This is a genomic window from Phenylobacterium sp. (assembly GCF_030681155.1).
Taxonomy (GTDB): Bacteria; Pseudomonadota; Alphaproteobacteria; order Caulobacterales; family Caulobacteraceae; genus Phenylobacterium.
This window is the reverse complement of the sequence record NZ_JAUXXE010000019.1, coordinates 1-55,583: the sequence shown is the minus strand read 5'-3', so window position 1 is coordinate 55,583 and position 55,583 is coordinate 1. Positions and strand designations below refer to the sequence as shown.

55 protein-coding genes (1 of these 55 running past the window's edge) are annotated in these 55,583 nt (G+C 66.2%); 34 read left to right on the top strand and 21 right to left on the bottom strand.

Going from position 1 to position 55,583, the window contains the following annotated elements; translation table 11 throughout:
* Positions 1–40, top strand: partial view of an amidase gene (locus Q8M13_RS03940; RefSeq protein ID WP_305298346.1) — the final stretch only. 1,229 nt of this gene lie to the left of the window's left edge; 40 of the gene's 1,269 nt are visible here — the last part of the coding sequence; its start codon lies off the left edge, out of view; the stop codon is at positions 38–40.
* Here Q8M13_RS03940 and Q8M13_RS03935 read toward each other — a convergent pair.
* Both Q8M13_RS03935 and Q8M13_RS03930 read right to left on the bottom strand, forming a co-directional pair.
* A complete protein-coding gene (locus tag Q8M13_RS03935) occupies positions 37–570 on the bottom strand; it encodes a GNAT family N-acetyltransferase (protein ID WP_305298345.1) in 534 nt (177 codons plus the stop codon). The genes Q8M13_RS03940 and Q8M13_RS03935 overlap by 4 nt on opposite strands.
* Positions 570–1,262 carry a glutathione S-transferase family protein gene (locus Q8M13_RS03930; RefSeq protein ID WP_305298343.1) on the bottom strand — a complete coding sequence of 231 codons (693 nt, stop codon included), beginning with the start codon at positions 1,260–1,262 and terminating at the stop codon, positions 570–572. The genes Q8M13_RS03935 and Q8M13_RS03930 overlap by 1 nt, the downstream gene beginning before the upstream one ends.
* Before the next feature lie 76 nt (positions 1,263–1,338).
* On the opposite strand from Q8M13_RS03930, the gene pyrE reads away from it, so the two are divergent.
* The 3 genes from pyrE to acpS all read left to right on the top strand — a co-directional run bounded on the left by pyrE (position 1,339) and on the right by acpS (position 3,141).
* Entirely contained in the window at positions 1,339–1,923 is a 585-nt protein-coding gene (gene pyrE / locus Q8M13_RS03925; protein WP_304812370.1) for an orotate phosphoribosyltransferase, read from the top strand.
* Positions 1,924–1,987: 64 nt separating this feature from the next.
* The gene (locus Q8M13_RS03920) at positions 1,988–2,746 is read left to right on the top strand and encodes a pyridoxine 5'-phosphate synthase (RefSeq protein WP_305298341.1); all 759 of its coding nucleotides are present in this window, start codon (positions 1,988–1,990) and stop codon (positions 2,744–2,746) included.
* The gene (gene acpS / locus Q8M13_RS03915; protein ID WP_305298339.1) at positions 2,743–3,141 is read left to right on the top strand and encodes a holo-ACP synthase; all 399 of its coding nucleotides are present in this window, start codon (positions 2,743–2,745) and stop codon (positions 3,139–3,141) included. Before Q8M13_RS03920 ends, acpS begins: the two co-directional genes overlap by 4 nt.
* Before the next feature lie 10 nt (positions 3,142–3,151).
* On the opposite strand, the gene Q8M13_RS03910 is transcribed toward acpS, so the two are convergent.
* Complete coding sequence (locus Q8M13_RS03910; RefSeq protein WP_305298338.1) at positions 3,152–4,045, bottom strand: EamA family transporter; 894 nt, start codon at positions 4,043–4,045, stop codon at positions 3,152–3,154.
* Between the two features lie 196 nt (positions 4,046–4,241).
* On the opposite strand from Q8M13_RS03910, the gene lepB reads away from it, so the two are divergent.
* The 5 genes from lepB to recO are packed head-to-tail and all read left to right on the top strand — an operon-like array spanning position 4,242 to position 8,222.
* Positions 4,242–5,021 (top strand): signal peptidase I, encoded by a 780-nt coding sequence (gene lepB / locus Q8M13_RS03905; RefSeq protein WP_305298337.1) that lies wholly within the window; start codon positions 4,242–4,244, stop codon positions 5,019–5,021.
* Positions 5,018–5,716 carry a ribonuclease III gene (rnc, locus tag Q8M13_RS03900; RefSeq protein ID WP_305298336.1) on the top strand — a complete coding sequence of 233 codons (699 nt, stop codon included), beginning with the start codon at positions 5,018–5,020 and terminating at the stop codon, positions 5,714–5,716. Before lepB ends, rnc begins: the two co-directional genes overlap by 4 nt.
* Positions 5,713–6,648, top strand: coding sequence for a GTPase Era (era, locus tag Q8M13_RS03895; RefSeq protein WP_305298335.1), 936 nt, complete (start codon positions 5,713–5,715; stop codon positions 6,646–6,648). The genes rnc and era overlap by 4 nt, the downstream gene beginning before the upstream one ends.
* Positions 6,649–6,665: 17 nt before the next feature.
* Positions 6,666–7,475 carry an arylamine N-acetyltransferase gene (locus tag Q8M13_RS03890; RefSeq protein WP_305298334.1) on the top strand — a complete coding sequence of 270 codons (810 nt, stop codon included), beginning with the start codon at positions 6,666–6,668 and terminating at the stop codon, positions 7,473–7,475.
* Positions 7,476–7,490: 15 nt separating this feature from the next.
* Positions 7,491–8,222 (top strand): DNA repair protein RecO, encoded by a 732-nt coding sequence (gene recO / locus Q8M13_RS03885; protein WP_305298333.1) that lies wholly within the window; start codon positions 7,491–7,493, stop codon positions 8,220–8,222.
* On the opposite strand, the gene Q8M13_RS03880 is transcribed toward recO, so the two are convergent.
* Positions 8,219–9,340 (bottom strand): AI-2E family transporter, encoded by a 1,122-nt coding sequence (locus Q8M13_RS03880; protein ID WP_305298332.1) that lies wholly within the window; start codon positions 9,338–9,340, stop codon positions 8,219–8,221. The genes recO and Q8M13_RS03880 overlap by 4 nt on opposite strands.
* A gap of 193 nt (positions 9,341–9,533) precedes the next feature.
* Between Q8M13_RS03880 and parC the strand changes: the two genes are divergently transcribed.
* From parC to aspS, 3 genes are all read left to right on the top strand, one after another.
* A complete protein-coding gene (parC, locus tag Q8M13_RS03875; protein WP_305298331.1) occupies positions 9,534–11,783 on the top strand; it encodes a DNA topoisomerase IV subunit A in 2,250 nt (749 codons plus the stop codon).
* 70 nt (positions 11,784–11,853) lie between these two features.
* Positions 11,854–13,188 (top strand): serine hydrolase, encoded by a 1,335-nt coding sequence (locus tag Q8M13_RS03870; RefSeq protein ID WP_305298330.1) that lies wholly within the window; start codon positions 11,854–11,856, stop codon positions 13,186–13,188.
* Between the two features lie 169 nt (positions 13,189–13,357).
* The gene (gene aspS / locus Q8M13_RS03865) at positions 13,358–15,136 is read left to right on the top strand and encodes an aspartate--tRNA ligase (protein WP_305298329.1); all 1,779 of its coding nucleotides are present in this window, start codon (positions 13,358–13,360) and stop codon (positions 15,134–15,136) included.
* A 50-nt stretch (positions 15,137–15,186) separates the two neighbouring features.
* Here the strand turns inward: aspS and Q8M13_RS03860 are convergent, their stop codons facing one another.
* Both Q8M13_RS03860 and Q8M13_RS03855 read right to left on the bottom strand, forming a co-directional pair.
* Positions 15,187–16,065 (bottom strand): pentapeptide repeat-containing protein, encoded by an 879-nt coding sequence (locus tag Q8M13_RS03860; protein ID WP_305298328.1) that lies wholly within the window; start codon positions 16,063–16,065, stop codon positions 15,187–15,189.
* 269 nt (positions 16,066–16,334) lie between these two features.
* Positions 16,335–18,833, bottom strand: coding sequence for a ribonucleotide reductase (locus Q8M13_RS03855; RefSeq protein ID WP_305298326.1), 2,499 nt, complete (start codon positions 18,831–18,833; stop codon positions 16,335–16,337).
* A 170-nt stretch (positions 18,834–19,003) separates the two neighbouring features.
* Between Q8M13_RS03855 and Q8M13_RS03850 the strand changes: the two genes are divergently transcribed.
* Both Q8M13_RS03850 and Q8M13_RS03845 read left to right on the top strand, forming a co-directional pair.
* The gene (locus tag Q8M13_RS03850; RefSeq protein ID WP_305298325.1) at positions 19,004–19,399 is read left to right on the top strand and encodes an NADH:ubiquinone oxidoreductase subunit NDUFA12; all 396 of its coding nucleotides are present in this window, start codon (positions 19,004–19,006) and stop codon (positions 19,397–19,399) included.
* A gap of 2 nt (positions 19,400–19,401) precedes the next feature.
* On the top strand, positions 19,402–20,067 hold the full coding sequence (locus tag Q8M13_RS03845) for a DUF2155 domain-containing protein (protein WP_305298324.1): 666 nt from the start codon (positions 19,402–19,404) through the stop codon (positions 20,065–20,067).
* On the opposite strand, the gene aat is transcribed toward Q8M13_RS03845, so the two are convergent.
* The 4 genes from aat to Q8M13_RS03825 are packed head-to-tail and all read right to left on the bottom strand — an operon-like array spanning position 20,007 to position 22,977.
* The gene (gene aat, locus Q8M13_RS03840) at positions 20,007–20,654 is read right to left on the bottom strand and encodes a leucyl/phenylalanyl-tRNA--protein transferase (protein ID WP_305298323.1); all 648 of its coding nucleotides are present in this window, start codon (positions 20,652–20,654) and stop codon (positions 20,007–20,009) included. The genes Q8M13_RS03845 and aat overlap by 61 nt on opposite strands.
* Before the next feature lie 20 nt (positions 20,655–20,674).
* Positions 20,675–22,024, bottom strand: a complete 1,350-nt coding sequence (gene accC, locus Q8M13_RS03835; RefSeq protein WP_305298322.1) for an acetyl-CoA carboxylase biotin carboxylase subunit — start codon at positions 22,022–22,024, stop codon at positions 20,675–20,677.
* Between the two features lie 5 nt (positions 22,025–22,029).
* Positions 22,030–22,512, bottom strand: coding sequence for an acetyl-CoA carboxylase biotin carboxyl carrier protein (gene accB, locus Q8M13_RS03830; RefSeq protein WP_305298321.1), 483 nt, complete (start codon positions 22,510–22,512; stop codon positions 22,030–22,032).
* 27 nt (positions 22,513–22,539) lie between these two features.
* Complete coding sequence (locus tag Q8M13_RS03825) at positions 22,540–22,977, bottom strand: type II 3-dehydroquinate dehydratase (RefSeq protein WP_305298320.1); 438 nt, start codon at positions 22,975–22,977, stop codon at positions 22,540–22,542.
* Positions 22,978–23,064: 87 nt separating this feature from the next.
* Between Q8M13_RS03825 and thiS the strand changes: the two genes are divergently transcribed.
* From thiS to Q8M13_RS03805, 4 genes are read left to right on the top strand one after another with little or no spacing between them, the layout of a single operon-like run.
* Positions 23,065–23,265, top strand: a complete 201-nt coding sequence (gene thiS, locus Q8M13_RS03820; RefSeq protein ID WP_305298318.1) for a sulfur carrier protein ThiS — start codon at positions 23,065–23,067, stop codon at positions 23,263–23,265.
* A 1-nt stretch (position 23,266) separates the two neighbouring features.
* Positions 23,267–24,055: a thiazole synthase gene (locus Q8M13_RS03815; protein WP_305298317.1), complete on the top strand. Its 789-nt coding sequence runs from the start codon at positions 23,267–23,269 to the stop codon at positions 24,053–24,055.
* Positions 24,055–24,708: a 2-hydroxychromene-2-carboxylate isomerase gene (locus Q8M13_RS03810; protein ID WP_305298315.1), complete on the top strand. Its 654-nt coding sequence runs from the start codon at positions 24,055–24,057 to the stop codon at positions 24,706–24,708. The genes Q8M13_RS03815 and Q8M13_RS03810 overlap by 1 nt, the downstream gene beginning before the upstream one ends.
* Before the next feature lie 17 nt (positions 24,709–24,725).
* Positions 24,726–25,523 (top strand): SDR family oxidoreductase, encoded by a 798-nt coding sequence (locus Q8M13_RS03805; protein WP_305298314.1) that lies wholly within the window; start codon positions 24,726–24,728, stop codon positions 25,521–25,523.
* Here the strand turns inward: Q8M13_RS03805 and Q8M13_RS03800 are convergent.
* The 4 genes from Q8M13_RS03800 to Q8M13_RS03785 form a co-directional block, all read right to left on the bottom strand.
* Positions 25,520–27,013 carry an NAD(P)/FAD-dependent oxidoreductase gene (locus tag Q8M13_RS03800; protein WP_305298313.1) on the bottom strand — a complete coding sequence of 498 codons (1,494 nt, stop codon included), beginning with the start codon at positions 27,011–27,013 and terminating at the stop codon, positions 25,520–25,522. The genes Q8M13_RS03805 and Q8M13_RS03800 overlap by 4 nt on opposite strands.
* Before the next feature lie 122 nt (positions 27,014–27,135).
* Positions 27,136–27,879 carry a DsbA family protein gene (locus Q8M13_RS03795; RefSeq protein WP_370869941.1) on the bottom strand — a complete coding sequence of 248 codons (744 nt, stop codon included), beginning with the start codon at positions 27,877–27,879 and terminating at the stop codon, positions 27,136–27,138.
* Positions 27,880–27,923: 44 nt separating this feature from the next.
* Positions 27,924–29,327, bottom strand: a complete 1,404-nt coding sequence (locus Q8M13_RS03790) for a M48 family metalloprotease (protein WP_305298311.1) — start codon at positions 29,325–29,327, stop codon at positions 27,924–27,926.
* A 115-nt stretch (positions 29,328–29,442) separates the two neighbouring features.
* A complete protein-coding gene (locus Q8M13_RS03785) occupies positions 29,443–32,118 on the bottom strand; it encodes a ribonuclease E/G (protein WP_305298310.1) in 2,676 nt (891 codons plus the stop codon).
* 425 nt (positions 32,119–32,543) lie between these two features.
* Between Q8M13_RS03785 and Q8M13_RS03780 the strand changes: the two genes are divergently transcribed.
* The 4 genes from Q8M13_RS03780 to Q8M13_RS03765 all read left to right on the top strand — a co-directional run bounded on the left by Q8M13_RS03780 (position 32,544) and on the right by Q8M13_RS03765 (position 38,197).
* Positions 32,544–33,737, top strand: coding sequence for an N-acetylmuramoyl-L-alanine amidase (locus tag Q8M13_RS03780; protein WP_305298309.1), 1,194 nt, complete (start codon positions 32,544–32,546; stop codon positions 33,735–33,737).
* Positions 33,738–33,859: 122 nt separating this feature from the next.
* The gene (locus tag Q8M13_RS03775) at positions 33,860–36,205 is read left to right on the top strand and encodes a penicillin-binding protein 1A (protein WP_370869939.1); all 2,346 of its coding nucleotides are present in this window, start codon (positions 33,860–33,862) and stop codon (positions 36,203–36,205) included.
* A gap of 95 nt (positions 36,206–36,300) precedes the next feature.
* Positions 36,301–37,420, top strand: a protein-coding gene (gene prfB / locus Q8M13_RS03770; RefSeq protein WP_305298306.1) for a peptide chain release factor 2 whose coding sequence is annotated in 2 segments (ribosomal slippage) — positions 36,301–36,369 and positions 36,371–37,420 — 1,119 coding nt in all. Because the reading frame shifts where the segments join, the coding sequence is not laid out codon by codon here.
* Positions 37,421–37,486: 66 nt separating this feature from the next.
* Entirely contained in the window at positions 37,487–38,197 is a 711-nt protein-coding gene (locus tag Q8M13_RS03765; protein ID WP_305298304.1) for a 2-phosphosulfolactate phosphatase, read from the top strand.
* Here Q8M13_RS03765 and Q8M13_RS03760 read toward each other — a convergent pair.
* The 4 genes from Q8M13_RS03760 to tyrS all read right to left on the bottom strand — a co-directional run bounded on the left by Q8M13_RS03760 (position 38,194) and on the right by tyrS (position 41,946).
* Positions 38,194–38,607 carry a polymer-forming cytoskeletal protein gene (locus tag Q8M13_RS03760; RefSeq protein WP_370869938.1) on the bottom strand — a complete coding sequence of 138 codons (414 nt, stop codon included), beginning with the start codon at positions 38,605–38,607 and terminating at the stop codon, positions 38,194–38,196. The two genes, Q8M13_RS03765 and Q8M13_RS03760, sit on opposite strands and share 4 nt — an antisense overlap.
* A gap of 16 nt (positions 38,608–38,623) precedes the next feature.
* Positions 38,624–39,787, bottom strand: coding sequence for a M23 family metallopeptidase (locus Q8M13_RS03755; RefSeq protein ID WP_305298302.1), 1,164 nt, complete (start codon positions 39,785–39,787; stop codon positions 38,624–38,626).
* A gap of 282 nt (positions 39,788–40,069) precedes the next feature.
* The gene (locus Q8M13_RS03750) at positions 40,070–40,540 is read right to left on the bottom strand and encodes a peroxiredoxin (RefSeq protein ID WP_305298301.1); all 471 of its coding nucleotides are present in this window, start codon (positions 40,538–40,540) and stop codon (positions 40,070–40,072) included.
* Positions 40,541–40,614: 74 nt separating this feature from the next.
* Entirely contained in the window at positions 40,615–41,946 is a 1,332-nt protein-coding gene (gene tyrS, locus Q8M13_RS03745) for a tyrosine--tRNA ligase (RefSeq protein WP_305298300.1), read from the bottom strand.
* A 189-nt stretch (positions 41,947–42,135) separates the two neighbouring features.
* On the opposite strand from tyrS, the gene Q8M13_RS03740 reads away from it, so the two are divergent.
* A complete protein-coding gene (locus Q8M13_RS03740; protein ID WP_305298299.1) occupies positions 42,136–43,248 on the top strand; it encodes an anhydro-N-acetylmuramic acid kinase in 1,113 nt (370 codons plus the stop codon).
* A 14-nt stretch (positions 43,249–43,262) separates the two neighbouring features.
* A complete protein-coding gene (locus Q8M13_RS03735; RefSeq protein WP_305298298.1) occupies positions 43,263–44,576 on the top strand; it encodes an amidohydrolase in 1,314 nt (437 codons plus the stop codon).
* Positions 44,577–44,651: 75 nt separating this feature from the next.
* On the opposite strand, the gene Q8M13_RS03730 is transcribed toward Q8M13_RS03735, so the two are convergent.
* Entirely contained in the window at positions 44,652–45,302 is a 651-nt protein-coding gene (locus tag Q8M13_RS03730; RefSeq protein ID WP_305298297.1) for an alpha/beta hydrolase, read from the bottom strand.
* 168 nt (positions 45,303–45,470) lie between these two features.
* On the opposite strand from Q8M13_RS03730, the gene Q8M13_RS03725 reads away from it, so the two are divergent.
* From Q8M13_RS03725 to Q8M13_RS03680, 10 genes are all read left to right on the top strand, one after another.
* Positions 45,471–45,917, top strand: a complete 447-nt coding sequence (locus Q8M13_RS03725; protein ID WP_305298296.1) for an Rrf2 family transcriptional regulator — start codon at positions 45,471–45,473, stop codon at positions 45,915–45,917.
* Entirely contained in the window at positions 45,914–47,047 is a 1,134-nt protein-coding gene (locus Q8M13_RS03720; protein ID WP_305298294.1) for a cysteine desulfurase family protein, read from the top strand. The genes Q8M13_RS03725 and Q8M13_RS03720 overlap by 4 nt, the downstream gene beginning before the upstream one ends.
* A gap of 12 nt (positions 47,048–47,059) precedes the next feature.
* Positions 47,060–48,529 carry a Fe-S cluster assembly protein SufB gene (gene sufB / locus Q8M13_RS03715; RefSeq protein ID WP_305298292.1) on the top strand — a complete coding sequence of 490 codons (1,470 nt, stop codon included), beginning with the start codon at positions 47,060–47,062 and terminating at the stop codon, positions 48,527–48,529.
* A gap of 26 nt (positions 48,530–48,555) precedes the next feature.
* Complete coding sequence (locus tag Q8M13_RS03710; RefSeq protein WP_305298291.1) at positions 48,556–48,930, top strand: hypothetical protein; 375 nt, start codon at positions 48,556–48,558, stop codon at positions 48,928–48,930.
* On the top strand, positions 48,930–49,676 hold the full coding sequence (gene sufC / locus Q8M13_RS03705; protein WP_305298290.1) for a Fe-S cluster assembly ATPase SufC: 747 nt from the start codon (positions 48,930–48,932) through the stop codon (positions 49,674–49,676). The genes Q8M13_RS03710 and sufC overlap by 1 nt, the downstream gene beginning before the upstream one ends.
* Positions 49,673–50,701, top strand: coding sequence for a Fe-S cluster assembly protein SufD (gene sufD / locus Q8M13_RS03700; RefSeq protein WP_305298289.1), 1,029 nt, complete (start codon positions 49,673–49,675; stop codon positions 50,699–50,701). Before sufC ends, sufD begins: the two co-directional genes overlap by 4 nt.
* Positions 50,702–50,703: 2 nt before the next feature.
* Positions 50,704–51,918, top strand: a complete 1,215-nt coding sequence (locus Q8M13_RS03695) for an aminotransferase class V-fold PLP-dependent enzyme (RefSeq protein ID WP_305298287.1) — start codon at positions 50,704–50,706, stop codon at positions 51,916–51,918.
* Positions 51,919–51,926: 8 nt separating this feature from the next.
* Positions 51,927–52,289, top strand: coding sequence for an SUF system Fe-S cluster assembly protein (locus Q8M13_RS03690; protein ID WP_305298285.1), 363 nt, complete (start codon positions 51,927–51,929; stop codon positions 52,287–52,289).
* A gap of 18 nt (positions 52,290–52,307) precedes the next feature.
* Positions 52,308–52,709: an iron-sulfur cluster assembly accessory protein gene (locus Q8M13_RS03685; RefSeq protein ID WP_305298284.1), complete on the top strand. Its 402-nt coding sequence runs from the start codon at positions 52,308–52,310 to the stop codon at positions 52,707–52,709.
* 92 nt (positions 52,710–52,801) lie between these two features.
* Complete coding sequence (locus Q8M13_RS03680; protein ID WP_305298282.1) at positions 52,802–53,986, top strand: low temperature requirement protein A; 1,185 nt, start codon at positions 52,802–52,804, stop codon at positions 53,984–53,986.
* On the opposite strand, the gene Q8M13_RS03675 is transcribed toward Q8M13_RS03680, so the two are convergent.
* Both Q8M13_RS03675 and Q8M13_RS03670 read right to left on the bottom strand, forming a co-directional pair.
* Complete coding sequence (locus tag Q8M13_RS03675; RefSeq protein ID WP_305298281.1) at positions 53,983–54,783, bottom strand: enoyl-CoA hydratase/isomerase; 801 nt, start codon at positions 54,781–54,783, stop codon at positions 53,983–53,985. The genes Q8M13_RS03680 and Q8M13_RS03675 overlap by 4 nt on opposite strands.
* 75 nt (positions 54,784–54,858) lie before the next feature.
* On the bottom strand, positions 54,859–55,583 hold a 725-nt coding region (locus Q8M13_RS03670), incomplete at its 5' end, for a GGDEF domain-containing protein (RefSeq protein WP_305298280.1).

Sequence of the window (55,583 nt, the reverse complement as noted above, 5' to 3'; positions counted from 1 at the left end):
GAATGGCCGGGTGCCCGATCTGTCGGGCTTCCAGGCTTAGCGCCACGCCCTTTCGAGGCGCAGAAGGCGGTAGGGCACGTCGCGTCCGTGCGGCTTGGAGAATTTCTCCACCTCGCCGATGTAGCGGAAACCCAGGGCCTCAAGCACCTTGCCGGACGCCGGATTTTCCGCTGCATGGCCCGCGACCAAGTGATCGAGGCCTAGCGTCTGAAACGCGAAGTCGCGGACCGCCCCGGCCGCCTCGCGGGCATAGCCTTTGCCCCAATGGGCCTCGTCGAAGAAATAGCCGAGTTCAGCGCCGCCTGAGCCGATGGCGTCGATGTCGGCGCAGCCGATGACCTGGCCCTCCAGAGTGCAGGCGAAGCGATAGGCCTCGCCGGCGCGCCACTCCTGGCCGTGGACATCGACCCACTCGGCCATGGCCTCCAACGTCGGGGGCCATGGGGCGAGGCGCAGCATCCGCGTGACGTTCCAGTTCGACTGGATTTCCACCAGCCGGGAGGCGTCGTCCGATTCGAACGCTCTGAGACTAAGGCGCGCGGTGGTGAGGCGGATGCTGCGGTCGATCATCAGGCCATCTGCTTGGCCTGCTCGCGTGCAGCGGCCTGTTGCTCGGCGATGGCCTGGCGGGTCTCGGCGATCAGTCGCGCGGCGATGGGATCGGCCTGGATCGAAGTCCAGTAGGCGGCCAGCTTGGGCAGGTTCTCCAGCGGATCAGGCGTGCCAAACAGGTTCGGGATCCATTCGGTGGCCAGGACCAGTTGCGGCACGATGGCGCCGTCGGCCTGGGTGAGGGCGCTTCCTACCGCGTAGCCGTCCGACCCGATGAAGGTCTCCAGATAGGCCAGGGCCTCGGCGACCTTACGGGAGGCGTCGTGGATGGCCTGGGTCTCCCAATGGCGGCGCGAGCGGCCGGCGAAGTTGAACAGCGGGACCATGGCCATCACCACATAGAAGTCGCAGATCCGCGACAGCAGCCGCATCCGCGCCCGCTCCCACGGATCGTCCGGCCTCAGAGACGGGGTCGGATACGCGTCCTCAAGGTATTCGCAAATCACTTCGGATTCGGGCAGCACCCGACCGTCGTCCAGCACCAGGGCCGGGACCCGGCCGATCGGATTGACGTTCAGGTACTCGGCCTTGGATTCGGCTGTGGCCCCAAAGCCAGGCGGCCGGATCACCTCAACCTCTATCCCCTTGGCGTAGAGCAGCAGGCGCACGCGCGTGGGGAAGGGCGAGTCATAGGTCTGAAACAGTTTCACCGGTTCGTCCTCCCAAAACGAATTGGTCGGTGACAGCTTGGCAGGCGTTGGGTAATCCGCAAGTCAGGAGGCCCCAATGAACACCGAAGACGTCCTCGAAGAATTCCGCGCCTCGGGCGCTCTGCGCGAAGGACACTTCGTGCTGTCCAGCGGGCTGCACTCCGGCACCTTCCTGCAGAAGAATCTGGTCTTCCAGTATCCGGAGCGCACCGAGCGGCTCTGCAAGGCGCTGGCGGCCAAGATTGTCGAGGCGGTGGGCGAGGTCGATCTCTGCATTTCACCGGCGGTCGGCGGCATCATCCCGGGCTATGAGACCGCCCGTCATCTGGGCGTGCCGTCGATGTACGTCGAGCGTGAAGGCGGCTCGTTCAAGCTGCGCCGCGCCTTCTCGATCCCGCCCGGCGCGCGGATCGCCATGGTCGAGGACATCGTCTCCACCGGCCTGTCGTCGCGCGAATGCGTCGAGGCGATCAAGGCGGCCGGCGGCAATGTCGTGGTCGCGGCCTGCATCGTTGACCGCTCTGGCGGCCGGGCCGATCCGGGTGCGCCGTTCGTGGCCTTGGCCCGCCTGGACGTGCCGGCCTATCCCGCCGATCAGCTGCCGCCGGAACTGGCGGCCATCCCGATCGAGGACCCCGGCAGCCGTCGCTTGCACGGGTGATTTCCAGGCCGCGCGCGCCTATTTCCAGATCAGTCCGCCATCGCGGCGATAGTGGAGTAACCAGATGAGCCGACTGCGCTTAGGGGTGAATATCGACCACGTGGCGACCATCCGGAACGCGCGTGGGAGCACCTATCCCGATCCCGTCCGGGCGGCCGAACTGGCTATCGCGGCCGGCGCCGACGGCATCACCGCTCACTTGCGCGAAGATCGCCGGCATATATCCGACGCCGATATAGAGGCGCTGGCGGTGATCACCCGCAAGCGCGGCCGGCCGCTGAATTTCGAGATGGCGGTTACGGCCGAGATGGAGGCGATCGCCCTGGCCCACCTGCCGCACGCCGCCTGCCTGGTGCCCGAGCGGCGCGAGGAACGCACGACCGAGGGCGGCCTCGACGTCGCCGGTGGTCACAATCACATCGCGCCAGTGGTTCGCAAGCTGGTGGACGCGGGCGTTCGGGTCTCCTGCTTCATCGACGCCGATCCGGCCCAGGCCGCCGCGTCGCAGGCGATGGGCGCCCAGGTGGTTGAGCTGCATACCGGCGCCTATTGCGACGCGGTACGCGAAGGCTCGTCCGACGCCGGGCGGCTGCTCGCCAATCTGAAGACCACCGCCGCCGAAGCCGCGCGCCTGGGCCTTGAAGTCCACGCCGGCCACGGGATCGACTATGAGACGGTCAAGGCGGTCGCCGAGATTCCCGAACTGGCCGAGCTCAACATCGGTCACTTCCTGATCGGCGAGGCGATCTTCGTCGGCCTGACGCCCGCCATCCAACGCATGCGCAGCCTGATGGATCAGGCCCGGATCGGGAGAGCGGCTTGATCGTCGGGATCGGCTCGGATCTCTCCGATATCCGCCGTGTCGCCGACACGCTGACGCGTTTCGGCGAGCGCTTCACCAATCGCATCTTCACCGAGATCGAACGCACCCGGTCGGAACGCAAGCCGGACCGCGCCTCAAGCTACGCCAAGCGCTTCGCGGCCAAGGAAGCTTGCGCCAAGGCGCTCGGCACCGGCATGCGGGCCGGAGTGTTCTGGCGCGACATGGGCGTCGTCAACATGCGCTCGGGCCAGCCCACCATGGCGCTGACCGGTGGGGCGCTGAAGCGGTTGGAAGCCATGACGCCCCCGGGCCACAAGGCGGTGATCCACCTGTCGCTGACCGACGACCACCCCTACGCCCAGGCGTTCGTGATCATCGAGGCGTTGCCGGAATAGGCCCCTTTGGCTAGGCCCGGGCCAAGCGCCGTTCGAGGGTCGGCCAGAAGATGTTGATGGCCAGGCCGCTCATCACCAGACCCGCGGCCAGCAGCTTCCAGGGCGGCAGGCTCTCGCCGAGCCAGATCGCCGAAGCGCCCATCCCGAACACCGGCACCAGCATCGCCATGGGCGTGATCACCGCGGCCGGGTGGCGTGACAGCAGCCAGCCCCAGGCGGCGTAGCCGAAGAGGGTGTTGCCGACCGACTGCCACAGGACTGCGGCCCAGGTCGCGGTGTCGGCGGCGCGCACGCCCTGGATGATCGCCTGCGGTCCCTCAAAGACGAGGGCCAGGATGAGCAGCGGCGGAACCGAGAACAGGCTGGCCCAAACCACATAGGCCAGCATGTTGACCTTGCCGGCGGCCTTGGAGAAGGCGTTGCCGCCGGCCCAGCTCGCCGCGGCGATCAGCACAAGGGCGAGGCCGAGCGGCGTCACCGAGGCGTCGGTGTGGGCGACGATGACCACCAGTCCCACCGCCGCAAGCCCCAGGGCGACTAGTTGGAAGCTGCGGATGCGTTCCTTGGCCAGCCACATGGCTAGGCCGATGGTGAAGAACACCTGGGTCTGCACGACCAGCGAAGCCAGGCCCGGCGAAATGAAGCCGCTCATCGCAATGTAGAGAAGGCCAAACTGCCCCGCACCGATCAGCACGCCATAGGCCGCTAGATTGCGCCAAGGCACGTCGGGCTTCTTCAGGAAGAACACGGCCGGCAGCAGGGCGAAGGTAAAGCGCAGCGCCGCGAAGGTGAGCGGCGGCAGATGGTCCAGGCCGATCCGGATGACCACGAAGTTCGTGCCCCACACCGCCACGACGGCGATCGCGAGGAGGACATGCAGCCAGGGGAGGGTGGATCGAGTCATGGCGCTACCTCATAGACCCTGTAAGCTCCGCTGCAATCGCGCCGAGGGTCGGATCGCCTTCTTCTTGGCGCCGGGCGTCACCTGCGCCTTTACGGCGCGTGACACAGAGTTCACGGGCGGCGCGCTTGCTCCCAGCGTATGCAGCGTCTAGCTAGGCAAAATGTCCGTCAGTTTCGGACAAATCGCAGGACCCATGATGACCGACAGCGCAAAGACCTCGGATGCTCCGGACAAATCCGGCGCCATGAACGAGTTCGTGGAGATCGTGAAAACGGTCGCCTACGCCCTGCTTATCGCGCTGTTCCTGCGCGTGCTGTTCTTCCAGCCCTTCACGATCCCGTCGGCCTCGATGGAGCCGACGCTGCTCGAGGGCGACTACATCATCGTCTCCAAATATTCCTACGGCTACTCGCGCCACTCGATCCCGTTCAGCCCGCCGATCTTCGATGGCCGGCTCATGGAGCGCGTCCCTAACCGCGGCGACGTGATCGTCTTCAAGCTGCCGCGCGACGGCCGCACCGACTACATCAAGCGCCTGATCGGCCTGCCCGGCGACCGGGTGCAGATGCGTGAAGGCCGCTTGTGGATCAACGACAAGGAAGTTCCGCGCGAGGCGTTGCCGCCGGTGATGATCGATTCCGGCTACGGCTTCACGCGTAACGTCCAGCGCTACAAGGAAACCTTCCCAAATGGTCGCCAGTTCGTGACCTATGACTTCGGTCCGGATGGCGAGGTGGACAACACCCAGACCTTCGTCGTCCCTGAAGGCCACTACTTCTTTATGGGCGACAACCGCGACAACTCGCTCGACAGTAGAGTGCCTTCCGAGATGGGCGTCGGCTTCGTGCCCGCCGAGAATCTGGTCGGCAAGGCGCAGATCATTCTGCTGTCCTGGAATCCCGGCGCATCGCTCTTCAAGCCCTGGACCTGGGTGCTCAACGCCCGGCCTGAGCGTTTCTTCACCGTCCTTCAATGAACAAGCGCGAAGCAGCGGTCGCCGAGCTTGAGGGCCGGATCGGCCACACTTTTCAGGACCGCGAGCTTCTGGAACGCACCCTGACCCACGCCAGCGTGGGAGACGGGGCGTTGAAGGTGCGCCACTACGAGCGGCTGGAGTTCCTGGGCGACCGGGTGCTCAACCTGCTCGCGGCCGAACGCCTGATGGCGCTCAATCCAGATGCGCGCGAAGGCGAAATGAGCCGGCTCATGGCTGGGCTCGTGAACTATCACGCCTGCGCCCGGGTCGCGCGGCGGATCGGCCTGCCCAACGCCCTGCGGATGGCGGCCAGCGCCACCAAGATCGGGGCTCGCGACAAGGACACCGTTCTGGGCGACGCCTGCGAGGCGCTGATCGGCGCGCTCTATATCGACGATGGGCTGGAGGCCGCCCGGGCCTTCTTCCTGGAGTTCTGGACCGAGGAATTCGCCCGCCTGGACGAACCGCGGATCAAGGATCCGAAGACCCAGTTGCAGGAATGGGCCCAGGGACGTGGTATGGCTCTTCCAGCCTACAAGGTCGTGGGCCGTGAAGGCCCCGATCACGCGCCCTCGTTCACCGTCTCGGTGACTGTCGGCGATTACGAGCCCGAGCTTGCCCCGGGGCCGTCCCGCCAAGAGGCCGAAAAAGCCGCGGCCCTGAAAATGTTGTTGAAACGAGAAGGACCTCTATGACCACCCGCGCCGGCTTCGCCGCGATCATCGGAGCCCCGAATGCGGGGAAGTCGACTCTGACCAACCGTCTGGTGGGGGCCAAGGTCTCCATCGTGACTCAGAAGGTCCAGACCACCCGTTTCCCCGTACGTGGCGTGGCCATGGCCGGTGAGACCCAGATCATTCTCGTCGACACTCCCGGTATCTTCGCGCCGCGCCGGCGCCTGGACCGCGCCATGGTCCGCTCCGCCTGGGGCGGGGCCGAAGAAGCCGACACCATCGTTCACCTGGTCGATTCCGTCGCCGAGCTGGCGTCCGCTGAACCGGGCGCGAAATCGGCCGACAAGCGTTCGGCCATTGACGTCGCCTCGATCGTTGAAGGTCTGCAGCGGTCCGGCAAGAAGGCCATCCTCGCGCTCAACAAGATCGACGGCATGCGCCGCGACACGTTGCTCGCCCTGGCCCAGCGCCTGTTCGAGACCGGGGTCTATTCCGAGGTGTTCATGATCTCGGCCGCTGACGGCCAGGGCGTGGATGACTTGAAGGCTAGGCTGGCCCAACTGATGCCGGAGAGCCCCTGGCTCTATCCGGAGGAACAGACCGCCGACCTGCCGGTGCGCCTGCTGGCCGCCGAGATCACGCGCGAGAAGCTGTTCCTGCGGGTTCACGAGGAGCTGCCCTATGCGGCGGCCGTCGAAACCACCGCCTTCGAGGAGCGCAAGGACGGCTCGGTGCGGATCGAACAGTCGATCTACGTCGAGCGCGAGAGCCAGCGCCCGATCATCCTGGGCAAGAACGGCCAGACCCTGAAGTGGATCGGCCAGAAGTCCCGCGAAGAACTGACCGAACTGCTTGAGCGCCCCGTGCACCTGTTCCTGCACGTGAAGGTCGACGAACGCTGGGCCGACAAGCGCGAGTTCTACGGCGACGTGGGCCTGGACTTCGACGTCTGAGCCCATAGGTAGGCGATATGATCGACCTCGACGCCTATTTCGCCCGCATCGGCTATGACGGGCCGCGCACGCCCACGCTTGAAACCCTGCGTGCGCTGCATCTGCTGCATCCGGCCGCGATCCCCTTCGAGGCGATCGACGTCCTGCTGGATCGGGGGATTGACCTGGACCCGGCCGCGGTCGACGCCAAGCTGATCACGGCGGAAAGGGGCGGCTACTGTTACGAGCAGAACGGCCTCTTCAAGCGTGTCCTGCTGGCGCTGGGCTTCGAGGTCGAGGGCCTGATCGCCCGCGTCCAATGGGGGGCGCCGGCGGAAGCGTCGCCGCGTGCCCGCACCCACATGGGGTTGTGGGTCACCATCGACGACGAGCCCTGGTACGCCGATGTCGGCTTCGGCGGGCTGGTCCTGACCGCACCGCTGAAATTCGGGATCATCGAGCCGCAGCCGACCCCGCATGAGACGTTCCGCATGGTTCCCGAGGGCGAAGACATCGCGCTCCAGGCGCTCATCGGCGAGGTCTGGACGCCGGTCTATCAACTGTCCCGCGAGGTCCAGCTGGACGTCGACTATGACCTGCCCAACTGGTTTACCGCGACCCATCCGAGCTCGCACTTCCGGCACAATCTGATGGTCTCGCGGACCACGCCGCAGGCCCGCTACAATCTGCTCCACAACCGCCTGACCATCCGCAAGACTGATGGAACGGTCGAGCGGCGGCTGCTCGCCGCCGATGAGATTGGCGGGGTTCTCGCCGAGACCTTCGGCCTTTCGGTTCAGCCCGACTGGACGCCGCTGTTCGAACGCGCCGTCGCGGCGGGCGGATGATGGGGCGTTCCGCTCGTGGAATTTGAGGACGACGCCTATGTGCTGTCGGCCCGGGTTCATGGGGAGACCGGCGCCATCGTCGAACTGCTGACCGCCCACCACGGCAAGTGGGCCGCTCACGTGGCCGGCGGGGCGTCGCGGCGCATGAAGCCCCTTCTGCAGGCTGGCGCGCGGACCATCGTTCACTATCGGGCCAGGGTTTCCGATCAGCTTGGGTCAGCGCAGCTCGAGCCGGTGGGGGAGGGACCCGCGGCCTTGTTTGACGACCCTATGGCCTTGGCCGGCCTATCGGCGGCCGCGGCGGTCGCCGCCGCCGCCCTGCCGGAGCGAGAGCCGCATCCGGGCGCGTTCCTGGCGTTCGAGGCGCTGAGCTCGGCCCTGCTGATGCCCGACATCTGGCCGGCGGTGTTCGTGCGGTTCGAGGCCGGGCTGTTGCAGGACCTGGGCTTTGGTCTCGATCTCTCGAAGTGCGCCGCCACTGGCTCCCTCGACGACCTGGTCTATGTCAGCCCACGGACCGGCCGGGCCGTCAGCCGGACAGCCGGCGAGCCTTATAAGGACAGGCTCCTGGCCTTGCCGCCGTTCATGCTGTCTTCGCAGGGCGGGCTATCGCCGGGCGATGTGCGCGCCGGTCTCGATCTGACAGCGCACTTCCTGGAGCTGTTCGTGTTTGGCCCGTTGAACCGCCCGCTGCCGCCGGCGCGGGTCTGGCTGGTGGACCGGTTGACCGACGCCCAGCGCCTCTAGGACGTGATCTGGGCGGGCGGATCCTCGCCTTGGCTCGCGTCGTTCGGGGGCGGGTGCAACTGCACCCATTCCATGAACAGCACATAGCCCACCGCCAACACCACGGGCCCGACGAACAGGCCGAGCATGCCGTCGGCCAGCAGCCCCCCGATCACCCCGACCAGGATGACCGGCATTGGAACCTCCAGCCCGCGTCCGAGCATCAGGGGCTTGAGGGCGCTGTCGCTGAAGCCGGCGATCAGGGTCCAGGCCGTGAAGATGACGGCGGGGACCGTATCCTTGGTGACGAAGACGTAGACGACCACCGGCAAGATCAGCAGCGCAGCCGGCACCTGCACGATTCCAAAGAACAGGGCGATCACCATCAGCAGACCCGCGCCCGGGAGGCCGATCGCGAAGAAGCCGACGCCGAGCAGGATAGCCTGGATCGCGGCCACGCCGACGACCCCGATGGCGACCCCGCGCACGGTCGCGGCGGTGAGAGCGGTGAGCCGGGGCCCGCGGCCTCCATTGCCGGTCATGAACTCCAGCAGGTGCTCGGCGAAGGCGGCCGCGCCTCTGCCATAGGCGAGAAGCACGGCGGCGATCGCGAAGGAAAGCACGAACGATAGCTCGTCCACCGCCAGCCGCGCAGCGAACGAGGCCAGCCACGTGGCCGGGCCGCTCAGCTTTCCAGCATATTTCTGAACCGCGCTGGGGACGTCCGTGAGGATCAGCACCCAGGTCTCTGACAGCTTTTCACCGACCAGCGGCAGGTCGGCGAGCCGAGGCGGCGGGGCCGGCATGGTCAGGCTGTGGTTCTCCAGTCCGGAGATCAGCCAGTGGACTGACGAGGCGAGAGAGGCGGCGACGAGGGCGACCGGGATCAGGGTCACCACGACTCCGACAACGCCGATCAATACCGCCGACCCGCGATTTCCGACCCGGGAGGCCAGTCGCACATGCAGGGGGTGCAGCATCACCGCCAACACCATCGACCAGGCGAGTATGCCGGCGAAGGGCAGCACGATCCGCGCGCAGGCGTAGATCAGCAGGCCCAGCAGCCCGATCTGAATGACAGTGTCGACCATCTTCGCGCGCGAAGGCGGATCGACGGGATTGGGCGCCGGCGGGTCCATCTGCTTGTCCCCTCTGGGCGCAGCTTAGGGCGCTTTACTTCGCCCAGGAAGCTAGGGTGTCTGCCCAGGGCGAGGCATAGTTGGCCGCCATCGCTCAGCGCGGTTGCGTCCTGTGCGATGAGAGTCCATGCGTCGCGGCGACTTCCGCTGCGGCGCCCGCTAGAAGTGGACTGAACTCCGAGTTTGATTCGACATGACCAAGCACATCCCTCCGCCGGGTGACGGCGACGGCGACCGCATTATCGACGAACCGCTGACCGAGGCCCTGTCTCGGCGCTACCTCGCCTATGCGCTCTCCACCATCACCGGCCGCGCTCTGCCTGACGTCCGCGACGGGATGAAACCCGTCCACCGCCGGTTGATGTACGCCATGCGCCAGCTTCGGCTGGACCCGAACACCACGGCCAAGAAGTGCGCCCGCGTGGTCGGCGACGTGATCGGTAAGTATCACCCGCACGGGGACGTGGCGGTCTATGAGGCGTTGGTCCGCCTGGCCCAGGATTTCGCTCAGCGCTATCCGCTGGTCGATGGCCAGGGGAACTTCGGCAATATCGACGGCGATAACGCCGCGGCCATGCGGTACACCGAGTGCAAGCTCACCGTCGCCGCGCAGTTGCTGCTCGACGGGATCGATGAGAACGCGGTCGACTTCCGCCCGACCTATGACGGTGAAGATGAAGAGCCGGTGGTGCTGCCGGCCGGCTTCCCCAACCTGCTGGCCAACGGCTCCAGCGGCATCGCCGTGGGCATGGCGACCTCGATCCCGCCGCACAACGCCGCTGAACTGATCGACGCCTGCCTGGTGCTGCTGGAAGACCCGAACGCCGACACCGCGCGGTTGATGCAGCACGTCCAGGGGCCAGACTTCCCGACCGGCGGCGTGATCGTCGAGCCGCGCGAAAGCATGCTGGAAACCTACGCCACTGGGCGCGGGGGCATCCGGGTGCGGGCGCTATGGGAAAAGGAAGAGACCGGTCGCGGTACCTACCAGATCGTCGTCACCGAGATCCCCTATCAGGTGAAGAAGGCTGATCTGGTCGAGCAGCTGGCCGACCTGATCGAGACCAAGAAAGCCCCGCTGCTGGGCGATGTTCGTGATGAGAGCGCCGAGGACGTGCGCCTGGTCATCGAACCGAAGAACCGCAACGTCGAGCCCGAAGTGCTGATGGAGAGCCTGTTCAAGCTCTCGGCGCTGGAGACGCGTTTCCCGGTCAATATGAACGTGCTGGACGCCCGCGGTTCGCCCGGCGTCATGGGGCTGCGGCAGGCGCTGCGCGCCTTCCTTGATCACCGCCGTGAAGTGCTGGTCCGCCGGGCCCGCTTCCGACTGGATAAGATCGAAGCCCGTCTGCACATCTTGGACGGCTTGGTCATCGCCTTCCTCAATCTGGACGAGGTGATCCGCATCGTCCGCTACGAGGACGAGCCCAAGGCCAAGTTGATCGAGGCTTTCGAGCTTTCCGACATCCAGGCCGACGCCATCCTCAACACCCGGCTGCGCCAACTGGCCAAGCTGGAGGAGATGGAGCTTCGCCGCGAGCACGCCGAATTGGCCGAGGAACGCGCCGGGCTGCTGAAGATGCTGGCCTCGGAGCCCGCCCAGTGGAAGCTGGTCGGCGTGGGCCTGAAGGACGTGCGCGCGATCCTGGGCCCCGACACCAAGCTGGGCAAGCGCCGCTCGATCTTCGACACCGCCCCGGTGGTGGACGCCGAAGCCGCCATCGAGGCGATGATCGTGCGCGAGCCGATCACCGTCATCCTGTCCGAGCGCGGCTGGATCCGCGCCGCCAAGGGCAAGGTCGAAGACCCGTCGGAACTGAAGTTCAAGGAAGGCGACAAGCTCGGCCTGATCGTGCCGGCCGAGACCACTGACAAGCTGCTGATCTTCGCTTCGGATGGCCGGTTCTTCACCATCGGCTGCGACAAGCTTCCCGGCGCGCGCGGTCATGGCGAACCGCTGCGTCTGATGCTCGACCTCGACGACAAGACCGACATCATCGACATGTTCCCGCACAAGCCGGGCACCAAGCGCGTAATCGCGTCCAAGGAGGGCTACGGCTTTATCCTGCCGGAGGAGGAGGCGATCAGCTTCCGCCGCGCGGGCAAGCAGGTGCTGAACGCTGGGACCAAGGGCGCGGCCTTCGCCATGCCGGTCGCCGGCGACCACCTGGGCGTGATCGGCGACAACGGCAAGGTGCTGATCTTCCCGCTGGCCGAACTGCCGGAAATGCCGCGCGGCAAGGGTGTGAAGCTGCAGAGCTACCGCGAGGGCGGCCTTCGCGACGCGATCGTCTTCAACGCTCTGGACGGGGCGACCTGGATCGATTCGGCTGGCCGCACCCGTGTCTGGGGCGAATGGCGAGACTGGTTGGCCAAGCGCGCCGCCGCCGGCAAGCTGGCGCCCAAGGGTTTCCCGACCAGCAAGCGTTTCAAGCCTAAGTAGCCGTCATCGCGTCTTGCGGGCGCCTAAGGCGCCGCTAAGCTCCACCTCAACAACAAATGGGGGGAAGCGTATGACGCGCAGGATGCATCTGCTTGCGAGCGCCTTGGCGGCGGTGTCGATCGGTCTGGCCACGGCGCCAGCCGCTCATGCCCAGGCCAAGGCTGCGGCGCTGGCGCCCGCCGCCAGCCCTGAGGCGGTCGGCTTCGACAGCCAGCGTCTGAAACGCCTCGACGCCGCGATGGCGAAGGCGGTGGCCGATGGCCGGGTGGCGGGGATGACCACGCTGCTGGCGCGGCACGGCAAGGTCGTGGCCTTCAATACCTACGGCAAGGCCAGCCTGGAAACCGGCCAGCCGATGCCGAAGGACGAGATCTTCCGCATCTATTCAATGACCAAGCCGATCACCGGCGTGGCCATGATGATCCTGTTCGAAGAGGGCAGGTGGAAGCTCGATGATCCGGTCACCAAGTATATTCCGGAGTTCAAGGATCTGAAGGTCTGGAAGGGTGTCGACGCCAAGGGCCAGCCGATCCTTGAGGCTGTCCGTCGCCCGCCGACCATGCGCGAGCTGATGAGCCACACGGCCGGTTTCGGCTATGGGCTGAGCGACAAGCATCCGGTCGACCAGATGTTCCGCGAACAGCGGGTACTGGGCTCGAGCAGCCTTCAGGAAATGACCACCAAGGTCGCCGCCATTCCGCTGATCTATCAGCCGGGAGAGCAATGGAGCTATTCGGTCGCCGTCGATCTCCAGGGCCATATCGTCGAGAAGTTGTCGGGCCAGACTCTGGGGGAGTTCTTCGAGAGCCGCATCTTCAAGCCGCTGAAAATGACGGACACAGCCTTCAGCACCGGCCAGGCGAAGGCTCCGCGGTTGGCGGCGGTCTATATCGGCAACCAGGAGACCGGGAAGATCGAGGAGGCCAAGACGCTGTTCGGCTCTCCTGTGCCGAGCTTCGTCAGCAAGCCCGGCATGGAATCGGGCGGCGGCGGCCTAGTCTCGACCACGAGCGACTACGCCCGGTTCGCCCAGATGATCGTCAACGGAGGCGAGTTGGGCGGCGTGCGTATCCTGGCGCCCGCCACCGTCGAACTGATGGGGACCAACGTCATTCCCGAAGCGGCGCTGGTATCTTCGAACGGCTCGGTGAGCAACAGCTTCAATCAACATGTCGGCTTTGGTCTCGACTTCATGGTGGTCAATGATCCGCGCAAGGCTGGAACCCTGGAGGGGAAGGGCACGATGAGCTGGGGCGGCGCGGCCGGCACCTGGTTCTGGGCCGACCCGACCAACGACGTGGTCTTCGTCGGCATGATCCAGCGCTATGGCGGGACCGGCGGTGGTGATCTGGGCGCCCTCAGTCGGACCTTGGTCTACCAAGCCCTGACCAACCCGGCGAAGTAGGCGCAGCAGTCACACAGAGTTCCTCTCCTTCGCGAGAGGTTAGGTGAGGGGCGATGCGCGGCGGCGCATCGCCTGGCGGCATCGTTGCGGGTCGGCCAGCCTTGCCTTGACTTTCCGGCCCCCACATGCGGTCTTCCGCGCCTCATTTTCAGCCGTTTGCGACTCCAAAATGCACGCCTACCGCAGCCATACCGCGGGCGCTCTTCGCGCCGCCGACACGGGTAAGACCGTCCGCCTTTCGGGCTGGATCCACCGTAAGCGTGACCATGGCGGTCTGGTCTTCATCGACCTGCGCGACCACTACGGCCTGACCCAGCTGGTGATCAGCCCCGAGACCCCCGGTTTTGCGACGGTCGAGCGCCTGCGCGCCGAGAGCGTGATCCGTATCGACGGCGACGTCGTGGCCCGTTCGCCGGAGACCGTGAACGCCAACCTGCCGACCGGCGAGGTCGAGGTGCGCGTGCGGACGGTCGAAGTGCTTTCGGAAGCCGCCGAGCTGCCGCTGCCGGTCTTCGGCGAGCCGGAATACCCAGAAGAGCTGCGGCTAAAGCACCGCTATCTCGACCTGCGCCGCGAGACCCTGCACAAGAACATCGTGCTGCGTTCGAAGGTCATCCACTCGATCCGCAACCGGATGATCGCCCAGGACTTCCTGGAATATCAGACGCCGATCCTGACGGCCTCCTCGCCGGAAGGCGCGCGGGACTTCCTGGTGCCTTCGCGTCTGCACCCGTCGAAATTCTATGCGCTGCCGCAGGCGCCCCAGCAGTTCAAGCAACTGCTGATGGTCGCCGGTTTCGACCGCTACTTCCAGATCGCGCCCTGCTTCCGCGATGAGGACCTGCGCGCTGACCGCAGCCTCGAATTCTACCAGCTCGACGTCGAGATGAGCTTCGTCACCCAGGAAGACGTGTTCGCGGCGATCGAGCCGGTGATGCACGGCGTCTTTGAAGAGTTCGGTGAAGGCAAGACCGTCACCCCGTACCCGTTCCCGCGTATTCCGTATCGGGAGTCGATCTCCAAGTACGGCAGCGACAAGCCCGACCTGCGCAACCCGCTGGTCATGCAGGACGTGTCCGAGCGCTTCCGCGGCGGCGGCTTTGGCCTGTTCGCCCGCATTCTGGAAGACAGCAAGAACGCCGTCTGGGCGATCCCGGCGCCGAAGGGCGGCAGCCGCGCGTTCTGCGACCGCATGAACAGCTGGGCGCAGGGCGAGGGCCAGCCTGGCCTCGGCTATATCTTCTGGAGCGAAGACCAGGGCGCCTGGGGCGGCCCGATCGCCAAGAACCTGGGGGCTGAGGGCACGGACGCGGTCATGGGCCAGCTGGGCCTGGGACGCGGGGACGCGGCCTTCTTCGTCGCCGGCGATCCGAAGGTCTTCTACAAGTTCGCCGGTTCGGCTCGGACCAAGGTCGGCACGGACCTGAACCTGATCGACGAGACCCGCTTCGAGTTCGTCTGGATCGTTGACTTCCCGATGTACGAGATGAACGAGGAGTCGAACCACGTCGACTTCTCGCACAACCCATTCTCGATGCCGCAGGGCGAATTGGAAGCGCTGGAGACCAAGGATCCCTTGGACATCCTGGCCTACCAGTACGACATCGTCTGCAATGGCTATGAGCTGTGCTCCGGCGCGATCCGGAACCACCGCCCGGACCTGATGCTGAAGGCTTTCGAGATCGCCGGCTACGGCCCCGAAGTCGTCGAGGAAGAGTTCGGCGGCATGCTGAACGCCTTCCGCCATGGCGCGCCGCCGCACGGTGGTCTGGCCCCCGGCATCGACCGCATCGTCATGCTGCTGGCCGGCCAGACGGCGATCCGCGAAGTCATCGCCTTCCCGCTGAACCAGCAGGGTCAGGACCTGTTGATGAACGCGCCGTCAGAGGTGCTGGAAAAGCAGCTCAAGGAACTGCACATCCGCGTCGCTCCCCCGATCAAGGTCTAGGGGCGAGCAGCTATTACGGCTGGGCGGCTCCTCTCCGGGGCCGCCTGCGCCTAGTCTACGGCGACGAGATAGCGTGGCGCAGCCGGCGGGGCGGGGGCTTTCGGCGGCGCTGGCGCGGCGTAACGGACACGCCCCCCGCCACGGCAGCTCTTGGCGATGAGGCCCGACGGGACCCTGGTTGCGGTGTCGGCGCAGGCTTCGTCCAATTGGTCCTGGTCCAGCCCCCGTACCCGCGACAGATCCACGCCGGTGATATTGGCCGATTGCAGGCTGGCGCCGCGGAAGTCGGACCCGGCGAACGTCGCGCCAGTCAGGTTCGCCGCGCTTAGGTCGGCGTCGCGGAACGAGGCGTTTTCAAACGCACCGGCGGTGAAGGTCGCGCTGGTCAGCACCGAGTCGCGGAAGTTGGCGCCGCGCGCATTGGTCTTGCTGAAATTGGCGGCCACCATGTCGGCAGCTTGAAGCCGCGCGTCGGTCAGGGTGGCGCGCGAGAAGTTCGAGCCGGCCGCCTGAGCGTCGCGCATGTCGACGCGGGCAAGGTTGGCCGAGCCGAAATTGACCCCATTGGCCTCGACGGACCGAAGGCGCGCGTCGGTCAGGATGGCGCGGCCGAAGTTCGACCCCACCATCTGAGCGTCGGACAGATCGGCTCGCGAGAGATCTGCGCCAGAAAAATTGGCGCCCATGAAGCGGGCGTCGCGCAGATCAGAGCCGACCAGGGCCGCGCCGGCGAAGTTCGCGCCCACGAACTGGGCGCCGTTGAGCTTGCGGCCGGAGAGTTCGCACTTGGCGCACGCGCCGCCGAACGACACCATCCGCGCCACGTCCTTGTCGCCCATGCTCGCGTTCGCGGCGGCGGGGGCGAGCGCCGAGGCGGCGCCGAGCAGGGCGGTTAGGGTCAAGGCGAAGCGGCGCAAGCGCGGTGTCATGGCTCGGGGCGTAGGGTCCATGCTCGGAGATGTGCCCCCGGCGCCGCGCAAGCGCTACTTAATTCGCGGTAATTGTCAGCAGCTTAGCTGTACTCGCACGCGGCAAGTCTGCTCGGTCAACGGGCGACAACCGGGAGCTATGCGCGGCGCAGTAGTATTGGCGACACGCGCCATGCGCGATTTGTCGGCTGGGCGACAAAATTCGTCGTGCGAGATCTGATGGGAGCAAAAATTCCCCCAGTGCACACGGGCCCCGACCGGCGGCGAAATCAGCCGGTCATGTCGCCGCCGTGCTGACCCGCGCGCGTGCCGCAGGTCTCGCAGATCAGGCTGGCGCCCTTGCGGACAACCGCGACATCGCCGCAGGCCGCGCAGACGTCGGCCTCCACTGTCCCGGCGCCGGGCCCGCGCGAAGCGCTCGGCAGGAAGACCAGATTGTCAGGCGCCGCCCCCCGGGCGAAGCCGCGGGAGATGAAGTGAGAAGCCGGTTGCGGCTCATCGGCTTCGTCGAACTTGCCGTGGCCCAGGCCGTCGGCGTTCAGCTCGCCGGGGTCAGCGTTGGCCAGATCCTGGCGGCCCAGGTAGGAGACGCCGAGCTCGCGGAACAGGTAGTCGAGGATCGAGGTGGCCGAGCGCACGGAGTCGTTGCCGGTCACCGGCCCGGCCGGTTCGAAGCGCGTGAACACGAAGGCGTCGACGAACTCCTCCAAGGGCACGCCATACTGGAGGCCGATGGAGATGCCGATCGCGAAATTGTTCATCAAAGAGCGGAAGGCGGCGCCTTCCTTGTGCATGTCGATGAAGATCTCGCCGAGTTCGCCGTCGTCGTACTCGCCTGTGTGGAGGTAGACCTTGTGGCCTCCCACGGCGGCCTTCTGGATGTAGCCCTTGCGCCGATCGGGCAGTTTGCGGCGTGTGCGTTCGCGTTCGACGAGGCGCTCGATGATCCGTTCCTGGCTCGGCCGTTCCTCTGCCTCGGGCGGCGGCTCTCGCAGCGTGCGGGTGGCGGGTTCGGCGACCTTGGGAAGATCTAGCACGAGGTTGGCGGGCGCGGCCGCGCGGCGCAGGCGGATCGCCGGGACGCCGGCATGAGCAGCCAGCGCCATCAGGTCGCGCGCGTCGGACGGCGTGGTGTCCCACTCCAGTTCCACCTCGGCCATGGCCGGGACCGCCAAGGCGTGGGCGATCGCAGTCAGCAGGGCGAAATAGGGCTCTGGGCCCAGATCATCAGCGGTCTGGAACACGGCCTGTTGGGCGGGCGTGAGGAAGTCAGCCTCGGAGAGGGCGCCGGACCCCAGCGCATAGTCCTCAGCCTGGGCGATCTCACTCTCGGAGAAGCCGGCTTGTTTCAGGACATCGAAGGCTGGATTGGCGAGATCGGCGTCTGTGGCGCCCAAGACGTCGCAAAGGAAGCCGGCGTCGATCCCGGCGAAGGCCTCGCGCAGATTGGCGGCGAAGGGCAGGGCGGCTTCAGCCTGGGCGATCTCGTGGTCGGTGAAACCGCGCGCGTTGAGTGCGGGGTGGTCTACGCCTGGGGCCTCCGAAAGGTCGAGGCGGCCGAGCAGGTGGCCGCGCGCCTGAGCGAGGTCCGCGCCGACGGCGCTTAGCCCCTGGAGGGCGGCTTCGGACAGCACGCGGGTCAGCGGGCCGTCTTCGGTCTGGGCCACGGTGATCGGCCCGAGCCACGGCGCCGCCGATGGGCTGGGCCCGCCGAGCCGCAAGGCTATTTCCGGATCATCGAACACGGCCACGCCGCCATTCAGCTTGGCGCCGGAGGCGACAGTCGCCGAAGCGGCGCGCCGGTATAGGTCTCGGGCGGCCTCAAGGCCGGCTTCCGAGGCGTAGGATAGGCCCTGGGCCACCAGCCAGTCGGCGACGCCGGCAAGGCCGAGTGCGGCGGGGCGCTGATCGCCAGCCACGGCGAGCGCGGTCGCCAGCAGGGCGACGGCGGAGTCAAAGGCGCTGGCGTTGAAGTCCTTGCCGGCGCCGAAGGCGAGCACATTGATCGCCCCGCGGACCCCGCCCCAGGCCGCGGCGACGCCGCGCCCGGCTTCCGGCGAAAAGGCGGATGCAACCGCGCCGGTTTCCCAGGCGGCGCTGGCGACCGACGACTCCGCCGTGCGAGCGGTGACGCAGACCAGCTCCAGACGATCGATGTCGTTTAGGAACGGCGTGGCGGCGAGCCATTCGGCCTCGCCCGAGCGGGCCAGGCCGATGGCCTCGAGGATCATGGCGTCGGTCGCGCCGGCGTTGCGTGCGGCTTCGGCGCTGCGGGCCAGATTGGCGTTGGCGCGAGGATCGGCGCAGGCGGCTGCGTCGCCTTCGCAGCGCAGGACGCTGTCCATCACCGCCTGCAGCCGGGCGCCCATTTCGCGGACGGCGGCTCTGGCCATGGCGCGACCGCGATGTTGGGCGCGCAAGGTGGTCAGCGCGCCTTCGAACTCGGGCTCGCCGGCTTGAATCACAGGAGCGCTCGAACCGCCGCGTGGGCCGCTCAGCGCCAGTTGTCCGGCCAGCATGGCGGCGGCGAGATCGCGGCGGAAGCCGGCGCGCGCCCGTGCGGTGTCGAACAGGCCCGCCGCGTCGCCGCGAAGGACGAGATCTTCGGCGTAGCGGAACACCGCTGCGGGAAGATCGGCGTCCTCGTCCAACCAGTCGAGCCAGGCTTCCACCCGGGCGTCGGTCCATGACGCGGGAGCCAGCACTTCGGCCACACTGGCGGCCCGCTCGAGCGTCCGCTGTTCGATCCTAGCCGCCTCAATACGCATGAATGGCTCTCCCAGAGCCTGAGTCTAGGCAGAGCCGCGCGGCCGGGCAATACATGTTGCGGTCGCGGGGCGTGCTATCCCCAACATATTGCGTTGCTCGCGCCGCTGGACGCTCGCGGGCCAGACACCTATAGTCCGCGCGCTCTCTGCTCTGTTCGGAACTCCCAAACGTGCTCAAGAATATCTTCACCTGGTGGAACGGCGCGACCATCGGCATCCGCTTCACCCTGGGTCGCCGTGGCGTATTCATCGGCAAGGACGAGCTGGGAAACAGCTATTACGAAGCCAAGGACACCAAGGACTCGTACGACGGCCGCAAGCGTCGCTACGTGGTCTACAACGGTTATGCCGAGGCCTCGAAGGTCTCGCCTGACTGGCACGGCTGGCTGCACCACACCTTCGAGGAGCCGCCGACGGTCGAACCGTTGAAGCGCCAGTCCTGGGAACGCGACCATATTCCGAACCTGACCGGCACCGTCCACGCCTGGCGTCCGCAGGGCTCCATCGCTCGCAGCGGTGAGCGCCAGAAGGCTACTGGCGACTACGAGGCCTGGCGGCCCGAATAGTCATGGCGCGGGTTCGCACCATCGCCGTTCTGCTGGCGCTGAGCGCGACCTCAGCCACGGCTCAGCCAGCCCCACCGACGAGCGGCCCGTCACCGACGGCTGCGCCGCCAGCCGGCGCCCCGCCCACGCCCACGCCCGTCCCGGCTCAGCCTGCAGCCCCGCCGCCCGTCGCCGCTCCGCCTGAGGAGGCGCCGCCGGTGCAGGTCATCGCCCCGCCGCCGATCGCCACGCCCCCGCCCATCGACGATGAAGACGTGACCCCGGCGCCGCCCCCCAAGGCGACCGTTGCGGCCAAGCCCACCGAAGCGGCGATCAAGCGCGCCCGTTACGACGTCGCGGTGATCCATGCGCTGGACAAGATCGCGGCCGAATCGATCCGCTTTGAAGCCGCGGTGGGCAGGCCCGTTCGTTACAAGAACCTCGTTTTCACCGTGAAGGCCTGCGAGCGCTCGGCCGGCGACGAGGCCGTCGAAGACTCGATGGCCTACATGACCGTGGAGTCACAGCCGCGCTCAGCGCCCGGCAAGCCGACGCCGCCGCCGCGCCAGACCTTCCGAGGGTGGATGTACGCGTCGTCGCCCGGCCTGCATCCGCTGCAACACCCGGTCTATGACGCCTGGCTGATCACCTGCAGGGCCGCCGCGCCGGTCCCGGTCGCCGCCCGCTGAAAATCGGCGGCCACGGGCAGGGCCCTGGCCAGTCGCCGATGATATTCGGCGCGGGGAATTTCCTCAGTACCGAACTGCGTCAGATGATCGGTGATGAACTGGGCGTCCAGCAGCTTGAAGCCGTCGGCGACAAGCCGCGCCACCAGATGGACCAGGGCGATCTTCGAGGCGTCGGTTTCGCGCGAGAACATGCTCTCGCCAAAGAAGGCGCCGCCTAGCGACACCCCATAGAGGCCGCCGACCAACTGGCCCTCTCGCCAGCACTCGACGCTGTGCGCATGGCCGATCTCGAACAGTTGGGCGTAGAGGTGCTCGATCACGCCATTGATCCAGGTCTCGGTCCGCCCGGGCTTTGAAGCGGCGCACTCCAGCACGACCTGCGGGAAGGCGCTGTCGATCCGGATTTCAAACGGATCGCCGCGAACCGTGCGGGCAAGGCGCCGGGAGACGTGAAACCCGTTCAGCGGGATCACGCCTCGTTTTTCCGGGTCTATCAGGAAGACGCTTTCGTCTTCCCGCGCGTCGGCCATCGGGAAGACGCCGCGCGCGTAGCACTCCAGCAGATCGCGGGGGCCGAAGGTGTCCATGCGGCCTTGACGGCGATCCTCTAGGCCTCTGCCTGCGCCTTCATCCACCGTTCCAGCCAGTGGATGTTGTAGTAGCCTGCCAGGATGTCGGGCTGTTGCAGCAGTTCTTGGAACAACGGGATCGAGGTTTCGATGCCGCCGACCACCATCTCGTTCAGGCAGCGGTTGAGGCGTGCGATGCACTCCTCGCGGTCGCGGCCATGGACGATGAGCTTGCCAACCAGACTGTCGTAGTCGGGCGGGACCGAATAACCGGCATAGAGCGCGCTATCGAGGCGCACGCCCAGGCCGCCGGGGGCATGGAAGTCGGTGACCAGTCCCGGCGACGGGGCGAAGGTCTTCGGATTCTCGGCGTTGATCCGGCACTCGATGGCGTGGCCTTCGAAGACCACGTCCTCTTGGCGGAACGACAGCGGCAGGCCCGCGGCGATGCGAATCTGTTCGCGGACCAGGTCGATGCCGGTGATGGCTTCGGTGACCGGGTGTTCCACCTGCAGGCGGGTGTTCATCTCGATGAAGAAGAACTCGCCGTTCTCGTACAGGAACTCGATGGTGCCGACGCCGAGATAGCCGATGGCCTTGACCGCATCGACCACGACCTTGCCGATCTTGGCGCGGGCCGCGGCGTCGATAACGGGCGAGGGGGCTTCTTCCAGAACCTTCTGGTGGCGGCGCTGCAGCGAGCAGTCGCGTTCCCCGAGGTGGCAGACATTGCCGAACTTGTCGGCGATCACCTGGATCTCGATATGGCGCGGGGTCTGGAGGTAGCGCTCCATATAGACCGCGTCGTCGCCGAACGCCGCACGCGCCTCGGCGCGAGCGGTGGAAACCGCCTCGTAGAGGTCTTCCTGGGTCTGAGCGACCTTCATGCCGCGACCACCGCCGCCGGCGGCGGCCTTGATCAGCACGGGGAAGCCGATCTCCTTGGCGGCGGCGAAAGCCTCTTCCTCGGTCGTGACGGCGCCGTCGGAGCCGGGAACCACAGGGATGCCGGCTTCCTTCACCGCCTGCTTGGAGGTGATCTTGTCGCCCATCATCTTGATGTGGTCCGAGGTCGGACCGATGAAAGTCAGGCCGTGGGCGGTCACGATCTCGGCGAACCGGGCGTTTTCCGACAGGAACCCGTAGCCTGGGTGAATGGCCTGGGCGCCGGTGATCTCCGCCGCGGCGATGATCGAGGGAATGTTCAGGTAGCTCTTGGCCGCCGACGCTGGTCCGATGCAGACGCTTTCGTCGGCCAGGCGAACCCACATGGCGCCCGCGTCGCGCTCGGAGTGGACCGCCACCGTCGAGATACCCATTTCCTTGCAGGCCCGATGGATCCGCAGGGCGATCTCGCCGCGATTGGCGATGAGGATTTTATCGAACATCGATCCTACTCGATGACAACCAGAGGCTCGCCGAACTCGACGGGCTGGGCGTCCTCGACGATGATCTCCACGACCTTGCCGGCCTTTGGCGCGGGGATCGGGTTCATGGTCTTCATGGCTTCGACGATCATCAGCGTCTGACCGGCGCTGACCATGTCGCCCACCTTGACGAAGGCCGGGGCGTCAGGTTGCGGCTGCAGATAGACGGTGCCGACCATCGGGGAGTTGACGACGTCGCCCTTGCGACGTTCCGGCGCGGCGGCTTCACCAGTCGGAGCAGCGGCGGCAGGCGCCGCCACTGCGGCGACCGGGGCGGGAGCTGCGGCGTACTGGATCGGGGCCGAGGTCAGCGTCTTGGCCACCCGGATCTTCAGTCCATCGCACTCGACTTCGATTTCCGACAGGCCGGTGTCTGTCAGGATGTCGGCCAGTTTGCGCACCATGCGGGCGTCGATCGGATCGGCAGGAGCCTTGGGACTGCTAGCCATATTCTATTCCTTAACTTGGGTTGAGGCTCAGCGGGCCAGGCCCGCGGCGGCCTCGACGGCCAATTCATAGCTTGCCCCGCCGAAACCGGAGACAACTCCGGTGGCGGCCAGGGAGACAAAGGTTTCACGACGGAACGTCTCACGCGCCGCCGGGTTTGACAGGTGACACTCGACGATCGGGATATCGAGCGTCTTGAGAGCGTCCAGCAGGGCGACGGACGTGTGTCCATAGCCCGCCGGGTTGATCACCAGGGCGCAGGCCTCTGTGCGAGCCTCCTGCACCCAGTCGATCAACTGGCCCTCGTGGTTTGATTGGCGGAAGATCACGGCATGACCAAGGGCGCCGGCGCGACGCTCGCAACGTGTGCGGACGTCCTCCAGCGTTTCCTTCCCGTAAATCTCCGGCTCCCGGACCCCCAAGAGGTTGAGGTTGGGCCCGCTAAGCACATAGATCGGTTTCGACATTCGGCTCCGCCGTCGATTCCGCCGTCTTGTAACGGTCGGCGGCGGGGGTCACAAGCATTCGGCAACTTCAAGCTTCACGAGGGCGTCATGACGCTGACCATCAACGGCGAGGAAAGGGCCTTCGGAGCCCTGTCGAACGTGGCCGCTTTGGTGGCCGAACTGGGCCTGGACGCGCGCAAGGTCGCGGTGGAACGCAATCTGGAGATCGTGCCGCGTTCGGCCTATCTGCAGACAGCGATCGCCGACGGCGACCGCATCGAGATCGTGCATTTTATCGGAGGTGGCTGACATGGACGGGTCTATCCAACCAGGAGACACGTGGACGGTAGCTGGCCGCACCTTCACCTCGCGCCTGATCGTCGGCACCGGCAATTACAAGGACTATGCGGAGAACGCCGCGGCCGCCGAGGCGGCGGGGGCCGAGCTCGTCACGGTCGCGGTGCGCCGGGTGAACCTCAGCGATCCGAACCAGCCGATGCTGGTCGACTATGTGAGCCCCGAGCGGTTCACTTTCCTGCCCAACACCGCCGGCTGCTTCACCGGTGAGGATGCGATCCGGACCCTGCGCCTGGCGCGGGAGGCCGGTGGCTGGGATCTTGTGAAGCTGGAGGTGCTGTCCAACACCAAGCACCTGCTGCCGGATATGGAAGAGACCCTGCGGGCGCTGAAGCTGCTGGTCGCCGACGGCTTCCAGGTGATGGTCTATTGCAGCGACGATCCGGTCTACGCTCAGAAGCTGGAAGACGCCGGCGCCTGCGCGATCATGCCGGCTGCAGCCCCGATCGGGTCGGGCAGGGGCATCCAGAACTTCCTGAACCTGGGTCTGATCATCGAGCAGTCCAAGGTGCCGGTGCTGGTCGACGCTGGGGTCGGCACGGCGTCTGACGCCGTCTTGGCCATGGAGACGGGCTGTGACGCGGTGCTGATGAACACGGCCATCGCCGGCGCCACGTCGCCGATTCGCATGGCCAATGCGATGAAGCACGCGGTGATCGCCGGCCGGGAATCGTTTTTGGCAGGACGCATGCCAAAACGTATGTATGCTGAGCCATCCTCACCGCTAGCTGGCTTGATTTGATGACCCTGAGCGTCGACGTCTTCTGGTCCTTCCGCAGTCCCTATTCCTATCTGGTGACCCCGCGTTTGCGGGAATTGGCGGAAACCTACGACGTCGATGTTCGGATTCGGCCGGTCTATCCGCTGGCGGTGCGTTCGGAGGGGTTCTTCACCAAGCAGGACCCGCTGTTCATCCCCTATCTGATGCGCGACATCCGGCGTCTGGCCGAATTCCTGGAGCTGCCGCTGGCTTGGCCCAAGCCTGATCCGGTGGTGGTCGATTTCGCCACCCTGAACGGCGCCAAGGATCAACCGCATCTGGACCTGCTGATGCCGCTAGGCGTGATGGCGGGGCGAACGCCGCAGGGGCTGGCCTTCTATGACGAGGTCAGCCGGCTGATCTGGCGCGGTGGCGAGCAGCCCTGGAACGAGGGCGATCAGGTTCGACAGGCCATCACCCGCGCCGGCCTGGATATGGATCTGCTCGCGAGTGCGGCGCAGGCTCAAGCCGCGGAGATCGCCGCCGAGATTGAGGCCAGCCAGGAGGCTCACCGCGAGGCCGGCCACTGGGGCGTGCCGACCATGGTGTTCGAGAACGAACCCTTCTTCGGACAAGACCGCTTCGATGTGCTGGTGTGGCGGCTGAAGCAGCGCGGGATGACACCGCGCGCCTGACGAAAAAGGGAAGCGCGATGGGCCAGGCGAACGGGCGGAAGTCGATTTTCATCACTGGAGCGGCCTCCGGCATGGGCCTGGAGACCGCCAGACTGTTCGCCGGCAAGGGCTGGTTCGTAGGCGGCTATGACGTCAACGCCGCCGGGCTGGCTTCCTTGGAGGCCGAACTCGGCGCGGGCAATTGCCTGGTCCGCCCGTTGGATGTCACCGACCGCGAGGACTACCGCGCGGCGCTGGCGGATTTCTCCATCGCGACGGATGGTAAGCTGGACCTGCTGTTCAACAATGCCGGGATCGGCCGGGGAGGGCCGTTCGCCGAGCAGCCCTTCGAGGATGTGATCGCGGTCGTTCAGGTCAACCTGATGGGCGTGCTGATCGGCATTCACGAGGCGATCGGCCTGCTGAAGGCCACGCCAAACTCGCTGTGCTTCACGACCTCATCTTCATCGGCGACCTTCGGCATGGCCAATATCGCGGTCTATTCCGCGACCAAGCACGCCGTGAAGGGGTTTTCAGAGGCCCTGTCGGTGGAGTTCAAGGCCTATGGGGTGCGAGTCGCCGATGTGCTGCCCGGCGTGATCGATACGCCGATCCTGCCGCCGGGCGTCGCCGCCGGCGCGCCCAAGGATGGAATGTTCCGGGCCATTCCGCCGGTCGAGGTCGCCAAGGTGGTGTGGGAGGCCTACCACGCCGACACCCTGCACTGGTACGTCCCGCCGGAATTGGTCGAGCTGGACAAGGCCGCGACCCTGGCGCCCGAGGCCACCCGAGATCAGATGGCCCAAGGCGGATTGTTCAACAACGCCGACGGCTAGGCCGCAGCCTTGATCATGTCGGCCTCCGGCGAGAGGCCGACGCCTCGCATCAGCTCGACACGGCCCGGCCCTGGTTTGGGCGGATAGGCGTCGGCCTTCAACGCGCGGCGGGTTGCCCAGTAGCGCATGATCTTGGCGATGTTGTCCGGCCGCTTCAGCCAGGCGGACGGATGCTCCAGCATGTGGAAGCCGCGTAGGGCTTCGCGCAGCAGGTTGGCGTCCGAGCGGACGGCGATGTTCACCCCGTCCTCCAGGAAGCTCTTTAGAACCCGGCTCTTGATGCTGGGGCGATAGCCTGGCGTAAGGTTCTGCTTGGCGCGGCGGATGGCGGAGCGATCCTGGTCGCGCATGTTGAGGTAGTAGGGGCGCAACTCGGCGGTCACCCGTTCCTGATACTCCGTGACCCGGGTGCCGGCGTCCTCGGTCGAGACAAGGACGTCACGCAGCAGGTAGGCGCTGACCGCCGCGAACGAGCAGCCGCGCCCATAGAGCGGATTGGTTCGCACCAAGCTGTCGCCGACGGCGAAGTAACCCAGCACCGCCGGCGTTCCATCGCCGCTGATGTCTCGCCAGCGGCTGTTGAGCTCGCCCATGCCGTAGACGCGGCCGACGCCTTCAGAGATCGCTGGGTCTATCCACGGGACAAGGCCGGGGATGCGAGCGCAGATGGCTTGGAAGACCTCGGGGTTCACCATGGCCTTGCGCAGTTCGAGCTCGACCTCGGGCACGCAGATGGTGATTGAGAAGCAGCCGTTGTCGCCTGGGAACAGACCGAACTTCAGGAAGCCCAGATCGCCAGTGCCCGGAGCCTTTGAGCGAGGTTCCTCCACCCCCGGCAGCAGCCGGAAATGGCGCGTGAAGTAGATGATGCCGGTGCTCTCGCTCTCCTCGGTGATGGCAGCGCCTTCTTCCACGAGTTGCTCGATTCCCGATGAGGTGCGGCCGCCGGCGTCGATCACGATGTCGCTGATGACGTCTCGCGCGCCCGCCGCATCGGTCACCGAAACGCCGACCACCCGCAGACCCTCCGGTGTTAGTTGGGTCAGCAGCTTGCGGACGAAGGTCTCCGAGGCGATCCGCACATTGGGGTGGTGTTCGACATAGCGCCGGATCACCAGTTCCAGGGTGGTGCGACGGCTGGTCAGCACGACGAAGTCGCGGTCTTCCGGCCGAGGGCGGTAGTCGGCGCGATGGAGGTCGGTGAGCATCCGGTCGAAGCCGAGCTCGCGGCATCCCGCCCGCAACAGGTCGGCGTGCAGTTCGGGGTGCTCGGTCTTGATGATGGTGCGTAGCCGCGCCAGAAAGGCATGGCTGTGGCGCAGATGGCCGACGCCTCGCCGGCTCCAGTCTTGGAAGGCTTCGTCCGGTCCGCCGGTCGGCGGGGGCGGGTCGCGTTCGAGAATAACGATGTCGCGTCCAGTCGGCGCCAGGGCCAGCGCCGTGCACAATCCAGCGATCCCGGCCCCGATCACCAATACACGTTCGTGCATTTTCTTACTCAGGCTCCCCCGTTGCTGGACGGACTGTTCCCTAAGTTCCCTGGGGAGAGCCTAGCGGTGTCGTCAGACGGCGGGAAGCCTGAGTTTTGGAGCCGAATGCGCCTGAGAGGGCGTTAGGACGGCTTTACGTTCGGAACGGTCTTCAGCTTGCCGGTCTTGGCTTCTTCGATCGCCGCCCGCAGCGCTGCGATATCAGCGCCGGGGATCATGGTGTCGCCGATGATAAAGGCCGGCGTACCTTCGATCGCCAGCGCCTGGGCCAGTTCGCGGGTGTCGGCGATGTGCTTCTGAACCGCGGGAGAGGCGCCGGCCGCCTTGGCGGCGGCTGGATCCACGCCGGCGGCGCGCAGGTGGCGGTCGATCGACGCGGCGTCCAGGGCCTTCTCGGCCATGAAGGCTTCGAACAGCTTCAGGGTCTTGGGCTTGGCCGGTTCGGAGAGGGCGACCTGGGCGGCCAGGTTGGACTCGCCGCCGAAGATCGGGAATTCCTTGAAGACGAATCGGACGTCGGGGTTCTCTGCGATCAGCTTTAGAACCTCAGGCGCGCTGACCTTGCAGTAGCCGCAGCGGTAGTCGAAGAACTCGACCACGGTGATCTTCCCGTCGGGGTTGGCGACGAAGTCGCGCGGATCGCGCTCAAGCTGGGCGCGGTACTTGCCAAGCGAGGCCTTGGCGGCTTCAGCGGCGGCGGCCTGCTTGTTTTCCTGAAGCTTTTGGACGGCTTCCTCGATCACCTCGGGATGCTCGAGCAGATAGGTTCGCACCTTCTGGCCGAAGTCATCGTCAGGCTTCTTCGCGCAGGCGGCGAGCGGCAGGGCGAGGGCGGCGCAAAGCGCGAGAGCCGCGCGAGTGGTCATGGTCATGTAGGCCAAATAGGTGAGAAGCGGGGGTTTGCGAAGCGTCAGCGTGACGAACGTCGCGTGATCGAGCCTTCAGAGGCAAGATCCTTGAGATCGTCCTTGCTGGGTTTTGACGTCAATACGATGTCCGTCGCGCGGCGCCATTCCGGCGTGTCCTTGTCGAGTTTCTCCCGTGCGCGCATGGCGAAGACCCGCGCCTGCTGCGGATCGCCGACCGCGAAGAAGTACTCGCCGGTGGCCAGGCGGGCCAAGCCCTCCTTGCCCTGCTTGTCATAGGCTTGGGCCAGGATGCGCCAGGCGGCCGCGTTGTCGTGTTCCTGCGTCAGCGCCTTGCGCAGTTCGCCCACGCCTTCCTCGACCTTCTTGTCGTCGTCCAGCGCGATGAGCGTCTGGCCAAGGTTGATGCGCAGCAACGGCGCGTCGGGTTTCAGCTCGACCGACTTGCGCTGCGGCATTTCAGCCTCCTTGGCGCGGCCGAACTCAAAGAGCACCTGGCCCTTCAGCTCCCAAAGGTACGGATTGTCCGGCTGCTCGGCCAGCAGGGCGTCGATCAGCTTCAGCGCCTGATCGGGCTGCTTCATCTGATAGTAGGCGATCGCCCGCGCATAGCGGGCCGGATAGGACGTGTCCTTCTCCGTATATTTGGTGATGGCCACGGTGGGGTTCAGGAACCCGTCCAGCTTGGCCTTCATGATGCTGTGCTCGGCCAGCGCCTCGGGCGTGTCGGGGGTGTTGTAGTGGGCGTTTTCTTCGACCCGGTGCCGCAGGGTTTCGATCCGCGACGATGAGAGCGGGTGAGACCGGAAGTAGGCGAAGCGCCGAGCTTCCTGGAAGACTTCCTGGTAGCGGAAGTTGTCGAAGAACTCGACGAGCCCCTTGCCCGACAGTCCGGCGCGCTCAAGCATCGCCGCGCCAGCTTGGTCGGCCCGGCTTTCCTGTTCGCGGCTATAGCCCATGGCGCCCAGGGTGCCGAAATAGCTGGCGCTGCCGATCAGGCCCGCGGCGCCTTCGCCCGAACCGGCGAGCGCGGCCAGCACGCCCAGGCCCATGGTCAGCAGGAAGGGCGTCATGCCCGCCGCCGTCATCTCGCCCGAGCGGGCGGAGTGCCCGGCGGCCAAGTGGCCGACTTCGTGGGCGATGACGCCTTGGAGCTGGTTGGGATTTTCAGATTCCAGGATCAGGCCGGTATAGACGCCCATGACCCCGGGGCCGGCGAAGGCCTGCATGTCCTTGCCGCCGATCAGCAGGATTTCGATCGAAGTCGAATCAATGCCGGCGGCCTTGAAGATCGGCTCGGAATCCTTGCGCAGGATTTCCTCGATCTCGGTATCGCGGATCAGGGCGACGCCGTCCTCGGCGCGGGCCGGAACCGGAGGCAGCGCAAGGCTTAGCGCTGCAACGGCGGCCATCGCGATGCGAGAGAACGAGCGAGCAGGGGAAACCATCCCAGATAACTCCAAGCGCCCCCTGCCAAGCCCCATCATGAGAACCTAGCGCGCTTCACGCGGAGTGGAAACCGGCGCGCGAGCGCGGCCGGTTTCCGTTTCTCCAATGCGTGGTCTAGCCGCGACGCCACCAGCCCTTGCGGGCCGCTGGGGCCGGCTTGGAGCTGATCTCGGCCGGGTCGGGTTCACGCACGACCGGCGCGGGGGCCGGAGCGGGCTCCGGTTCCGGCGCAGGCTCAGGCGCGACTTCGACAACCGGTTCGATCACCGGCTCGGCGATCACCTCGGCAGGAGCCGCCGCGGCTGCTTCGGCCGCGGCCGCCTCAGCGGCGATGGAAGCCTTGGTGCGACGAGCACGCGGCTTCTTGGCCGGCGGCGCCTCTACCACCGCGACCGGTTCCGGCGCGGGCTCAGCTTCCGGTTCCGGTTGGGTTTCAACCTCGACCACAACTTCGGCCACGGTTTCAGCGACGGCCTCGACCGAAGTCTCTTCGCTCTCGCCCTTGCCGCGACCGCGACCACGGCGTGAACGAGCCTTCTTCGGCTTTTCCTCGACCGCGGGCAGTTCCACCCAGACGTCGCCGTCGTACTCGGGTTGGACGCTCAGGACCGGCGAAGCAGCCTCGACTTCGGCGACGGGCGCCTCGTCATTGGCGGCGATCGGGGCCGGAGCGCGGGCCGCGGGGAAATCCTCGGCCGGGTCGTGCCAGACGAAGGGATCCTCGCCATAGGGAACCCACGGACGGGTCCAGGAGAAGATGTCGGCCGGGCGGCCGTCGTCGCGCATGCGGCGACCACCGCGGCGACCACGCCGACGACGTCGGCCGCCTTGGCCATCGTCCTCGGTGTCGTCGGTGCGGGCCTGCTCTTCGCCTGGAACGCCGGGCGCGACGGCGGCCGCTTCGCGCGGCTCTCCGTCGCGACGACCGCGACGGCGGCGGCGGCGGCCACGGCGTGCGCCGCGATCTTCTCCGTCGTCTTCGCTGTCCTGCAGGCGTTGCTCGGCCCCGTCGTCGTCGGTGGCTTCGCGCTCGATCGCCTCTTCTTCTTCGTCCTCGAGTTCTTCCTCTTCCTCGTCTTCGTAGGCCTCGTCGTCGAAGTCGTCATCAACGGGCGCGTAGGCGTGGATCGGGGCGCTATGGGCTATCAGCGCGTGTTCGGGCCGGGTCTCGCTGGAAGTGCGCTCGATCTCATGATCGGCATGAGCCAGGGCGTCGTCGATCACGATGGTGATGAACAGGCCGAGCTTCTCATGGACACGGGCCAGATGGCCGCGCTTTTCGTTCAGGATGTAGAGACCCACGGCGCGCGGCACCTTGAGGGTCGCCTCACCGCCGCCCTTCAGGGCTTCGATCTCGACGGCGCGCAGCGCGGCCAGGGCGCTGGACTCGACCGAGCGGACGCGGCCGGTGCCGGCGCAATGTTCGCAGACGTGGGTGGTGCCTTCCAGCACGCCGGAACGACGACGCTGGCGGCTGATTTCCATCAGGCCGAACGAGCTGATCTTGCCCATCTGGATGCGGGCGCGGTCGTCCTTCAGCGAGTCCTTCAGCTTCTTCTCGACGGCGCGGTTGTTCTTCGCCTCGTCCATGTCGATGAAGTCGATGACGACCAGGCCGGCCAGGTCGCGCAGGCGCAGTTGGCGAGCGGCTTCTTCCGCCGCCTCCATGTTGGTCTTGAGGGCGGTGGCCTCGATGTTCCGCTCGCGCGTGGCGCGGCCGGAGTTCACGTCGACGGCGACCAGGGCCTCGGTCTGGTTGATGACCAGATAGCCGCCGGAGCGCAGCGGCACGACCGGTGAGTAGATCTGGCTGAGGTGGTCCTCGATGCGGTGCTTGACGAACAGCGGCGTCGCTTCGCGGTACGGCTGTACCTTCTTGGCCTGCGACGGCATCAACATGCGCATGAAGTCGCGGGCTTCCTTGAAGCCGGCTTCGCCCTCGACCCAGACCTCGTCGATGTCCTTGTCGTAGAGGTCGCGGATGGTGCGCTTCACCAGGTCCTCTTCCTCATAGATGAGGGCAGGGGCCACGGAATGCAGTGTGGTTTCGCGGATGTTTTCCCACAGGCGCAGCAGATATTCGTAGTCGCGCTTGATCTCGGCCTTGGTGCGTTTGGCGCCGGCCGTGCGGACGATCAGGCCCATGCCTTCCGGCACGTCCAGGCTCTGAACCACGCCTTTCAGGCGCTTGCGGTCGGTGACCGTCGTGATCTTGCGGCTGATCCCGCCGCCACGGGCGGTGTTGGGCATCAGGACGCCATAGCGGCCGGCCAGGGAGAGATAGGTGGTCAGGGCCGCGCCCTTGTTGCCACGCTCTTCCTTGACGACCTGAACCAGCATGATCTGCCGACGGCGGATCACTTCCTGGATCTTGTACTTGCGCATCAGCCGCCGGCGGCGCCGGGCGACTTCTTCTTCCATGACGTCGTCTTCGTCGGCGTCGTCGGCGTCTTCATCCTCGTCATCGGACGAGCGCGAGCGCGCTTCGTGATGATCGTCCTCGTCATCCGCGTCGTCGCGCATCAGCGCTTCGCGGTCGGCGACTGGGATCTGGTAGTAGTCCGGGTGGATTTCGTTGAAGGCGAGGAAGCCGTGACGGTTCCCGCCGTATTCGATGAAGGCGGCCTGCAGCGACGGCTCAACGCGCGTCACCTTGGCGAGATAGATATTGCCTCTTAGCTGCTTGCGGTTCTGGCTCTCGAAATCGAACTCTTCAACTCGGGATCCGTCGATCACCACGACACGCGTCTCTTCTGCGTGTGCGGCGTCGATGAGCATCTTCTTGGACATTAAATACGTCTCCGTGGCGCGCCGCGAACTCTCGGCTCGGGCGCCGCCGGTTTGTCAGGAGGGCGCGCACGCCACCGCTCATCGCGTTGTCGAAGCCGACAAGACGAGCGGTAGGCCGGAAGAGGGCTCGAGCGGCGCTGCCCATTAGTGTGTTCCCAGGCGCGCTCAACATTAAGCGCGGATCGGAGGATGCGTTGGTCGCCGTAGGGCGAATGGCCAACGCGAGCTGGTTGTCGCGCGGAAGGCGGCTTTGCAACGCAAAGCGCGCGCACTCCAGCGCGGGCGGACATTGCAACACTGGACGGAAAAAGGAAAGCGGCCGTGCCAAGATGAAAAGTGTGAGGACAGGGTTAACCGTTTGTCCATGTCGCCTGAGGCTATATGGGGATTAGGAACAGTTGAGTTTAGTGCGGGGCTGCGCGGGAATGGGCGGCATCTTCAAGTTGGGCAGAAAAAGCGTGCTGGCCTTTGTCGGCGCTGCGATCGGCTGCCTGGCTGTTGTCGCCGGTGCTCAAGCTGCTGGCTCGGGCGCCGACATTCTGAAGGTCCGCCTCGGCGGAGACCGCACCGAAACCCGCATCGTTATTGATCTGAGCCGTTCGGCCTCGGGCAAGGTCGCCTCCGACGGCGCCGATGACCGCCGGGTGGTCGTGAACCTTCCGGGCGTCTCGGTTGAAGGCGGCTTGCAAGGCGGCGGTCTTGGTCTGGTGAAGGCCTGGGTCGTCGATGACGGCCCCGGAGGCGCACGCCTGCGCCTGGATCTCGCCTCGGACGCCACCATCAAGCGCCGCTTCCTGCTGCCGCCGGCCGACGGCGTGAGCAACTATCGCTATGTCATCGACCTCGCCGCCAAGTCGCCGGCCACGACCACCCAGGTCGCCCAGTCGAACACGGCGCGATTCCTGTCCGCGCCAGTGCGACCGACCAAGGCCGCCTTGCCCCTGAAGAAGGTGATCGTGATCGACGCCGGTCACGGCGGCAAGGATCCGGGCGCGCGCGGCGCTGAGGGCAATGAGAAGGATGTGACCCTGGCTGCGGCGAGGGCGCTGAAGTCCCAACTCGAACGCAGCGGCCGCTACAAAGTCGTGATGACGCGCGACACCGACGTCTATGTCGATCATGGCGTGCGGGTGCAGATCGCGCGCCGCGCCGACGCCGATCTCTTTATATCTCTGCACGCAGATTCGGGCTCCGACCCCAGCCTGCGGGGCGCCAGCGTCTATACCCTGGCCGACCGCGCCACCGGCCGTTCGGCCAAGTTCGTCAGTAAGGACGACTGGTTCATGCAGGCCGGCAGCCATGGCGACAATGGCGTGTCGACCATCCTGCTGGACCTGACCCAGCGCATGACCCGCAATCGCTCGGCGAGCTTCGCCGAGGTGCTGCTGGCCCGGGTCAGCGACCACCAGCCGTTGCTGCGCCGTAGCCACCGTGAAGCTGGACTGGCCGTGCTGCTCGCGCCGGACGTGCCGGCGGTCCTGCTGGAGATGGGCTTCATCACCAACGCCGAGGACGAAGCCGTCCTGCGCGATCCAGGCCGCCGCAACCGGTTGATGAGCAGCGTCGGCGACGCCATCGACGACTACTTCGGCCAGCAGACCAAGCTGGCTTCGCGGTAAGCTGTCGCAGGGCCGTTGGCGCCCGGCCCGATGCACGTTAGACCGAGGGCTCGGTTGGGGTTCACCCCCGCGGAGGTCGGTCAGTTTTGAATCCCCCGGGTAGATGGATCGCGATCGCCGGCGTGGCGGTGCTGAGCGCTATCGCGTTGGCCGGCTTCGCCACCGCGATCTACGCGGCCTGGCTGTTCCATGACATGCCCGATGCGGGCGATCTGGTGGACTATCGGCCGCCGACGGCGACGCGGGCCTATGCCTGGGACGGCGTTCTGATCGGCGAGTTCTCTCGCGAACGCCGAATCTACGTTCCCTACGACAACATTCCCCCACAGTTGGCCCAGGCCTTCCTGGCGGCTGAAGATCGCAACTTCTTCAGCCACGGCGGCGTCGACGCCATGGGCCTGACGCGGGCCATGGCCAAGAACGTCCTGAACGCGGTGAACGGCCGTCGCCTCGAGGGCGGTTCGACCATCACCCAGCAGGTCGCCAAGAATGTGCTGCTGACCAGCGACGCGACCGTCGGGCGCAAGCTCAAGGAAGCCATCCTGGCCGGGCGGCTGGAGCAAACGCTCAACAAGGAACAGATTCTCGAACTCTATTTGAACGAGATCTGGCTCGGCTATCGCTCCTATGGCGTGGGGGCGGCGGCCTACAACTATTTCGGCAAGTCGATCACCGACCTGACCCTGGCTGAGTCGGCCTATCTGGCGGCCTTGCCCAAGGGACCGGACAACTACCATCCGATGCGGCGCAAGCAGCAGGCGATGGCGCGGCGTAACTGGATCCTCGACCAGATGGCCGACCTGGGCTGGGTCACCCGAGCCGAGGCCGAAGCCGCCAAGCTTGAGGACCTCAAGGTGCAGAAGGCGCCGTCGCGCGCCAAGTACCGGGACGCCGACTTCTTCGTCGAGGAAGTGCGCCGTCGCGGCCTGGCCACGCTGGGCCAACGCCTCAACGAGGGCGGCTACTATATGCGCACCACCCTGGATCCGGAGCTGCAGACCGCCGCTCGGGTGGCGCTGATGAATGGTCTGGAGCAGTACGACCGCCGTCATGGATGGCGGGGCGCCTGGGCGCGGGTCGAAACCGCCGACGGCTGGGAAGCTGTCGCCAAGAAGAAGACTCCGCCCTCCGAACGCCGTGACTGGCGTGCGGCCCTGGTGACCGAGGCCTCGGGCGGCAATGTCCGTATCAAGGTCGCCGATGGCGGCGCGACCGGTTCGATCGTCAGCCAGGACGTGGCCTGGGCCCGTGCGGGCAAGGGACTGAAGTCTGGCGACCTGATCTTCGTGGAGCCGGCCCAGGGCGGCGGATTCCGTCTGCGCCAGGTGCCGATCGTCAACGGCGCCCTGGTGGCGATGGAGCCGCATTCGGGCCGGGTGCTGGCGATGGTCGGGGGCTATTCCTTCTCGCTGTCGAGTTTCAACCGCGCCACCCAGGCGATGCGTCAGCCCGGTTCGGCCTTCAAGCCGATCGTCTACGCCACCGCGCTTGAGAACGGCTACACCCCGGCCAGCATCGTGATGGACTCGGCCATCACCCTGAAGGGCGCACGCGCTGGCGAGACCTGGACGCCGGAGAACTACAACCGTCGCTACTACGGCGCCCTGACCCTTCGGCGCGGCCTGGAGCTGTCGCGCAACGCCATGACCGTGCGCCTGGCGCAATCGGTCGGGATGACGAAGATCAGCGACCTGGCGGTGCGAATGGGCGTGGTCAAGAAGATGGACAAGGTCCTGGCCATGGCGCTGGGGGCAGGGGAAACCACGCCCTTCAAGCTGACCGCCGCCTACGCCACCTTCGTCAACGGCGGCCGCCGGGTCGAACCGCACCTGATCGAGCTGGTCCAGGATCGGAACGGCGAGACGGTCTTCCGAGCCGACAAGCGCGACTGTCCGCGCTGCGACGCCGGCTTCAACGGCGACGAAAGCCCGCGCATCCCGCCGGGCGGCGAGCAGGTCATGGATCCCATCACCGCCTATCAGGTGACCTCGATGCTGCAGGGCGTCGTCCAGCGCGGTACGGCGACCTCGGCCCTCGTGCTGAATCGTCCGGTGGGCGGCAAGACCGGCACCACGAACGAGTACCGCAGCGCCTGGTTCGTTGGCTTCACGCCGCAGATCGTGGCCGGGGTGTTCGTCGGCTTCGACGACAACCGCAGCCTCGGAAACGGCGAAACCGGGACCACGGCGGCCGTGCCGATCTTCATCGAGTTCATGGCCGCGGCGACCAAGGATCTGCCGAAGGAGGAGTTCAAGGCGCCCAAGAACGCCAAGTTCGCCAATGTCCGCGGCATCCGCGAAGCCTTCCGACCGGGCACAGAGCCGCGTGTGGCGGCGCCGGTTCTCGGCGGCGTGCCGTCGGAGGGACCCGTGCCCTACAATCAGGCCTGGCCTGACGGGAAGCTCTCGACGCCCAGCGCGCCCGCCGCGCCGCCGAAGAAGCAGGACGATATGAGCGGCCTGTTCTAGGGTCGGGATCACCGATCTGCGGGGAGGCCATTGTTTTCCGGTCCCCCGCGCGTTATCTGCCGCGACCCCAGAACACGTCTGGTTCGGAGATTCCCATGAGAGCGGATGTCGAGGCCTCCAAGGCCGACATCGAGCAGTCGATTGAACTGCTCAGGAGGCGACTTTGACTGGGAACCTTCCCTAAGAAAGCTCGATGAGCTGAACGCCCGCGTCGAGGATCCTACCCTGTGGAATGACGCGGCGGCCGCCCAGGCAATCAGCCGCGAACGCAGCAAGCTGGCGGCCCAGATCGAGGCCGTGCAGTCGCTTGAGCGCGATCTGGCCGACGCTGTCGGCTATGCCGAGATGGCCGACGAGGACGGCGACGAATCCTCACTCGATGAGGCTCGCGCCCAGCTCAAGGGTCTGAAGGAACGGGCGGCGCGCGCCGAGCTCGAAGCTCTGCTCTCGGGCGAGGCGGACGGCAACGACGCTTTCGTTGAAATCAATTCCGGCGCCGGCGGCACCGAGTCCAACGACTGGGCAGGCATGCTGCTGCGCATGTACAGCCGCTGGGCCAACGCCCACGGCATGACCGTCGATTTCCTGGAAGAGACCCCGGGCGAACAGGCCGGGATCAAGTCGGTCACCCTGCAGGTCAAGGGCCCCAACGCCTATGGCTGGCTGAAGACCGAGGCCGGTGTTCACCGCCTGGTCCGGATTTCGCCTTATGACTCGGCAGCCAAGCGGCACACGAGCTTTGCGTCGGTATGGGTCTATCCGGTGGTCGACGACACTATCGAGATCGAGATCAACCCGTCCGATGTTCGCACCGACACCTACCGCGCGTCCGGCGCGGGTGGTCAGCACATCAACAAGACCGACTCCGCCGTGCGCCTGACGCACATTCCGACCGGCGTGGCCGTGGCCTGCCAGTCGGGTCGCTCGCAGCACCAGAACCGCGAGGAAGCTTGGAAAATGCTTCGCGCGCGGCTCTACGAGTTGGAACTGCAGAAGCGCGAGGCCGAGGCCCAGGCCCTGGAAGACCAGAAGACCGACATCGGCTGGGGTCACCAGATCCGCTCCTATGTCCTGCAGCCGTATCAGATGGTGAAGGACCTGCGGACCGACGTGGAGACCTCCGACACCCAAGGTGTGCTGGACGGCGATCTGGACGCCTTCATGGGCGCTTCGCTGGCCCAGAGGGTTGGCGTCACCCGCGAGGCCGGCGCCTAGGCGAAGTTGCTTTTGGCCCCGCCTGCGCGTTCTGATCGGCAAGGCTGACAGAAAACAGGGTGCGACATGCAACGGGTCCATTGCGAGTGGGGGCTGAGCGGGGTGCAAGCCCTGCGCGAGCGGGTCGCCGTGATGGTGATCGTCGATGTCTTGTCGTTCTCGACTGCTGTCGATGTGGCGGTGCATCGACATGCCCGCATCCACCCGTTCCCCTATGGCGACGATGAAGCCGCGCGCGCCGAGGCCACGCGGCTGGGGGTGCGGTTAGCGGCCAGCCGCAAGGCCGGCGGGCAACTCAGCCTTTCGCCGGCCAGCCTGATGAAGCTGAACCCCGGCGAGCGCCTGCTGCTGCCCTCACCGAATGGTTCACGCCTGTCGCTGGCCTGCGGCCGGGCCGCTGTCCTGGCTGGCTGCCTTCGCAACGCCGAGGCGGTCGCCTTCAAGGCTCTGGCCTTGGCGGAGGGCGCGGACATCGCGGTCATCCCGGCCGGCGAGCGCTGGCCCGACGACAGCCTGCGGCCGGCGATCGAGGATTTGCTGGGGGCAGGGGCGATCATCGCGGCCCTGAAGCTCAATGGAGAGCCCGAGGCCGAGGTGGCGCGCGACGCGTTCCTCAGCGCCCAGCCTCACCTGGCGCATACCCTGCGTGGGTGCCGTTCAGGCCTTGAGTTGATCGGGCGTGAGCACGCCATGGACGTCGAGATCGCGCTCGAACTGAATGTCAGCCACTGCGCGCCGATGCTGAAGAACGGCGCCTACGAGAACGCAGCGGCCTAGGCGCTCTTGGCTTCGTCCGGCGCGGCCAGGGCGACCGGGGCTGGGCGTTGGAACTTCAGGCTCCGTCCCTGGAAGAATGCCCCGGTCTCGACCGACAGCGCTTCATGGGTGATGTCGCCATCGACATAGGCGGTGCCATAGAGGCGGACCTGCTTGGCGGTCAGCGTTCCAATGATGCGCCCCCGCACATCGACGGTGTCGGCGTGGATAGCGCCTTCGATGTGGCCGGTCTCGCCGATCGTCAGGTGTCCGATGCGGACGTCGCCACGGATCACGCCATCGACGTGAAGGTCACCCTCGCCAGCGACGCCGCCTTCGATGGTGATGTCTTCGCTGATCAGGGAAGCGGGACGGGGCGTCTTGCGCGCAGGGTCGCTGGACTGTGCCGACAGGGACGCATCGGACTTCACGGAAGCCTTTTCGGGCTTAGCCGTTTTGGAGAACATAATCGCCAGCCTTTATGAACCGATTGGGGTTCTGGGCTCGACCGTTCACCCAGACCTCGTAGTGCAGGTGCGGCCCCGTGGACCGCCCTGTCGAACCCATCGCGCCGATGCGCTGGCCCACCGCGATGCGCTGGCCCGGCTGCACGGCGATGCCGTTCAGGTGGGCGTAGCGCGTCTTGAAGCCGCGTCCGTGATCGACCTCGATGGTGTTGCCATAGCCCGAGCGGACGCCGGTGAACGACACCACGCCGGGCGCGGTCGAATAGATCGGAGTGTTGGAAGCCCCGGCGAAATCGAGCCCGGAGTGGAAGGCCGGGCGCCGTGTGAAGGGATCGAAGCGCACGCCGAAGCTGCTGGTTTGCGGGGTGAGCGTGGTCGGCCGGGCGAAGGGCAGCTTGGTCGCTGCGTCGGCGAGCGAGCCAGCCTCGGAAAGGTTGGTCGCGGCGTGCTGGATGCGCTCGGCGAAGCCCTCATCGACGTCCAGCACGGCGGCCAGGGCGCGCGGGTCCTTGGCTTCGATCAGCGGGCCGCCCAGCGAGCCGGACTTCGGCATGTAGGACGATGGCGTCAGGCCGGCGAGCCGGAAGGCCAGGCGCAGCCGGTCGGCGCGCGTCTTGGCGAAATCGTCGGCGGCGTCGATCAGGCGTTCCTGGCCGGCGCGCACCATCTCGATGCGGCGCAGCGGGCTCGAATTGGCCGGCGCGTTGGTCGCCTTCTCGATGGCCGGGGTCAGGGCGGCGGTCGCGCCGGGCTGGCCCTTGATCTCGGTCAGCAGCATCGCGAGCGCTGCATGGCGGCGCTCGACGGTGACGGCCAGGGCGTCCACGCCGCCTTCATTGGCGTTAAGTTGGGCCACGGCGCTGTTGAGGCGCGCCTCGCGGTCGGCCACCAGGCGCTCGGACTTGGCCTGCATACGGGCCAACTCTTGGTCGTGCCCCGACAGGGCCATGGCGTTGACCATCATCGCCGCGGTGCTGACCCCCATCCAGAGCGCGCCAGCGGCGACACCGCCGGCGATCATCATCTGACGGCCGGACGTTAGGACGAACGAGCGCATTTCTCCGCCGGAACGGACGTAGAGATGCCTCTCAGGGAATAGCTCTTCGAGCGATCGGCGGAGGCGCGCGAAGCGTGTCATGCTCACCGTATCGATTACGGAACCAGGGTGCCGCGGATATGCAATGAGTTTTGGATAACGCGCAAGGCCAATCACCCTGCAACGTGTGCGAGCGGGTGCGCTTCAAGTATCCAGATGTTTGGTTAACGAGACCTGAGCGTAACCGCTAGATACGGCGTCGCTTGGGCCTCGCGCCAATCACAGATCGCAACATGTCGCGACAAATCTACAACAGGAGCGCGTACCGGAGGGTTCCGTCACGACGTCGTATTCGCCGCTTCTGCGACGACCCGCCGCAGCCTCCAACGCTTAAGCTTGTAAGGCTTGGGCGGCTTTCAGCACCTCGGCCGCGTGGCCAGGCACTTTCACTTTGCGCCAGATCCGCGCCAGCTTGCCCTCGGCGTCGATCAGGTAGGTGGAGCGTTCGATTCCCATGTACTTGCTGCCGTACATGTTCTTCTCGACCCAGGCGCCGTAGCGCTCGATCATCGCGCCTTCGGGGTCCGAAGCCAGCGGGACCGCAAGGTCGTACTTGGCTGTAAACTTCGCGTGACTGGCGACACTGTCCTTGGAAACGCCGAGCAGGGCGACGCCGGCTTTTGCGAAATCGGCGGCCAGGGCGGTGAATTCCTGGGCCTCCTTGGTGCATCCGGCCGTGTCGTCCTTCGGGTAGAAGTAGACGACCAGCGCCTTGCCCTTGAAGTCGGCGAGCGTCACCGCGCCGTCAGCGCCGGCGAGTTCGAAGTCTGGCGCGGGCGCGCCAGGAGCTAGTTCGGACATCTTGCTCTCCGTGGGGTCCCCAACCCTGTTCGTCATGACCGAGCAGACCCGGCCATGACGAGCAGTTCGTGGTTCTAGACCGGCTTCACCAAAACGATTTTCTTTTTGCCGGCCGCGAGCTTCACGACGCCGTCGACCAGATCGGCCGATGTGATCGTGCGATTGGCGTCAGCTTCAGCCGCATCGTTGACTCGAAGGCCGCCGCCTTGCGCCAGGCGCCGGGCCTCGCCGCGCGAAGCGGCCAAGCCGGCGTCGGTCGCCAGGGCGGCCAGGACGACGCCCGCCTCCAGGTCGGCGGCGGCGATCTCGAAGGTCGGCATGTCGCCGGAGACGCTGCCGACTTCAAAAGCGACGCGTGCGGCTTCGGCGGCGGCGTGCGCCGCTTCCTCGCCGTGCAGCATCCGCGTGGCCTCGTTGGCCAGCACTTTCTTGGCCTCGTTGATGTCGGCGCCCTGCATGGCTTCGTACCGGGCGATGTCCTCCATCGACAGGTCGGTGAATAGCTTCATGAAGCGTCCGACATCGGCGTCCTCGGTGTTCCGCCAGAACTGCCAGTAGTCGTAGGGGCTGCGCATGTCGGCGTTCAGCCAGACGGCGCCGCCCACGGTCTTGCCCATCTTCTGGCCAGAGGCCGTCGAGAGCAGGGGCGTGGTGAGGCCGAACGACGGCTTCTGATCGACGCGGCGGATCAGCTCCACGCCGTTGATGATGTTCCCCCACTGGTCCGAGCCGCCCATCTGCAGGACGCAGCCGTGAGTACGCTCCAACTCCAGGAAGTCCGTGGCCTGCATCAGCATGTAGTTGAATTCGAGGAACGTCATCGGCTGCTCACGCTCGAGCCGCAGCTTGACGCTGTCGAAGGTCAGCATCCGGTTGATGGTGAAGTGCACGCCGTAGTCGCGCAGGAACTGGACGTAGCCGAGTTTGTCCAGCCAGTCGGCGTTGTCGACCATCACCGCATCGGTGGGGCCGTCGCCGAACGTCAGGAAGCGCGCAAAGCTGACCTTCATGCTGTCGATATTGGCCTTGATCTGCTCGTCGGTGAGCAGCGGGCGCTGGGTGTCCTTGAAGGTGGGGTCGCCAACCTTGGTGGTCCCGCCGCCCATCAGCACGATCGGCTTGTGGCCCGCCTGCTGCAGCCGACGCAGCATCATGATCTGGATCATGTGCCCGACGTGCAGGCTTGAGGCGGTGGCGTCGAAGCCGATGTAGGCCGTGATAGGCCCCTTGCTGGCGGCTTCATCCAGTTCCACCGGGTGGGTGATCTGGTGAATGTAACCGCGCTCCTGCATGGTCTTCAGGAACTGGGACTTGAACGGCTGATCGGCGGACATGGGGCGGTCTTCTGAAGGCTGGGATTCTGCAGGGCGCTGTAACACGCCGCTATCGGGATTTTCGAGGGACATCTGACAGGCTCCTGATCGGCGAGAGGCCGGAAACCGTCAATTTGCGTGAGATGCGGCACCGACCTGTAAGGGGTGGCGCAAGGGATCGTCCGCGCCTGCTCTAGGGCAGGCGGTAATAGCGGCCGGCGATGGTGACGCGGGTGATCATGGCGACTAGCTACGGCGCGCACGTCGTGGCAGTCAAGCTCCATGCGAGTTCTCGGGTTCATGACCGGCACCTCTCTCGACGCCTGCGACATGGCGATCTTGGAGACGGACGGCGAAACGATTTCGGCTTTTGGCCCCGCTGGAGACCGGAAGCTGACGGAGGCTGTTCGCGACATCGCCCTCGCCGCCACCCGTGAGGCGCTGCAGTGGACGCGCGGGACGCCGGAGCCGGCCATCTTCAACGAAGCCGCGCTGGCCGTCGCGCGGGAGCATTTCGAGGCCGCCGAAGGTTTCCTGGCCGAGCACGGACTGAGCTGGGCGCAGATCGACCTTATCGGCATGCACGGCCAGACGGTGCTGCACGAGCGACCGCAGGAGGGCCGCGTCGGGCGCACGGTGCAATTGGGCGACGCCCAGTGGCTGGCGAACGCCACAGGCGTCCCGGTCGCTTATGACTTCCGGACGGCCGACGTGGCGGCGGGCGGGGAGGGCGCGCCGCTCGCCCCAATCTACCATCTGGCCCGGGCCAGGGCTTCGGGCCTGGAGGCGCCGCTGGCGGTCCTGAATGTCGGCGGTGTGGCGAACGTCACCTTCTGGGCGGGCGGGGACGAGATCGCCGCCTTCGACACCGGCCCCGGCAACGGGATGATCGACCTGCTGATCCAGGATCGGGGAGCCGGCCGCTATGACGCCGGTGGTCACTACGCCAGCGTCGGACAGGTGGACGAAGGCGTCCTGCGCGGCCTGCTCGGCCATCCCTACTTCCAGGCGCCGCCGCCCAAGTCGCTGGACCGCTACGACTTCTCGCTGGATTCGCTGGAGCACCTTAAGCTTGAGGACGCCGCCGCGACCCTGGTGGCCTTCACCGCCGAGGCCCTGAAACTGGGCTTCGACATGATGGGCGGGGCGCCGAGCGAATTGGTGGTCTGCGGCGGCGGCCGGCACAATCCAGAGATCATGAAGGCCTTCGCCGAGCGGCTGAGCGTTCCGGTGAAGACCGCCGAGGACCACGGCTGGCGCGGCGACGCCATCGAGGCCGAGGCCTTCGCCTATCTGGCGGCGCGCACGGCTCGAGGCCTGCCGATTTCGTTTCCCAAGACCACGGGCGTCCCGGCGCCGATGACCGGCGGGCGTATCGCCCGGCCGGCGACTTAAGATCAGGAGCAAGTATGTCCAAGGCGGTTTGGTTCGCGGGTGTGGCCGCGGCGATGGTGATGGTCGGTTCGGCCCAGGCGCAGGACGCGCAGGCCCAGGTTCCGGCCGCCAAGCCCTATGACGCCGCGGTTTTCGCCAAGGCCAAGGCGCTGCAGCCCAAGGTCATCGCCTGGCGCCGCGATCTGCATGAGCATCCCGAACTCAGCAACAGCGAGGTTCGCACCGCCAAGGTGGTCGCCGACCATCTGCGCAGCCTGGGCATGGAAGTGCGCACCGGAGTCGGCAAGACCGGGGTCGTCGGTATCCTGAAGGGCGGCAAGCCCGGCAAGGTCGTGGCCCTGCGCGCCGACATGGACGCTCTGCCGGTCGCCGAACAGACCGGCCTGCCGTTCGCCTCGAAGGTTACGGCGCAATACAACGGCCAGACCGTGCCGGTGATGCACGCCTGCGGCCACGACAGCCACGTCGCCATCCTGATGGGCACGGCGGAAATCCTCGCCGGCATGAAGGACCAGATCGAGGGCACGGTCGTCTTCATCTTCCAGCCCGCCGAGGAAGGCGCGCCGATGGGCGAGGAGGGCGGCGCCCCGCTGATGGTCAAGGAAGGCGTGCTGAAGAATCCCAAGGTCGATGCGATCTTCGGTCTGCACGCGTTCCCTGGCCCTGTCGGCGCCCTGGTCTGGCGTCCGGGCCCGATGATGGCCGCTTCGGACCGCTACGAAATCCAGCTCAAGGGCCGCCAGGCGCACGGTTCGACCCCTTGGGTCGGGATCGACATGTCCTCGCTGACCGCCGACATCGTCACCGCCTTCAACCAGATCGCCGCCCGCCAGGTGAATGTCTCCAAGACCCCCACCGTGCTGACCGTGGCCACCCTGCATGGCGGGCTGCGCTACAACATCATCCCCGAAGACCTGACCATGACCGGCACGCTGCGGACCTTCGATCCGGGCATGCGCACCGACGTCATCGCCCGCGCCGAAAAGGCAGTGACTTCGATTTCCGAGCGCTATGGCGCCACGGCGAAGTTCAACTGGGGCACGCCGAACCCGGTCACCGACAACAATCGCGACCTGACCGCCCAGATGAAGCCGACCCTGGCTCGCGCCGCCCAAGGCCAGGTCAAGGACGACATCGACTTCATCATGGGGGCGGAGGACTTCTCCTACTTCCAGAAGGAAGTGCCGGGCTTCTTCTATCACCTGGGCGTCGGCAACCCGAAGGGCGCCAATCACTCGCCGTTCTTCGACGTCGACGAGCGCGCGATGGAGACCGGCGTGCGGGCCCAGGCGCTGATGGCGCTAGATTTCCTGAAGTCGGGAGGCTGACGGCAAAAAGCCGAGGCTGGCGGTGGCCGGCCTCGGCTTTGATCCCCGTGGGGAAGGAGCGGTGTCGCTCCTAGATCAGATCGGGTCGGCTTCGATCCGCTTGTCGAGATAGCTGCCGACGCGGCGTTCGACTTCCGGCAGGTGCTCAGCCCAGAAGTGAGTGGCGCCGTCGACGACCTCGTGGTCGATGACGATGCCCTTCTGGGTCCGCAGCTTGGAAACGACGCGCTCGACCTCGACGGGCGGAACCACGGTGTCGGCGCCGCCGTGCAGGATCAGGCCAGAGGCCGGGCAAGGCGCCAGGAAGCTGAAGTCGTACATATTGGTCGGCGGCGAGACCGAGATGAAACCGTCCGTCTCAGGGCGGCGCATCAGAAGCTGCATGCCGATCCAGGCGCCGAATGAATAGCCGGCGACCCAGCATTGCGAGGCGGCGGGGTTGTTGGTCTGCAGCCAATCGAGCGCTGTGGCAGCGTCGGCCAGTTCGCCGATGCCGGAATCGAACTCGCCCTGGCTGCGGCCGACGCCGCGGAAGTTGAACCGCAGGGTCGAGAAGCCACGCTTCATGAACAGGTGGAAGAGTTGCACCGCCACCGGGTGGTTCATCTGCCCGCCGGCCTTCGGGTGCGGATGCAGGATCAGCGCGATGGGCGCCGTCTCGCTCTTGCCCGGGGTGTAACGGCCTTCAATCCGCCCGGCCGCACCGGTCAGAACCACTTCTGGCATGCTATTCCTCTCAGCAGGCGTAGCGTCTAATACTTGACTAACGCGCTTGGTCTTCCTAGATCGCGACCGTCGGCCAGTTCCGGCGACAAGCCCCGTGCAAGCCGGGGCCTGTAACATACGGGCTGTGCCAAAAGCTCGAAAAAAAGCACTGAGGTTATACGGAGCGACATGCGCCTTTCGACCAAGGGACGATATGCGGTGATGGCCATGGCCGATCTTGCGCGCCGTCAGGCCGCGCTGGCCGAGGGCGATCGCGCCGTGACCCTGGCTGAAATCGCCGCCCGCCAACAGATTTCGCTCTCCTACCTCGAACAGCTTTTCGCCCGCCTGCGCCGTCGCGGCCTGGTCAAAAGCCTGCGTGGCCCAGGTGGCGGTTACCGGCTGGCCCGCGAGGCCGAGCACACCAATATCGCCGACATCGTCATGGCCGTGGATGAGCCCCTGCGCGCCACCCGGTGCGGCAAGAGCAAGGGCTGCATGCTCAAGGGCGAGCGCTGCATGACCCATGACCTCTGGGAAGAGATGGGTCGGCAGCTCGAAACCTATCTCGCCTCGGTGTCGCTCGAGGACCTGGTCAGCGGACGCTTGTCCGACCGGGAGTCGAGGGCCGCATGAGCAGCATCTATCTCGACTACAACGCGACCGCGCCGATCCGCCCCGAGGCGATCGACGCGATGACGCGCGCCTTCGCGGTAGGCGGAAATCCGTCGTCGGTGCACGCGGCCGGGCGTTCGGCCCGCGCGATCGTCGAACATGCCCGCAATGAGGTCGCCGCCCTGGTCGGCGGCCCGGCCTCGACCGTGATCTTCACGTCAGGCGGCACTGAAGCCAACGCCCTGGCAATCGAGAGCGCTGTCGCCACCGGCTCCAAACGCCTGATCGTCAGCGCCGTTGAGCACGACAGTGTGCTGGAAAGCGCCAAGGCGAGCGGTGCGGCGGTGGAATATCTGCCGGTGACCGCCGATGGCGTCGCCGATCTCGAATGGCTGAGCGCGCGGCTCGCGAACTGGGACGCCGCCGACGGCCGGCCCTTCCTGGCCCTGATGCTTGCCAACAACGAGACCGGCGTCATTCAGCCGGTGCGTGAAGCCTCTGAAATCGTTCGCGCCGCTGACGGCTGGCTGCACGTTGACGCCATTCAGGCGGCGGGCAAGATCATCACCGACAGCCGCGCCTTAGGCGCGGACACCCTGGTCGTTTCGGCTCACAAGCTGGGCGGGCCGCAGGGCGTCGGGGCGCTGACCTTTGGCCCCCGCGCCACCATGGTGCGTCGCCAACATGGCGGCGGGCAGGAGCGCGGGCGCCGGGCCGGAACCGAGAATGTCGCCGGGATCGCCGGCTTTGGCGCCGCGGCCATGGCCTCGTTGCGCGACAAGGAAATTCAGGCCGGCTGGCGCGACGCCGCCGCCCAGCGCCTCAAGGCGCAGGGGGCGGTCGTGATCGGCGAGAGCGTCGTGCGCCTGCCCAACACCCTATGCATCGCCGCCGCCGGTTATGGTGCGGAGTTGCAGGTGATGGCTCTGGATCTGGCCGGGATCATGGTCAGCGCCGGCTCGGCCTGTTCGTCGGGCAAGGTGAAGGCGAGCCACGTGCTCGTCGCCATGGGCCTGGATGACCTAGCCAGCTGCGCGATCCGCGTTTCAGGCGGCTGGGCCACCACTGAGCAGGATTGGGCGGCCTTCGCCGCCGCCTGGGAACAAGTTCATTCCCGTCACGCCGCGCGTCACCGCGCGCCGGCGGCGTGAGGAGTTAGAGTAATGGCCGCCGTCAAACAAACCGTCGAACACGTCGAAAGCCTTGAGAAGTACAAGCACGGCTTCGTCACGGATATCGAGCAGGACTTCGCGCCCAAAGGGCTGTCCACCGACATCGTGCGCTTCATCTCGGCCAAGAAGAACGAGCCGGAATGGATGCTGGAATACCGGCTGGACGCCTATGAGCGCTGGCTGGCCATGGACGAGCCGGAGTGGGCCAAGGTCTACTTCCCGCGCATCGACTATCAGGACAGCTACTACTACGCCGCGCCGAAGGAGAAGACCGGCCCCGCCAGCCTCGACGAAGTCGACCCCGACATCCTGGCGACCTACGCCAAGCTGGGCATTCCGCTGCGCGAGCAGGAAGTGCTGGCCGGGGTGAAGGGCGCGCCGCGCTATGCGGTCGATGCAGTGTTCGACAGCGTCTCGGTCGTCACCACCTTCAAGAAGGAGCTGGCCGAGGCCGGGGTGATCTTCTGCTCGATGAGCGAGGCGATCCGCGAGCACCCGGAGCTGGTGAAGAAGTATCTGAGCTCGGTGGTGCCGGTCTCCGACAACTACTACGCCTGCCTGAACGCCGCGGTCTTCTCCGACGGCAGCTTCGTCTATGTGCCGCCGGGCGTGCGTTGCCCCATGGAGCTCTCGACCTATTTCCGCATCAATGCGGAAAATAGCGGCCAGTTCGAACGCACCCTGATCATCGCCGACAAGGGTTCGTACGTCTCGTACCTGGAGGGCTGCACCGCCCCCATGCGCGACGAGAACCAGCTTCACGCCGCCGTGGTCGAACTGATCATCCTCGACGACGCCGAGATCAAATATTCCACGGTCCAGAACTGGTATCCGGGCGACCCGGAAACCGGGAAGGGCGGCATCTACAATTTTGTCACCAAGCGCGCCGATTGCCGCGGCGACCGCGCCAAGGTGTCCTGGACCCAGGTCGAAACCGGCTCGGCGATCACCTGGAAATATCCATCCTGCATTCTGCGCGGCGAGAGCAGCGTCGGCGAGTTCTACTCGATCGCCATCACCAATGGTCGCCAGCAGGCCGACACCGGCACCAAGATGATCCACCTGGGCGCCAACACCCGCTCGCGGATCATCTCCAAGGGGATCAGCGCGGGCCGGTCGTCCAACACCTATCGCGGTCTGGTCTCGGCTCACCCCAAGGCCAAGGGCGCGCGGAACTTCACCCAGTGCGACAGCCTGTTGATCGGCAAGACCTGCGCGGCCCACACCGTGCCCTATGTCGAGGCGCGCAATGGCCAGTGCGTGTTCGAGCACGAGGCCACGACCACCAAACTGTCCGAAGACCAGTTGTTCTACGCTATGCAGCGCGGGCTCTCCCAGGAGGAGGCCGTGCAGCTTCTGGTCAACGGCTTCGTCAAGGACGTGCTGCAGGAGCTGCCCATGGAGTTCGCCGTGGAAGCCCAGAAGCTTGTCGCTATTTCCCTTGAGGGGTCCGTCGGATGACCCTCGCAACACCTGAGAGCCGCACGATGTCCCTCCGCCGCGCCTTCGAAGCCGAGCATGCCCGCCGCGACGCCGCCCGCCATGCCCGCGAGGAGGCCGAACGTCGGCAGCAGGAAGAAGACCTGGCGCGCGCCGAGCAGCTTTACAGCACGCTCAGCGAGGACGAGGCCTTCCTGCGGGACAAGGGCCTAGCCCTGGAGATCCGCCGCTACACGGTCAGCCTGCATCACGATGACTATCTGATCGACGCCTATTTCGAGGCCGGGACCATCAACGTCCGGGCCGGCGACAAACGCACCGCAAGCACCCCCACCGCCGCGCCGCGCAAGGCGAAGTTGGTGAACACGGTCGAGGAAGCCCTCGACGTGATGGCGCAATATCTGGCCGACGAGACGAACTGATGCTTTCGATTTCCAACCTGCACGCTGAGATCGATGGCAAGCCGATCCTGAAGGGCCTGACGCTCGACGTCCCGGCCGGGGAGGTCCATGCGATCATGGGGCCGAACGGGGCCGGCAAGTCGACGCTGTCCTATGTGCTGACCGGTCGCCAGGGCTACGAAGTGACCGAGGGAACCGCGACGCTGGACGGGGAAGACCTGCTGTCGCTCGACCCGAGCGAACGCGCCGCGCGCGGCGTCTTCCTGTCGTTTCAATATCCGCTGGAGATCCCAGGCGTTCCGGCCCTGACCTTCATCCGCACCGCGATGAACGCCCAGCGCAAGGCGCGGAGCGAGGCCGAGATCACCGCGCCGGAGTTCCTGAAGCTCGCCCGCACGACAGCCGCCTCACTGAAGATCGATTTCGAAATGCTCAAGCGAGCGCTGAACGTCGGCTTCTCGGGCGGTGAGAAGAAGCGGATGGAAATCTTTCAAATGGCGATGCTTTCGCCGCGCTTCCTGATCCTGGACGAGACAGATTCCGGCCTCGATATCGACGCCCTGAAGATTGTCGCCGACGGCGTGAACGCGATGCGCAGCCCGGACCGGGCGATGCTGGTGATCACCCACTATCAGCGGCTGCTCGACTACATCAAACCCGACCGCGTCCATGTGTTGGCCGGCGGCCGTATCGCCGAGAGCGGCGGCCCTGAACTGGCGCACGAATTGGAACGCGAAGGGTACGACAAGTACGCGAGGGCAGCTTGAGCCTAGCCGCCGCCCTTAAGGCCAGCGACGTCACCCTGCTGCCGAGCAAGCGTGACGAAGACTGGAAGTGGACCGACCTGCGCGGCCTGCTGCGCGTTCTTCCGCCGCCGTCGCAGCCCTTCGTGGGCGAGGCGCCGGTCGGGCCGTTCGCAGGCCTCGCCAATCTGCCGATCCATGTCGTCAACGCCAGCGATCCGGTGGTGATCCGCAGCGCTTCAGCGGCGCCCTATGTCGTGGCGCTTCACTTTGCGGCGCTGGGCGGCGGATCGCACTCCGCCACCGCGCAGATCGAGTTGGCGGAAGGCGCCAACCTGATCCTGCTGGAAAGCTACGAGGGCGATGACGCCGACTATGTCGCCAACCTGGATCTCAAGATCTCAGTGGGCGCCAACGGCCGCCTGGAGCGGATCATTCTGGCCGCTGACGGCGTCAATGCGGTCAGCGTTTCGACGGCTGATGTGACGCTCGGCGCGGGCGCTCAGCTGGCGCAGACGGTGCTGACCGACGGCGCGCGGCGTCAACGTATCGAAACTCGCGTTGCTCATCCGGGCGCGGGCGCCAGCGTTCGCCTAGACGCGGCCTATCTGCTGGCCGACAAGCGTCACGCGGACCTGACCACCGTGGTCGAGCACCAGGGTGTCGATGGGACGACCAGCCAGCTGACCAAGGGCGTGGTGCGCGACCAGTCGCGCGGCGTGTTCCAGGGCCGGATCGTCGTGGCCGAGGGCGCCGACCGCACCGACGCGCGGATGGGCCACCATGCGCTGATCCTGTCGGACAAGGCCGAGATCGACGCCAAGCCTGAACTGCTGATCTTCGCCGACGATGTTCAATGCGCCCACGGCAACACCATCGGCGCCTTCGACGAGGACGCGCTGTTCTACGCCCAGCAACGCGGCATGCCCGAGGACGTCGCTAGAGGCCTGCTGACCGAGGCGTTTGTCGGCGAGGTCATCGACCGGATCGAACATGACGGCGCACGCGAGGTGGCCAAGGCTTGGGCCGCCAAGGGCTTGGGGCTTTGACCATGGCCTTTGACGTCGAAGCGGTCCGCGCCGACTTTCCGATCCTCAGCCGTCAGATCAATGGCAAGCCGCTGGTCTATCTGGATAGCGGCGCATCGGCCCAGAAGCCGCGCGCGGTGATCGAGGCCATGACCAGGGTCATGGAGCATTCCTACGCCAACGTGCACCGCGGCCTGCATACCCTGGCTAACGAGACCACCGACGCCTACGAGGCCGCCCGCAAGTCGGTCGCGACCTTCATCAACGCTGAGCTTGGCGAGATCGTCTTCACCAAGGGCGGAACCGAGGCGATCAACCTGGTCGCGGCCGGGATCGGCGCCAGTCTGAAGGCCGGCGACGAGATCGTGCTCAGCGAGATGGAGCACCACGCCAATATCGTGCCGTGGCACTTCCTGCGCGAGCGCCTCGGCGTGGTCCTGAAGTTCATCCCCGTACTCGATGACGGCCGCCTGGATATGGAGGCCTTGCCGGGGCTGCTGACGGCGCGGACCAAGGTCGTCGCGGTGACGCACATGTCCAATGTGCTCGGCACCATCAATCCGGTCGCGGAGATCATCGCCCAGGCGCATGCCGCCGGGGCCAAGGTGCTGCTGGACGGGTGCCAGGGCATTGTCCACATGCCGGTGGACGTGAAGGCGCTGGACGTCGATTTCTACGTCTTCTCGGGCCACAAGCTCTATGGCCCCACGGGTATCGGCGTTCTCTACGGTAAGGCCGCCGAACTCGCCGCCCTCCCGCCGTATCAAGGCGGCGGTGAGATGATCGGCGAGGTCAGCCTCGAGAAGATCACCTATGCCGACCCGCCGCACCGGTTCGAAGCCGGCACTCCGCCGATCATCGAGGCGATTGGGCTGGGCGCGGCCATTGAATGGCTGAACGGCCTCGACCGCGAGGCAATTGCTGCGCACGAAGCGAAGATCTACGCCCGGGTCCGGGAGGGCCTGAGCGGCGCCAACTGGCTGCGGGTGCTGGGCGATGCGCCGGGCAAGGGCGCGATCTTGTCCTTCACCATCGACGGAGCGCATGCTCACGACGTGGCCCAGATCCTGGACCGCTACGGCGTCGAGGTTCGCGCCGGAACCCATTGTGCCGAGCCCCTGATGCGACGTTTCGGCGTTACATCCTCCGCTCGGGCTTCCTTCGCCCTATATAATACGGAAGGGGAGGCCGACTTCTTCGTCGACGCCCTGAACCGCACCCGGGCCTTTTTTGCTTGAGCATGCTTATGGATGACGCGACCGCCATCGAACCGACCAGCACGACTCCGCTGAGCCAGGCGGAGCTTGATGCTCTGACGGATCAGCTGATCGAGAAGCTGAAGACGGTGTTCGACCCGGAAATCCCGGTCGACATCTACGAGCTTGGCCTCATCTACAAGGTCGATGTTTCGGACGAGAAGAACGTCGCCATCGATATGACCCTGACCGCCCCGGGTTGCCCTGTGGCCGGCGAGATGCCGGGCTGGGTGCAGGACGCGGTGAAGGAAATTCCGGGGATCGGCGAAGTGAAAGTTGATCTGGTCTTCGACCCGCCGTGGGATCCATCTCGGATGTCCGACGAGGCGAAGCTTCAACTCAACATGTTCTGACACCATATAAGGCTGAGCATGACCGACCTTAACCTCACGCCCGCGCCCCGCGTCCGCCGCCCCCGGCCGAAAGTCGTCACCCTGACCGACGCTGCGGCCGCCCGTGTTCGCGAGATCATGGAGAAGGCCGAGAAGCCCTATGCGGGCCTGCGGGTGGGCGTGAAGAACAGCGGCTGCGCCGGTCAGGAGTACATTCTGGAATATGCTGAGACCACTGGTCTCCTGGACGAGGTGGTCGAGGACAAGGGCGTGACCATCCTTATCGAGCCCAAGGCGGTGCTGTTCCTGATCGGCACCGAAATCGATTATGTGACCACCAAGCTGTCGTCGAAGTTCACCTTCCAGAACCCGAACGAGACTGACGCCTGCGGCTGCGGTGAAAGCGTCACCATCGAGCCGGCCAAGGCCCACGACGCCTAGCCGGCTGCGGTCGCCTCAACGTTTGTAACGCGCCGCTGGCGCGCGCGCCGCGCTTCCCTAGACTTGGCGTCACGCGATAGCGGAGGCTGGGCATGATCGGGGCGCGGGCGGACCTGCAGCGGAAACGCACGGGGCACGAGCATAATCGTGTCACCTATATCGAGCTGTTTTTCGATCTCGTCTTCGTCTTCGCGATCACCCAGCTCTCACATTCGCTGCTTGAACATCTAACGCCGCTTGGCGCCATCCAAACCGCCCTGCTGTTCCTCGCGGTTTGGTGGGTATGGATCTACACTTGCTGGATCACCAATTGGCTGGAGCCGGACCGCACGCCCGTCCGGTTGATGCTCTTGGTCCTCATGCTTGGGGGCCTGATGCTCTCGACCTCGCTGCCTCGGGCGTTCGAGGACCGCGGCCTGGCCTTCGCCGGCGCCTACGTCTTCATGCAGGTCGGGCGCTCGCTGTTCGTGATGTGGGCCCTGCGCGGCCACAACGAGGGCAACTATCGGAATTTCAAGCGGATCACGACCTGGCTGGCCGGGTCCGGCGTGCTGTGGATCGCCGGCGGCTTCGCGGACGAGGGCGCACGGCTGGCCCTTTGGGCGTGCGCCATGTTGATCGATTTCGCCGCGCCGTCGCTGGGCTTCTGGACGCCGGGCCTGGGCCGTTCGACGACAGCCGACTGGGACGTCGAGGGCGCGCACATGGCCGAACGGTGCGCGCTGTTCGTCATCATCGCCCTGGGCGAGTCGATCCTGGTCACGGGGGCGACGGCGGCCAATCTGGAGCCCAGCGCTGGAGTGATCGGCGCATTCCTGGCCGCCCTCGTCGGCAGCGTGGCGATGTGGTGGATCTACTTCGACGCCGCCGCCGAGCGCGCCAGCACGCAGTTTGTCTCCTCAAGCGATCCCGGGCGGGTGGCGCGGCTGGCCTACACCTACATTCACTTGCCCTTGATCGCCGGGGTGGTGGTCACCGCGGTCGGGGACGAGCTGACCCTGGCCCATCCGCACGGTCATATGCACCTCAGCACCGCCGCTGTCCTGTTGGTGGGGCCTGGGCTCTACCTGCTGGGCGATCTGCTGTTTCGAAGCGCCACGACGGGACGCTTGCCGCGCGCACATCTCGGGGGCCTTTTGGCCCTCGCGGTCCTGGCGGCTCTCGCGATGAGAATGACGCCCGTGGTCTTGAGCGGCCTTATCTCGGCAGTGCTGGTCGTGGTGGCGGCCGCCGAGACGATATGGGTGCGGCGCGAGCGGGCCCGCGCCGGCGCCTAGCGGCCCGTAAACGCCGCTGGGCGCTTCTGGAGGAAGGCGAGAATGCCTTCGCGGCTGTCTTCCGTGCGGCCGGCGTGCTTCTGGGCGACCCGCTCGGCGTGAAGCTGCTCGGCCCACTCCTCGTCCAGGCTTTGCCAGACCAGCTTGCGGATGGCGCCCAGCGCTTTGGGGCCGGTGGCCAGCGCCTTGGCCAATTCCATTGCTGTGGCCATCAACTGGTCGTCGGGAACGCAGCGGTTGACCAGGCCCCATTCGAGGGCCGTCTTGGCCGGGATCTTGTCGCCCAGCAGAGCCATCTCCATGGCGCGCGCCTTGCCGATCAGCCGGGGCAGCAAATAGGTCGAGCCGCCATCCGGCACCAGGCCGATCCGGCGGAAGGCTTGCAGGAAGTAGGCGCTCTCGGCGGCGACGATGATGTCCCCCATCAGGGCCAGCGAGCAACCGACGCCCGCGGCTACGCCATTGACCGCCGTGACGATCGGGATCGGATATTCCCGGAGCGAGGTGACGAAGGGGTTGTAGATGGTTTCCAGGGCAGCTCCAGCATCGGGGCCTTCGGGATCTGGCGCCTCGGCGCCCGGTCCGCCGCGGCCGGAGAGGTTCGCGCCTGAGCAGAAACCGCGCCCTTCACCGGTCAGCACCACGCACCGCACCGTCTCGTCGCCCTTGAGGGCCTCGAAGGCGTCCTGCAACTCGGCCATCAGGTCGAGGCCAGCTGCGTTCAGTGTGGCGGTGTCGTTCAGGGTCACCACGGCGATGCCGTCGTTCACCGACGTCTTGATCTTGGAATAGGCCATGGCTCGCTCCCTCGTGCGTCTCTTTGGACGATCTAAACGAGGATACCCCGGCGTCAGGCTAGGACAAAAGCGGGGTCAGGCGGCGGTCTGCACCGTCTCGGCGCTGGTCACGCGATTGCGGCCCGAACGCTTGGAGACATAGAGCGCGCTGTCAGAGCGTTCCATCAAGCTGTGAGCGCTTTCCCCACGACGCATCTCAGCCAGGCCCGCTGAGACGGTGATGGCTCCCAGATCGTCATTGGTGGAGCGACGCTTGAGCATGCGCGAGGAGACTTCCTCGCGGATTTCCTCGAGCACCACGGCCGCGATCTCGGCGCTTTCGCGCGGGAAAATCAGCGCGAACTCCTCACCGCCGTAGCGCGCGGCGAAGCGCGGCGGGGCGCCGACGCGGCCAATGACGCTGGCGACATAGCGGATCACCTGGTCGCCGGTCTGGTGCCCCCAGGTGTCGTTGAAGTTCTTGAAGTGGTCGATGTCGATGACCGCCAGGGTCAAACTCAAACCGTCGGCCTCGGCGTCAGCGCAGGCTCGCGCCAATTCCTCGTCGAACGCCTTGCGGTTGGCCAGGTTGGTCAGGCCGTCAGTCGTGGCGTCGCGCCGAACCTGCTCTAGGTGCTCGCGTAGTTTCGCTACCTCGGAGGTGGACTCCGAAAGCCGCTGTTCGAGCGACTTGTTCTCGCGTTGGACCCGCTTGGTCGCAACGCTGAGGTTGTCGACCATGGTCCTCAAGTCCGCCGGCTCGTCCATATCCGCGAGGGACTTCGAAGCGCCGGCCAGGGTCTGGCCATAGGCTTCGCTGG

Excerpts from the sequence above, each read along its gene's own strand:
- Q8M13_RS03695 (WP_305298287.1), top strand. The coding sequence starts at position 50,704 with ATGGCCTTTGACGTCGAAGCGGTCCGCGCCGACTTTCCGATCCTCAGC.
- Q8M13_RS03780 (WP_305298309.1), top strand. The coding sequence starts at position 32,544 with ATGGGCGGCATCTTCAAGTTGGGCAGAAAAAGCGTGCTGGCCTTTGTC.
- parC (WP_305298331.1), top strand. The coding sequence starts at position 9,534 with ATGACCAAGCACATCCCTCCGCCGGGTGACGGCGACGGCGACCGCATT.
- Q8M13_RS03920 (WP_305298341.1), top strand. The coding sequence starts at position 1,988 with ATGAGCCGACTGCGCTTAGGGGTGAATATCGACCACGTGGCGACCATC.
- Q8M13_RS03795 (WP_370869941.1), bottom strand. The coding sequence starts at position 27,879 with ATGACCACTCGCGCGGCTCTCGCGCTTTGCGCCGCCCTCGCCCTGCCG.
- Q8M13_RS03880 (WP_305298332.1), bottom strand. The coding sequence starts at position 9,340 with ATGGACCCGCCGGCGCCCAATCCCGTCGATCCGCCTTCGCGCGCGAAG.
- Q8M13_RS03910 (WP_305298338.1), bottom strand. The coding sequence starts at position 4,045 with ATGACTCGATCCACCCTCCCCTGGCTGCATGTCCTCCTCGCGATCGCC.
- era (WP_305298335.1), top strand. The coding sequence starts at position 5,713 with ATGACCACCCGCGCCGGCTTCGCCGCGATCATCGGAGCCCCGAATGCG.
- aspS (WP_305298329.1), top strand. The coding sequence starts at position 13,358 with ATGCACGCCTACCGCAGCCATACCGCGGGCGCTCTTCGCGCCGCCGAC.
- Q8M13_RS03805 (WP_305298314.1), top strand. The coding sequence starts at position 24,726 with ATGGGCCAGGCGAACGGGCGGAAGTCGATTTTCATCACTGGAGCGGCC.
- sufC (WP_305298290.1), top strand. The coding sequence starts at position 48,930 with ATGCTTTCGATTTCCAACCTGCACGCTGAGATCGATGGCAAGCCGATC.
- Q8M13_RS03735 (WP_305298298.1), top strand. The coding sequence starts at position 43,263 with ATGTCCAAGGCGGTTTGGTTCGCGGGTGTGGCCGCGGCGATGGTGATG.
- Q8M13_RS03870 (WP_305298330.1), top strand. The coding sequence starts at position 11,854 with ATGACGCGCAGGATGCATCTGCTTGCGAGCGCCTTGGCGGCGGTGTCG.
- Q8M13_RS03815 (WP_305298317.1), top strand. The coding sequence starts at position 23,267 with ATGGACGGGTCTATCCAACCAGGAGACACGTGGACGGTAGCTGGCCGC.
- rnc (WP_305298336.1), top strand. The coding sequence starts at position 5,018 with ATGAACAAGCGCGAAGCAGCGGTCGCCGAGCTTGAGGGCCGGATCGGC.
- Q8M13_RS03740 (WP_305298299.1), top strand. The coding sequence starts at position 42,136 with ATGCGAGTTCTCGGGTTCATGACCGGCACCTCTCTCGACGCCTGCGAC.
- Q8M13_RS03680 (WP_305298282.1), top strand. The coding sequence starts at position 52,802 with ATGATCGGGGCGCGGGCGGACCTGCAGCGGAAACGCACGGGGCACGAG.
- accC (WP_305298322.1), bottom strand. The coding sequence starts at position 22,024 with ATGTTCGATAAAATCCTCATCGCCAATCGCGGCGAGATCGCCCTGCGG.
- Q8M13_RS03935 (WP_305298345.1), bottom strand. The coding sequence starts at position 570 with ATGATCGACCGCAGCATCCGCCTCACCACCGCGCGCCTTAGTCTCAGA.
- Q8M13_RS03765 (WP_305298304.1), top strand. The coding sequence starts at position 37,487 with ATGCAACGGGTCCATTGCGAGTGGGGGCTGAGCGGGGTGCAAGCCCTG.
- Q8M13_RS03730 (WP_305298297.1), bottom strand. The coding sequence starts at position 45,302 with ATGCCAGAAGTGGTTCTGACCGGTGCGGCCGGGCGGATTGAAGGCCGT.
- accB (WP_305298321.1), bottom strand. The coding sequence starts at position 22,512 with ATGGCTAGCAGTCCCAAGGCTCCTGCCGATCCGATCGACGCCCGCATG.
- tyrS (WP_305298300.1), bottom strand. The coding sequence starts at position 41,946 with ATGTCCCTCGAAAATCCCGATAGCGGCGTGTTACAGCGCCCTGCAGAA.
- Q8M13_RS03810 (WP_305298315.1), top strand. The coding sequence starts at position 24,055 with ATGACCCTGAGCGTCGACGTCTTCTGGTCCTTCCGCAGTCCCTATTCC.
- Q8M13_RS03860 (WP_305298328.1), bottom strand. The coding sequence starts at position 16,065 with ATGACACCGCGCTTGCGCCGCTTCGCCTTGACCCTAACCGCCCTGCTC.
- Q8M13_RS03720 (WP_305298294.1), top strand. The coding sequence starts at position 45,914 with ATGAGCAGCATCTATCTCGACTACAACGCGACCGCGCCGATCCGCCCC.
- pyrE (WP_304812370.1), top strand. The coding sequence starts at position 1,339 with ATGAACACCGAAGACGTCCTCGAAGAATTCCGCGCCTCGGGCGCTCTG.
- Q8M13_RS03785 (WP_305298310.1), bottom strand. The coding sequence starts at position 32,118 with ATGTCCAAGAAGATGCTCATCGACGCCGCACACGCAGAAGAGACGCGT.
- lepB (WP_305298337.1), top strand. The coding sequence starts at position 4,242 with ATGACCGACAGCGCAAAGACCTCGGATGCTCCGGACAAATCCGGCGCC.
- sufB (WP_305298292.1), top strand. The coding sequence starts at position 47,060 with ATGGCCGCCGTCAAACAAACCGTCGAACACGTCGAAAGCCTTGAGAAG.
- Q8M13_RS03800 (WP_305298313.1), bottom strand. The coding sequence starts at position 27,013 with ATGCACGAACGTGTATTGGTGATCGGGGCCGGGATCGCTGGATTGTGC.
- Q8M13_RS03750 (WP_305298301.1), bottom strand. The coding sequence starts at position 40,540 with ATGTCCGAACTAGCTCCTGGCGCGCCCGCGCCAGACTTCGAACTCGCC.
- Q8M13_RS03790 (WP_305298311.1), bottom strand. The coding sequence starts at position 29,327 with ATGGTTTCCCCTGCTCGCTCGTTCTCTCGCATCGCGATGGCCGCCGTT.
- Q8M13_RS03825 (WP_305298320.1), bottom strand. The coding sequence starts at position 22,977 with ATGTCGAAACCGATCTATGTGCTTAGCGGGCCCAACCTCAACCTCTTG.
- Q8M13_RS03725 (WP_305298296.1), top strand. The coding sequence starts at position 45,471 with ATGCGCCTTTCGACCAAGGGACGATATGCGGTGATGGCCATGGCCGAT.
- aat (WP_305298323.1), bottom strand. The coding sequence starts at position 20,654 with ATGGACACCTTCGGCCCCCGCGATCTGCTGGAGTGCTACGCGCGCGGC.
- thiS (WP_305298318.1), top strand. The coding sequence starts at position 23,065 with ATGACGCTGACCATCAACGGCGAGGAAAGGGCCTTCGGAGCCCTGTCG.
- Q8M13_RS03675 (WP_305298281.1), bottom strand. The coding sequence starts at position 54,783 with ATGGCCTATTCCAAGATCAAGACGTCGGTGAACGACGGCATCGCCGTG.
- Q8M13_RS03890 (WP_305298334.1), top strand. The coding sequence starts at position 6,666 with ATGATCGACCTCGACGCCTATTTCGCCCGCATCGGCTATGACGGGCCG.
- Q8M13_RS03685 (WP_305298284.1), top strand. The coding sequence starts at position 52,308 with ATGACCGACCTTAACCTCACGCCCGCGCCCCGCGTCCGCCGCCCCCGG.
- Q8M13_RS03845 (WP_305298324.1), top strand. The coding sequence starts at position 19,402 with ATGGCGCGGGTTCGCACCATCGCCGTTCTGCTGGCGCTGAGCGCGACC.
- Q8M13_RS03855 (WP_305298326.1), bottom strand. The coding sequence starts at position 18,833 with ATGCGTATTGAGGCGGCTAGGATCGAACAGCGGACGCTCGAGCGGGCC.
- Q8M13_RS03690 (WP_305298285.1), top strand. The coding sequence starts at position 51,927 with ATGGATGACGCGACCGCCATCGAACCGACCAGCACGACTCCGCTGAGC.
- Q8M13_RS03710 (WP_305298291.1), top strand. The coding sequence starts at position 48,556 with ATGTCCCTCCGCCGCGCCTTCGAAGCCGAGCATGCCCGCCGCGACGCC.